This window comes from Nocardia sp. NPDC051832, assembly GCF_040681285.1.
Taxonomy (GTDB): domain Bacteria; phylum Actinomycetota; class Actinomycetes; order Mycobacteriales; family Mycobacteriaceae; genus Nocardia.
On sequence record NZ_JBFAYL010000003.1, the window covers coordinates 1,538,761 to 1,593,655 of the forward strand.

The window sequence follows — 54,895 nt, forward strand, 5'->3', positions numbered from 1 at the left end:
TTCCGCGATCCCACTCACCGAGCCGACCCCTGGGGAGACCTGTGCGGAGTGGTGTAGACCGCAACATCGAGATCCAGTGCTGGCGCTAACAATAGCAAGCGTCTGTGACTTGGTGTGTCATGTATCTCACGCAGCACAAAGGCCCCGCGCGAGGTGCGGGGCCTTTGCCGGGTTTCTAGGCCTTGACGTCGTATTCCACCAGCACCCGGCGGAGCAGTTTGCCGGTGGGATTGCGCGGCAGATCGTCGAGGAAGACCACATCGCGCGGCACCTTGTAGCGGGCCAGGTTGTCGCGGACGTAGGCCTTGATCTCCTCGGCCGCCGGGCTGTGACCCGGTTCCGGGACGACGAAGGCGCGCAGTCGCTTGCCGAACTCCACGTCGTCCACGCCGATGACCGCGGCGTCGAAGACGTCCGGGCGCTCCAGCAGCAGGTTCTCCACCTCCTGCGGGAAGACGTTCTCGCCGCCGGAGACGATCATGTCGTCGTCGCGGCCGTCCACCATGAGCAGGCCGTGCTCGTTGATATGACCGACATCGCCGCTGGACATGTAGCCGTCGATGATCTGCTTGTGCCGGCCGTCGGTGTAGCCCTCGAACGGGGCGCCCGACCGGATGAAGATGCGCGCGGTGGTGTTCAGCGCGGTGACCTGCTTGTCGTTGTCGTCGTAGAGCCGCACCTCGCAGGTGACGGGCGCGCGGCCGACGGTGCCGGGGGTCAGCGCGAGTTCCTCGGGGTTGGCAACCGTGGCGACCGCGCATTCGGTGGAGCCGTACAGGTTGTAGAGCACCGGGCCGAAGGTCTGCGTGGCCTTGACGCACAGTTCCGGCGAGAGCGCCGAGCCGGCCAGCAGGATGCAGTTCAGCGCGGAGAGGTCGTACTTGGCGCGGACCTCGGCGGGCAGCTCCACCATGCGGTGCAGCATGGTCGGCACCGCGACCAGCATTTCCGCCTTGTGGTCGGCGAGCATCTTCAGGGTGGCCTCGGCGTCGAAGCGGCGGCGCACCACCACCTTGTTGCCGATGGATCCGGCCAGCATCCAGGTCGCCAGGCCGGTGCTGTGGAAGATGGGCGAGACGATGACCTGGGTGCCCCGATTGGGGAACGGGATCCGGTCGGCCAGCTGCGCGGGCGCGACCGGGGTGATCTTGCTGCGCGGCGCGCCCTTGGGCAGGCCGGTGGTGCCGCTGGTGAGGATGATGAAGCCGCCCGGCTTCTTCGGCGCGGGCAGTTCAGTGGCCGGGTTGGCGGCTACCAGGTCGTCGAGAGTCTGTGCACCGGAAGGCAATTCGGTGCCTTCGTCGACCCAGGTCAGGTAGCGCGGCATATCCGCGGGCAGCGCGTCGAGCAGCCCGAGGAACTCGCTGTCGTGCAGCACCGCCTTGACCTGCTCGCGGGCGCACACCTCGGCGAACTGCGGCTTGGCGAAGCCGGTGTTCATCAGCGCGATGCGCACGCCGAGCTTGCCCGCCGCGGCCATGGACAGGATCAGGCCGCGATGGTCGCGGGCCAGCACGCCGATCACCATGCCCTCGGTGATCCCGGCGCCCTGCAAACCCCTTGCGATGGCGTTGGATTGGTCGTCGAGCTGCTTGTAGGTGAGCTCGCCGCGCTCGTCGACCAGGCCGGGATTGTTCGGCACGACGCGAGCCGAATGCCGGATCGCGGTGGCCTGCGGTCCGAAGACCTGCGAATCCTTGACCGTCTTCAGCGATTCCAGCGGCTTGCGTGGATCGGTGACCCCCCTCTTTCGAAGCACCCCCAGCGCTTTCACGACCTCGAGCGCGTGTGCCACCTTCATGTCGAACACCCTCCACACATCTAGCGGGGCGCGTGCCCCAGGGCCAACAGCCACACCGTAGCAGTGCGTAGCGTAGGTCACAGTGATCTGAACCGAATTGGTTTCACTCGGTGCCGTCCGGGGGGATCTCGGGCAGGCCCTCGCTGGCCCGCAGCTTCTCCGCGAGGCTGGTCAGCAGGTTCTGCGACTCCTCGGACAGGTCGAACGCGCGGGCCGACAGGCGGCGCAAACCATAGCCCTGGAGCTGGGCGAGCAGAGTCATATCGTGGTCGATCTTGGCCGCGTAGGCGGTATTGAAGAAGTAGTCCGGCTTGACCTTGAAGAAGCGGGCGAGGGCGGCCACGGTCTCCTCGGACGGATTGCTGCGGCGACCCGAACGCAGTTGGGACAGATAGGGTTTGGAGATCGGATAGCCCGAGGCGGTCAGGGCCGCTGCGACCTCGGCGTTGGTGTGCGGTTTGCGCCCGGGCGGGCGCACCGACTCGAACAGCTTGTTCAACCGCTGGGCGAAGGTCGGCCTGGTGGCCGCGGGGGATTCGTCGAGGAAGTGGATCATGGCGGGGGTCTCCTCCAGTGCGGCGGCACGGGCGCGCAGCGCGTGGACGCGCGTTGCGGCGATGGTCAATTCCCTTGTCCGCGTGGGAGAAACGCCCAGCGAGGACTGTTCGATGAGGTCGGCGACGCGGGTCGTCGCCGCGGCCGGGCTGTCGTCGTAGGTCATCACTGGTCCTTCCCGGCGAGCCGATTGATCCAGGCGTATTCCAGGCGCAGCCGCGCCCACCGGCGTTCCACCGCCTTCGCGCTGGGCCAGCCGAACAGGCCCGCGATCTCGGCGGCGGTGTAGCCGGCGGCCTTGCCCCACACCATGTTCCGGTCCCGCTCCGAGAGCCGGGCCAGATAGGTGTAGAGCACGGCCCGATTCACCACGGACTCGGCGAAGTCCGGTCCGCAGGCGGACTCGCGATAGTCGCCCGAGGAGATCGGGTGGGCGCCGGTGCAGATGTCCGACAGCTCACCGGTGCGCCGGTATTTGCGGAAGGCGTCGATGAAGGCGTACAGGCAGGCGCGCAGGAAATAGGCCGACAGACTCGCGCCGCCGTCCCGATGCCAGCCGTTGCCCGCCAGGGCTTTTCGCCGGAAACTGGCCAGGGCGGCCGCGACCGAATCGTTCGCCAGATCCTCGCTGAGCCGGACCGCGACGAGTTCCCGTTCCTGAACGGACGGACACAGATCGCGGCCGAGGGCATTGGTCTCGGCGAAGATGTGCCCGGACCGGAGCCAGGCCGTCAGCACCACCAGTCCGTATCGGACCAGACGGTCCGCGAGGACATCCCACGCGGGTCCGCGGAATCCGGTCGCCCGGACCAGGTCGAAGAGTTCCTGCTCGGCGAACTCGATCATGGGATCGAGCTGCTCGGGTCTGCCACCTGGGTCTTGCGCATCGTTGGCCACCCCACCACCTCCTGCACGGCTTTTTTCAAAGTAATAGGCAGGGTGCGGGGGCGTAACCCCCTGTGGCGCAACGATTGAGCAAACCTGACGTGTCAGCTACCGCTGTCAGCGTCGTGAGCTGGCCAAAGCGACCAGCAGGGGGACTACGCGGCCGGCGGGCACCTCGAAACGGCCGCGGCCGGCGGTCTGTAGCCAACCGACAGCAGCCAGCTGGCGCAGATGGTGGTAGATCTGGCCGGAGGTGCCCACCTCGGGCAGTCCGGCCAGCTCCGCGGCGGTGCGGCGGCCCGCCAGAATGGCGCGCAGCAGCCGGAGCCGGACCGGGCTGCCCAGCGCGGCAAGGCATTCAGCGGCCTCGTCGGCGTCGTCGAGGAGCAGGTCGTCGGTGCTGAAGGAGCTCTGCCAGCCGTATTGCTCACCCGGCGGTAGTCGCACCGATCCGGTGAACAGTACGCCGCCGTTCAGCTCGTCATCCGCGGCGTAGCCGTGCTTGAGCCGGTGCAGCGCCCACAATTCCTCGTCCACCGGCATGGCGATCTGTACCGGTACCTCTTGCGCGGCTTCCAGTTTCGCGAGCCGCTGCTCCAACTCTGTGACGCGTTCTGCCAGACCCACGTCTACGAGATTACGAAACTACGTATCTTCGGGCAACGGTTTGTTTTGCCCCCTATCGCCGCTGGTCAGGGGCAGCGGTAGGTGAGGGTGTAGGTGGTGTTGCCGGCGCTGGATGCGTATCCGCCGGTGCCGGAGAGCCCGGCCAGCTCGCCGGTCCCGGAGCCGGGTACGACCGACCAGTCGGCGTGGGAATCGCCGGTGGCGGTGAAGGTTCCGGTCATCCGCAGCACGAAGCTGCCGGTGCGGCCGCCCAGGGTGCCGCGGGTGCGTTGCAGGCTGTCGAAGGTGCCGCTGCCGTCCGGGTCGGTGAACATCAGGCCCTGCCAGTCGGCGTCGCCCTCCAGGTCGCCGCGGTAGACGTCGAAGCCCGTGGCGGTGGCCAGTTTCGGTGCGCCGGGCCCGGCGTCGGCGTATTCGCTCTGCTCCCAGGATTTCGATTCGATGGTGCCGGTCGCGGTGGTCGTTTCGCTCATAGTTTCGACGGTATTTCCGGCGCGGTCGAGGGGTCTTGAACAAACGCGAACGCGCGCGACAATGGGGCGATGGACCCGACCACGGACGCCCCGCCGCGCGGGCTGCTCGATCCCCGGGCCGGGGACGGGCTGTATCGGGAGTCGTTGCTTCCGGCCGCCGCGGACCTGGCCGGCTTCGTCGCGCACCATTGGGCCGTGCGGTGGGACCTGCGCGGTCGTGCGCCCTATGTGGTGGAGGTGCTGCCGCATCCCGCGGTGATCCTGGTGGTCGAGAACGGGAACTGCCGGGTGCACGGCGTCCTGCGCGGGAAATTCAGCCAGTCGCTCGACGGGTGCGGCGAAATCTTCGGCACCACCTTTCGCCCGGCCGGATTCCGGGCGCTGCTGGGGCGCTCGGTCGCCGGGCTCACCGATCGGGTGCTGCCGGGTGCGGACATCTTCGGTTCCGCCGCAGATCATTTCGCCGCCCGAATTGCCGCTGCCCCGGATACCGCGACCCGTCAGGAATTGTCGGAAGAATTTGTCCGCCACCATCTTTCCGAGCCCGAAACCGCCGTCGCGCTGGTCAACGAGATCGTCGACGAAGTATCCGCCGACCGCACGATTCTGCGGGTCGACGACCTCACCGCACGCTTCGGAATCGGAAAACGTAGTTTGCAGAAGTTGTTTCGCGATCAGGTGGGCGTCTCGCCGAAATGGGTGATTCAGCGCTATCGCCTGCATGAGGCCGCGCAGCGCCTGGACAGCGCCGACGCCGATCTGGCGACCGTGGCCGCCGAACTCGGTTACGCCGATCAAGCCCATTTCGCGCGGGACTTCAAATCCGCGACAGGCCGACCGCCGGCCACCTACCGTGGCTGATCCGGTGCACGTCTGTAGGGTGTGGTCGTGGAATTGATCAAGTCGTTCACGACCGAACAATTCGAGTCCGCCCTCGCCTCCTGGGAATGGATCGGCCTGGAGGGTAAGACGCCGCTGTGCGCCTCCTTATTCGGCGATGTCTTCTTCGACTCCGAAGAGGGCCTGTGGTGGCTCGACACCCTCAACGGCGAACTGACCCGGCCCTGGGACAACGCCGACGACCTGGCGAAGGAACTGGACACCGAGGACGGCATGGAGCAGTACCTGCTCGCCACCCTCGCCGCCGACACCGCCGACACCGGCCTGATCCCCGCCGAGAACGAGGTCTACGACTTCACCCAGCCGCCCATCCTCGGCGGCGAACTCGAGGTGGCCAACGTCCAGGTCAACGACTTCGTTTCCGCGCTCAATGTCGCCGGGCAGATCCACGCCCGCGTCGCCGACCTCCCGCCCGGCGCCGAGGTGGACCCGAAACTGCTGGTCCTCGAATAATCCGGGGCGCGCTCGCGCGTTTACCCAGCGTGCCCGGCGCATGCCTGGTGATAGGCGGCGGTCAGTTCCGCGAGCACGCCATCGGCGGGTGCGGGCGCTCCGGTCAGGTGGGTGGCGCGGAGTTCGGCCATGAACCGCTCCCATAGCGGGGGACCCCCGGCGGCCAGCAGTTCGGCGCGTACGGTCAGTTCGTGCGTCGTGTCCAGCCAGCGGGCGCCCCACGCGCCCAGCTGGGCCAGCACCGGGACGAGCTGGATCGCCGCTTCGGTGAGATGGTATTCGACCTTCTGGCGGTGGCTCGGGTCGTCGTCCCGGGTGAGCAGGCCGGCGGCGACGAGTTTCGCGAGCCGGTTGGCCAGGATGTTTGACGCGATGCCCTCGAGCGAGGAGCCGAGCAACTCCCGAAAGTGAGTGTGCCCGCCGAACATGATGTCGCGGACGACGATGAGGCTCCAGCGGTCGCCGAGCAGCTCGATCGTCATGTTGATCGGGCAGCCCGACTTACCCGGGGCGACGGGCAGCTTGTCGTAGGCAACCGGTTGCGACATGGGATCAGTCTAGGTACGTTGATAACCGCTTGCAAATTGCAACCGGAAGGGTTTCCGATGACACCTATGGTCCGCGTTCAGAACTTCACCGTTTCCAGCGATGGATACGGCTCCGGGACAGGGCAGAGCCACGAGCGACCGTTCGGCCACGCCAATCCGGCGGAACTCATGTCCTGGGCGATTTCCACCGCGCACTTCCCCAATCGAGCCGCCCCCGGCGGAACCTACGGCCTCGACGACTACATCGTTCGCGACTACAGCACCAACATCGGCGCCGAGATCATGGGGCGCAACAAATTCGGCCCGCAGCGCGGTCCCTGGGAAAACCACGACTGGCAAGGCTGGTGGGGAAACGAACCGCCGTTCCACACCCCGGTTTTCGTCCTCACCCACCACCCGCGACCGTCATTCACGCTGTCGGACACCACATTCCACTTCCTCGACGCGTCCCCGAAGGACGCCCTGGCACAGGCGCTCGCGGCCGCCGACGGCAAGGACGTCCGCATCGGCGGCGGCGTAGCCACGGTTCGCCAATTCCTCGACGCCGACCTGATCGACACGATGCACGTCGCCGTCGCGCCCATCGAACTCGGTCATGGTGAACAGCTGTGGGAGAGCCCCGAGGAACTCGTCGACCGATTCCATCTGGAGCGCGTCCCGAGCCCGAGCGGCGTAGTGCACCACTTCTTCTGGCGTCGATAGACCAGCCACAACAAAAACCGGTGCGAGTCGACCATCGACTCACACCGGCTTCTGTTGCCGTACAGACTACTTCAGCTCAGCGCTGGTCTTGCCGAGCACGCGGCGCGCCACGATCAGCTGCTGGATCTGCTGGGTGCCTTCGAAGATGTCGAGGATCTTCGAGTCGCGGCCCCACTTCTCCAGCAGGGTGTGCTGGGAGTAGCCGATGGTGCCGGCCAGCTCGACGGCCTTGAGGGTGACGTCGGTGCCGGTGCGGCCGGCCTTGGCCTTGGACATCGAAGCCTCGAGCGAGTTCGGCTTCTTGTTGTCGGCCATCCAGGCGGCGCGCAGGCTGAGTAGGTAAGACGACTCGTAGTCGGCTTCCATGCGCAGGAACTCCGCGGCCGCGGCACTCTGGTTGTTGGCCGGAGTGTCGTAGGACGGCTCGATGCCCGCGTCCTTGAGGATCTTGCGCAGCTCTTCGAGCGCGGCCCGGGTGACACCGACGGCCATCGCGGCCACCAGCGGGCGGGTGTTGTCGAAGGTCTGCATGACCCCGGCAAAACCCTTCTCCACGTTGACTTCCGGGCTGCCGAGGATGTTGTCGGCGGGGATCCGGCAGTCCTGCAGCAGCAGCACGGCGGTGTCGGAGGCCTTGATGCCGAGCTTGTGCTCGAGCCGCGCCACCGACAGGCCCGGAGCGTCCCGCGGCACGACGAACGACTTGATGGCCGCGCGGCCCAGGCTCTTGTCCACGGTCGCCCACACCACGATGTGGGTGGAGCGCTGACCGGCGGTGACGAAGATCTTCTCGCCGTTGAGCACCCACTCGTCACCGTCGCGCACCGCGGTGGTGGTGACGGCGGCGGAGTCGGAACCGAAGGACGGCTCGGTGATCGCCATCGCGGCCCACACCTTGCCGAAACGCTCCAGCTGCTCATCGGTGGCGACCGCGGCGATGGCGGCGTTGCCCAGGCCCTGGTAGGGGATCGACAGCATCAGGCCGACATCGCCCCAGGAGGTCTCCAGGGCGTTCAGCAGCGCGGACATATTGCCGCCGTTGCTGTTGCCGAGCAGTTCGGTGGCGTGCTCGTCCTCGTCGGAACGACCGCCGGCCGCGCCGCCGATCTTCTGGGTGCCCGAGTCGGCGAGGCCTTCCACCATGGCGGCCATGGTGTCCAGCTCGACCGGGTAGTCGTGCTCGCCGAGGTCGTACTTGCGCGAGATCGGACGGAAGATCTCCTGCGCGACCTGATGCGCCTGGTTGGCGCTGGCCCGCAGCTTCTTGGGGAGTTCGAGGTTGATCATGGGAAGTCTCCTGAAGTAAGGAACGAGCCGGTTTAGATGAGCACGACACCTTCGGCGACGCCGACGGCCCGCAGATCGCGGTACCAGCGCTCGACCGGGTGTTCCTTGGTGAAGCCGTGACCGCCGAGCAGCTGCACGCCGTCCAGGCCGATCTGCATGCCCTTGTCGGTGGCCAGCTTGCGGGCCAGGGCGGCCTCGCGACCGAACGACAGACCCTGCTCCGCGCGTGACGCACCCCGCAGGGTCACGAGACGGAGACCGTCGAGTTCGATGGCCATGTTGGCGACCATGAAGGCCACCGCCTGCCGGTGCGAGATCGGCTCGCCGAACGCCTCACGCTCGTTCACGTAGGGGATCACGTAGTCGAGCACGGCCTGACCGGTGCCCGCGGCGAGCGAGGCCCAGCCCAGACGCGCCAGGCGCACCGCGTCGGCGTAATCCTCGGCGCGCGACTTCGCGTCGCCGTCGCCCAGGATGGCGTCGGCGCCGACCGCGACATTGTTGAGCAGCAGGCGGCCGATACCCGCGGCACGCAGACCCATGCTCGGGTCCGCCTCCACGACCAGGCCCGGGGCGTCCGACTCGACGATGAAGATCGCCGGGCGGCCGTCGAGCTCGGCGGCGACGAGGAATAGTTCGGCGTCGGCGGCGGCCGGAACCAGGGACTTCACGCCGTTGAGGCGGTAGCCGCTGGGCGAACGGGTGGCCTTGGTCTGCAACGCGAACGGATCGAACAGCGCGCGCGGCTCGCTGATCACGACCGAGGCCTGCGGGACGCTCTCGCCGGTGAAGGCGGGCAGGTAGGTCTTCTGCTGGGCGTCGGTGCCCCACTGCGCCAGCGCGACCGCGACGCCGGAGGGCGCCAGGATCGGCAGGGCCAGGCCCATGTCGCCGTGCGCGAGTGCCTCGGCGACCATCGAGTTGGTGACCGCGCCGCGCTCGGAGGCCGCGCCTTCCAGCTCCTCGGGCACGTTGATCAGGGTGATGCCGAGCTCGGCGGCGCGTTCCAGCAGGTCACGCGGGGCCTTGGCGGCGGCATCGGCTTCGTAGGCGGCCGGGCGCAGGATCTCGGCGGCGAACTCCGTCACCGTCTCGACGATCATCTGCTGCTCGTCCGACGGGGTGATGTCGAAGAGGTCCTTCTTCTTGGACTCGTTCTCCGGCAGGCGCTTCGGCGCGCCGCCGCCGGCGACCTTGTTGAACACGCGGGTCGCGGCGCCCAGGGTGCGGAAACCGGTCTTCGTGCCCTCGTAGGTGACTCGCTCGATCGGCTTGCGCAGGTTGTACTTCTCGGCGAGCTCCGACCCGGTAATGGTCGTCATCACCCGCATCGCCGCCCCCATCCAGTCCCGCTTGGGGTGGCTGAGGCCGACCGCGGACGTGTCTTGACGTCGCGTCGTTGCGCTGTCTCGAGTACTCATCATCACCTGTTTTCTCGGGTGGGTGGGGTGAGGTCTTGTCCCAGCTATCTTACTGCGGAGTAAGTCTATCTTACTCCTCGGTAAGAACTGCGTCGAGGCGCAGCATACGCCGTTGTTTCCGGTCACGGCACCGGGGCGGGTATCGCTGTGGCCGGCAATAGCGCGCAACCCCTGGTCGGCGGGGTATCCGGCCGGATTCGCACCGGTTCCCGCGGAACAGCGCGCAGTCGGCAAACCGCACTGGACAGGTGGGGGCGGACAAGGTCCTGTGGCCGGTTTTCGCGCGGGCCGTCAGGCGATCCCGGCACCGCTATTCGGGAGCGAGTTTCGGCGGGGTGGGTGTGCGCGGAGGAGGTGCTGTGGATGTGGTGACGAGGAGTGGGTAGGTGTGGGACAGTGGCGGAATGTACTGGGTGGCAGGGGTTTTCGCCGCTGTGCTGGCGGCGTTCGCGAATCGCTATGGCTATCACCGGGATGAGTTGTACTTTTTGGCTGCGGGGCGGCGGTTGGAGTGGGGGTATGCGGATCAGCCGCCCGTGACGCCGTTGGTTGCGCGGGCGGTGTCCGCGATTGATGCGGATTCGCTTGTGTTGCTGCGAGTTCCGGCGATTCTGGCGGCGGCCCTGGTGGTGTTGTATGCGGGGTGGATGGCGCGGGAGCTCGGTGGGGGGCGGGCGGCGCAGGCGCTGGCGGCGGGGGCCGTGGCCAGTGCGGCCATGGTGCTGGGGGTGGGGCACATGTTGAGTACCGCGGTGTTCGATCTGGCGGCTTGGTCTTTGGTCGGCTTGCTGGTGCTGAAGGTGCTGAACGATGGGGATCGGCGGTGGTGGCTGGCGATCGGGGTGGTGGTCGGTGTCGGGTTGCAGAACAAGGTGTTGTTGATCTTTCCGGTGCTCGCGGTCGCGGTCGTGCTGGCCGTGATCGGCCCGCGGAAAGTGTTTGCTACGAGGTACTTTCCGCTCGGAGTCGTTGTCGCCGGGCTGATCTGGCTGCCGTATCTGGTGTGGCAGGCGGCAAATGGGTGGCCGCAATGGGAGTTGAGCCGCGCGATCGCGGACGGGTCGTCGGGGACGTCCGATGCACCGATCGAGTTCGTGGTTTTACAGTTCGGGTTGATGGGGCCGTTGCTGGTGCCGCTCTGGGTGTTCGGGCTGTGGCGGTTGTGGCGGGAGCCCCGGTATCGCGCGTTCGCGGTGAGCTATGCGCTGCTGTTCGTGGTCTTCCTGGTGACCGGCGGGAAGGCGTACTACCTGGGCGGGATGTATCCGATCCTGCTGGCCGCCGGAGCGGTGCCGGTCGCGGCGTGGCTCGCACGAAATCGAATCCGGTGGGCCGCCGCGGGTTTCGTCGTTGCCCTGAACGCGGCGTTCTCGGCGGTGCTGTTCCTGCCGGTGCTTCCGGTGTCGGCGTTGAACGATTCCCCGGTCCTCGCGGTCAACTACGACGCGGGCGAGACCATCGGCTGGCCCGAATTCGTTCGGCAGATCGGCGCGGTCCGCAGTGAGCTCGGCCCTGCTGTCGCGATCCTTACCGCGAATTACGGTGAGGCGGGGGCGATCGAGCGCTTCGGCGCGGCCTACAACCTGCCGACGCCACACTCTGGGCACAACGCCTACTGGTGGTGGGGGCCGCCGAGCGACACCGCCTCCGAAGTGATCACCATCGGCATCGACCCGGACCGCCTCACAGCTGTCTTCGCCGACTGCCGATCCGCCGGACACCTCGACAACGGCCTGGATCTCGACAACGACGAGCAAGGCGAACCGATCTTGGTCTGTCGCAATCCACGCGCCCCGGGGTCCGAACTGTGGCCCGAAGCGAAGCACCTCGGCTGACAACCACACCCCATTGCTACTACGTTGTCTCGCATGGTTGCAGGGCTGGGGAATCGACGAATTCGGGCTGTTGGGCTCGCGTGCGCAGTGGCGCTCGGGCTGATAGTCGGGTCACCTGGCGCGACGGCTGCGGCTCGCGGAACCTGTTCGGACGGTTGGGAAGTCAGCACTGTCGTCAGCGGGATCGGCAACCTGGAGAATCTGGACTCCGACGGCGCGGGCGGGTTCTATGTGACGGGCATTGTCGACGGGTACCTCGCGCATATCGATGCGCGCGGGCAGGTCGAGAAGCTCGTGACAGGGCTGGAAAATCCGGCGGGCGTGCGGGTCGCCGGGAGATCGGTCTATTTCCTGACCGGTGATGGATTCACCGCTGGGCCGGGCACTTTGCAGCGCTATGACCTCGACACGCGACGGTCCGAAGTGCTGCTCACCGGACTCAACGGCCCGAACGGCCTGCTCCTGCTGCCCGACGGCGATCTGCTGTTCACCACGATCGGAATCTCGCAGGGAGCGCCCACCGGCATCGCCCGCTACCGGCCCAGCACCGGTGAGTACACCAAGACCTGGGCCGACCTGCCCCTGTCCAACGGCATCGCGCTCGCACCGGACGGGAAGTCCATCTTCGCCGACAACCTCACCCTGCGGATCTTCCGCATCCCGCTGGACCGCCCTGCCGAGCACACCGTCATCGCGGGTGTCCCGCAGCTGACGGGCCTGCTCGACGACATGGAGGCCACCCGCACCGGCACCCTCTTCGTCGCCGATCACATACAGGGAGCGATCTTCCAGGTCGACACCGCCACGGGCGCAGCCTGTTCCATCATCACCGGCCTGATCAAACCGGGCGCCACTCGCAATCCCCCGGACGGCGCGACTTCGGTCCGTATCGCCCGGGACGGCGGCGCCTGGACCTTGTTCGCCACCAGCATGGACGGCACCCTCTACCGCCTCCGCCCGCCCGCCGGCTTCGACCTCGCACCGGCCACCCCGCAGCGCTGACGAGAGGAGCGACGATGGTTGAGTCAGCCCCGATGGCACCGGCACAGCCAGGGGACGCGGCGGATATCGCCGGTCTGCGGGATCGGCTGGCGCAGTGGATGGTCGACAACGGGATCGCGCAATGGCTGCCCGGGGAGTACTCGGCCGACCTCGTCGCGGCCGAGGTGGCGCGCGGCGAGTGGTTCCGGTGGCGGGAGGGTGCGCAGCTGATCGCGGCGGTGCGGTTGATCTGGCGGGATCCGGAGTTCTGGGGCGCTGACGACGCCGAGGCCGGATACATCCACGGCCTGATGGTCGCACCGGAGCAACGCGGCCGTGAACTCGGCGCCCGGATCCTCCAGTTCTGCGCCGAGCGCACCCGCGCCGAAGGCATCACCCGGCAGCGTCTGGACACCGCATCCGACAACCAGGTGCTCCGAAAGTATTACGCCGCACAGGGTTTCACCGAACTTCGGGAAGCGCCCCTGCCGCCGCAGTTCCAGGGCACCGCGACGGTGGTCCTCTTCGAGAAGAACCTCGCCTAGCGCAGGCGGTTGAGCACTTCCGCCTGGAGTAGCCCGTTGCTGGCGACCGCGTCGCCGCCGTGCGGCCCGGGCTTGCCGTCCAGCGAGGTGAAAACACCGCCGGCTTCCCGGATCAGAATGTCGAGAGCGGCCAGATCCCACAGCGACACTTCGGGTTCGGTGGCGACGTCGACCGCGCCCTCGGCGAGCAGGCAGTAGGACAGGAAGTCGCCGTAACCGCGCACCCGCCACACCGCGTCGGTCAGATCGAGGAATTGGTCGCGCAGGCCGCGATCCCGCCAGCCGGACAGACTGGAGAACGCCAGGCTGGCCGAGGCCAGATCGGCGACGGCGGACACCGAAATCGGCTTGGCCGCCTCGGTTCCGAAGACCGACCAGGCGCCCGCCCCGGTCGAGGCCCACCAGCGCCGGGCCAGTGCGGGCGCGCTCACCACACCGAGGATCGGCACGCCGTCTTCGAGCAGGGCGATCAGCGTGGCCCAGACCGGCACGCCGCGCACGAAGTTCTTGGTGCCGTCGATCGGATCGACGACCCACTGCCGCCCGGTGAACTCGACGTCCCCGCCGAATTCCTCCCCGAGCACCGAATCGTCGGGCCGCGCGTGCTCGAGCAGCCCCCGGATCGCCTTCTCCACCGCCAGGTCGGCATCCGAGACCGGCGTCAGATCCGGCTTCGAGTCCACCTTCAGATCCAGCGCACCGAAGCGGGCCTTGGTGATCGAGTCGGCCTCATCGGCCAACCGCAGGGCAAGTTCGAGGTCAGAGGAGTGCGCAGCCACGAACGAACCCTATCCGGCGTCCAGGTCCGCCCGGCGTCCGGCACGCGCGCACCGCGGCGGCGCGCTCACCAGGCGCGGGCGTACCGGACGGCGTCCGCGACCGCTGCCATGTCGATGTCCAGGTCCGGGTTGACCGCCTGCACCGCGGCCAACTCCGTCAGCGCGTCTTCGACAGTGGCGCGGCGGGCGGAGGCGGTCAGTTCCTGCCGCACATACGTCTCGATCGGCAGCTTCGCCGCGTACGCGCGACGGCACCACACGGCGACGACATCGGTGGGCAGGTCGTAGACCTGGATCAGTGCCAGCGCGCCGGTGTCGACGGTCGGGTCGACCCGCCAGCCCTGCTCGTCCAGGAATTCCACGACCGTGTCCATCGAGTTGCGCCGCCGCGCCAGGGCGACGAGTTCGTGGCGCAAGTAATCATTCAGTGGGAGCCCGGCTGTCTCCGCTCGGCGACGGAGCACCGCGAGGCTGGTTTCGGCGAGATCGTGCGGATAGATATCGGCCATGCCCGCCACGCTAGCCCGATCCGCGCCACGGCGCTCGCGCTCGATCAACCGACCGCCACGCTGCGAGCGGCCGTCAAAGCGGCCGACCACCAGTGCAATTGGTCGAGCATCGCCGCGGCCGCTGCGTTCGGTTCGGCCGGGTCGAGGAGACTGCCCGTCTCGTCGAAGAGCAAGTAGTACCGCGGGAACGAGACGTAGTTGCGGACAGTATGAGCATTGAGTTCGTTGAAGACCTGGCGCAGGCCCTCGATCGCGAGGATGCCGCCGGTCGCGCCGCTGTAGCCGACGAAACCGATGGTCTTGGAATCCCATTCGGTGACGAACCAGTCGATGGCGGCCTTCAGCCCGGCGGGGTAGCCGCGGTTGTAGTCGGGTGTGACGATCACGAACGCGTCCGCTGCGGCGAGCCGTTCGCCCAGGGCGGCGACCGAGGCCGGACGCGGACCGTCGGGATCCATCATCGGCGGCACCGGCGGAAGTTCGAGCGGGAGCTCGAAGTCGGCCAGGTCGACGATGTCGATCTCGAATCCGCCGTGCGCGCGGGCCTGTTCGGCGAACCAGCCGGCGACGGTGGGGCCGAAGCGGCCTGCACGGACGCTGCCGATGATCACTGCGAGCTTCATGGGTGCTCCTTCGATTGAGGGCCGGGGTTCGGCCGTGCCTCCAATCTGCGGTCCCGCCACCTCGCCTGGAAGACCGCCGTGAGAGTGGTAGTGGAAGGGCCACCCTCGCGCCGGGCAATCTTGTTAGGTTCGAAGAGTGAGCGACAACGAGCTGGGTCTGTTCCTACGCAGCCGGCGGGAGGCGGTCGCGCCGGCCCGGGTGGGTCTGCCGGCGGGCCCGCGTCGCCGCACACCCGGTTTGCGCCGGGCCGAGCTCGCCACCCTCGCCGGAGTCAGCGTCGAGTACATCATTCGCCTCGAGCAAGGTCGTGACCGTCGCCCGTCACCGTCGGTGCTCTCGGCCATCGCCGACGCGCTGCACCTCCCGCCGAGCGAGCGTATTCACCTGTACCGGTTGACCAAAGCGGCGGACGCGGGCTTCAGCTGCATGGGCGCCGCCGGCCCGGCCCGCACCGTCCGGCCGACGGTCCGCGCCATTCTCGACCAGCTGGAACCGGCGGTCGCGGTGGTGGTCAACCGGCTCAGCGATGTGCTGGCCTACACCGAGGGCTATCACCGGTTGATGGCGCCGACGGGCCTGCTCGACGATCCGTCCGCCGCGAACCTCGCCTGGTTCCTCTTCAGCGACGCCCGGGCTCGCGAGTTCTATCCGGATTGGGAACATCTGGCCGACGAGCAGGTCGCCGCCCTCAAACAGGGTCCTTTCCGGAGCGATCCGGCCACCGCCGCGTTCGCTGATCAGCTGGAGATCGTCGCCGGCGCGGACTTCACGCGCCGCGTCGCGACCGTGCCCAATTTGCCGGCCGCGACCGGCACCACTCGCGTCACCCATGCCGAGGCGGGCCCGCTGCGGCTGGCCTATGAAACCCTCGAGCTTCCGGCCGACGACGACCAGCAGCTGTTCATCTATCTCCCGGCCGACAAGGCCACCGCTGCCGCTCTGGACAAGCTCGCGGGTCGCCACCCCGGCGCGCTGCGCGCGGTCTCGGGCTGAGCCGGCGATTTACCAAGGCGGCAGCGGGTAGGCGGACGGTCGGCCGCGGCGACCGCTAGTCTTGAACATCGTGCATCCTGACGTTTCCGCTGATCTCGCCGAACTCGACGCCACGCTCAAGACGGTCGAGTCGGTCCTCGACATCGAGGAACTGCGCCGCCGCATCGATGAGCTCGAACACCAGGCCGCGGACCCGGAACTGTGGAACAACCAGGACCACGCCCAGCAGGTGACCAGCGAGCTGTCGCACGCCCAGAGCGAGCTGCGCCGCGTCGAGGAACTGCGGCAGCGCCTGGAGGATCTGCCGGTGCTCTACGAGCTGGCCGAGGGCGAGGAGGGTGACGCGCAGGTCCAGGCGCTCGCCGACGCCGACGCCGAGCGGTCCGCGCTGCATGTCGACGTGGAGGCGATGGAAGTCCGCACGCTGCTCTCGGGCGAATACGACAAGCGGGACGCGCTGGTCAACATCCGTTCCGGCGCCGGCGGCGTGGACGCCGCCGACTGGGCGCAGATGCTGATGCGCATGTATGTCCGGTGGGCCGAACGGCACAAGTACACCGTCGAGATCTACGACACTTCCTACGCCGAAGAAGCGGGCATCAAGAGCGCGACCTTCGCGGTCAAGGCGCCTTACGCCTACGGCACCCTCTCGGTGGAGATGGGCACGCATCGCCTGGTGCGCATCAGCCCGTTCGACAACCAGGGCCGCCGCCAGACCTCCTTCGCCGAGGTCGAGGTGCTGCCGGTGGTGGAGACCACCGACCACATCGAGATCCCGGAGAACGAGATCCGCGTCGATGTGTACCGTTCCTCGGGCCCGGGTGGTCAGAGCGTCAACACCACCGACTCCGCGGTGCGCCTGACCCACATCCCGACCGGCATCGTGGTCACCTGCCAGAACGAGAAGTCCCAGCTGCAGAACAAGATCTCGGCCATGCGCGTGCTGCAGGCCAAGTTGCTGGAACGCAAGCGGCAGGAGGAGCGCGCCGAGATGGACGCGCTCAAGACCAACGAGGGCGCGTCCTGGGGCAACCAGATGCGGTCCTACGTGCTGCACCCGTACCAGATGGTGAAGGACCTGCGCACCAACTACGAGGTGAACAACCCGTCAGCGGTACTGGACGGCGAAATCGACGCGTTTGTGGAGAGCGGAATTCGCTGGCGTATGCGGGAGCAGGCGAATTAGCCTGCGGCTGGCTGGATTTCGATCTGGCGCCGGATTCGCTACCGGGCGACAGCGCTCGTGTCGCGCGGCGCCGCGCTGTAGCCTGTCTGGCGTGCGTGTTACGGATGGTACGAATCTGGTGCCGGGAGGTGCGCGGTGATGGCTCTCGGTATCGCCTCGGACACCACGGTCTGGCTGCGTTCGCAGGGCCTCGAGATTGTGCTGCTGCTCCTGGGCGCGATCTTGTTCAGCCGATTCGCCACCTTCATCAGGGACCGGGTCACCAACAAGATCGACGCCGGATTCCGCAGCAGCGACGCGCTGGTGCGCACCGAGGCGGCCAAGCACCGGCACGCGCTGGCGCAGGTGCTGACCTGGGTGGTGCTGACGATCGTCTACGTGCTGGTCGGCATGGAGGTGCTGCGCCGGCTCGGCTTCCAGGTCACCGGCCTGGTCGCACCCGCCGCGGTGCTCGGCGCCGCACTGGGTTTCGGTGCGCAGCGCATCGTGCAGGACATCCTCGCCGGGTTCTTCCTGATCACCGAGCGGCAGTACGGCTTCGGTGATGTGGTGAGCATCTCGGTCACCGGCTCCGCGGAGCTGGCCGAGGGTACGGTCGAGGACGTCACGCTGCGGATCACCACGCTGCGCAACGCGGACGGCGAAGTGATCACCGTGCCGAACGGTCAAATCGTGAAGGTGACCAACCTGTCCAAGGATTGGGCGCGCGCAGCGATCGACGTGCCGGTGTCGGCCAGCGCCGACATCACGCGGATCAACGAGATCTTGCATCAGGTAGGCGCCGAGGCCTATCGCGATCGCAGGCTCGAACCGCTCCTGCTCGACGAACCCAGTGTGATGGGCGTCGAGGATCTCACCGTGGACCAGATGAACATCCGAATGGTTGCTCGCACGTTGCCGGGCAAGCAGTTCGAAGTCAGTCGCGAGTTGCGGGTGCGGGTTGCCGCCGCGCTGCGACGAGAGGGAATCAGTGAAACTTCAACTTCGTAAGCCGACCTCGCTCAAGCCCTTGCAGACCACCGAGATGAAGCCGCGGAAGTCCACCGCCATCCTGATGGCGGCCTGGGTTGGGACGTTCGCGCTGTGGTTGTTCGTCAAGCCTGATGAACCGAGTCAGCCGGGCGCCGGTTTCTTCGTGAACAGCGTGTCTACTACGCAGAACGCGGAACCCGCTGCGCGATAGCTGTTGCGCGGAGATGTATGCGCGGGCGTTGCTGGCTACACTGACTCCCCGTGATCACCATGCGGAACGTCACCAAGCTCTACAAGACGTCGACGCGGCCCGCGCTCCAGGACATTTCACTGCATGTGGACAAGGGCGAGTTCGTCTTCGTGATCGGTCCGTCCGGATCCGGCAAGTCGACCTTCATGCGGCTGCTGCTGAAAGAGGAGGCGCCGACCGCCGGGCAGATCCAGGTCGCCGATTTCCAGGTCGACCGGCTGCCCGGGCGTAAGGTCCCGAAACTGCGGCAGCGAATGGGCTGCGTGTTCCAGGATTTCCGGCTGTTGCAGCAGAAGACCGTCTACGAGAACGTGGCGTTCGCGCTGGAGGTGATCGGCAAGCGGCGCCAGTTCATCGACCGCACGGTCCCGGAGACGCTCGACATGGTCGGGCTCGGCGGCAAGGGGGACCGGCTGCCCAATGAACTCTCGGGCGGCGAGCAGCAGCGGGTGGCGATCGCCCGCGCGTTCGTGAACCGGCCGCTGGTGCTGCTCGCCGACGAACCGACCGGCAATCTCGATCCGGACACCAGCGCCGACATCATGATGCTGCTGGAGCGGATCAACCGGATCGGCACCACTGTGGTGATGGCCACGCACGACAACAACATCGTCGACGCGATGCGCAGGCGGGTCATCGAACTCGACCGCGGCCGCATGGTGCGCGACGATGCCTACGGCGTTTACGGAGTGGATCGGTAATGCGGCTGAGCTTCCTGTTCAACGAGGTTTTCACCGGTCTGCGCCGCAACGTCACCATGACGATCGCGATGGTGCTGACCACCGCGGTGTCGCTGGCCATGCTCGGCGGCGGCCTGCTGTCGGTCCGGATGGCCGACAAGACCGAGCAGTACTTCACCGGCCGCTTGGAGGTGCGCTTCTATCTCGACGAGGCCATCTCCGACACCGACCCGGACTGCGCGACCGAGCCGTGTAAGTCGTTGCTGGCGGACATGAAGAAGACCGACGGCGTGGTGAGCGTGCAGTTCCTCAACCGCGCGGCCGCGCTGGAGGAGGCGAAGAAGCTCTTCGCCGACCAGCCCGAGATGGTGCAGTACATCTCCGAGACGCCGCTGCCCGCCTCGATGCGGGTGAAGATGACCGACGGCAGTCAGTACGAGCACATCTACGAGAGTTTCCACGGCCGGCAGGGCGTGCGGACGGTCGCCAACGACCGGGAGTTCGTGGACCGGCTGTTGCGGCTGTTCGATGGCTTGCGCAACGCGGCGTTCGGTCTGGCCATCGTGATGGCGCTGGCGGCGCTGCTGTTGATCGCGAACATGATGCAGATCGCGGCGTTCACCCGGCGGACCGAGGTCAGCATCATGCGGCTGGTCGGTGCGACGCGGTGGTACACCCAGCTGCCGTTCCTGATGGAGGCCGTGGTCGCGGCGCTGACCGGGTCGCTGCTGGCGATCCTGGGTCTGCTCGTCGCCCGGCCGCTGGTCATCGATCGGGCGCTCGGGCCGTTGTTCGACAGCAATGTGTTTCCGCGCATCACCGGCGACGACATCGCCGTGGTGGCGTTGACGATCGCGCCGGTCGGTGTGCTGGTCGCGGCGGTGACGGCGTATGCCACCCTGCGCTACTACGTGCGTGAATGATCTGACCGATTGGTTTATCCCCATGTGGACAACTTCAGGATCGGCCCAGGTCGACCTTCGCAACGGCGGCGCGGTCGTCGGGGACCGCTCGTAGGATGGGCCGGGTGACCCTCTCCGAAGCATTCCCGGTGACCGATGGCGACGCCCGCGAAGGCGCGGAATCCACTGCGGCGCAAGAGGTTCTACGTCGCGTATTCGGTTACGACAGCTTCCGCGGCGAGCAGGAGCAGATCGTCGAACAGGTGATCGGCGGCGGCGACGCGCTCGTGCTCATGCCGACCGGCGGCGGTAAGTCGTTGTGCTATCAGGTGCCCGCGCTGGTGCGTCCCGGTGTGGGCGTGGTGGTGTCGCCGCTGATCGCGCTGATGCAGGACCAGGTGGACGCGCTCAGCGCGCTCGGCGTCCGGGCCGGCTTCCTGAATTCCACGCAGTACCCGGATGAGCGGCGCATGGTCGAGGCGCAGTTCGTGGCCGGCGAACTCGATCTGCTCTACCTCGCTCCGGAACGCCTGCGCCTGGAGTCGACAGCGCAGTTGCTCGACCGCGGCAAGATCGCGCTGTTCGCCATCGACGAAGCGCACTGTGTTTCGCAGTGGGGCCACGACTTCCGGCCCGACTATCTGGCGCTGTCCATGCTGCACGAGCGCTGGCCCGACGTGCCGCGCATCGCGCTCACGGCCACCGCCACCGGGAAAACCCGGGACGAGATCGTGCAGCGGCTCGATCTGGGCGCCGCGCGGCAGTTCGTCGCCAGCTTCGATCGGCCCAATATCCAATATCGGATCGAGCCGAAGAATCGACCGGATCGGCAGCTGCTCGAGTTCCTGAAGGCCGAGCATCCCGGCGACGCCGGCATCGTCTACTGCCTGTCCCGCAACTCGGTGGAGAAGACGGCGGCGTTCCTCACCGAGAACGGCATCACCGCCGTCCCGTATCACGCGGGCTTGGACAACCGCACCCGCGCCGAGAACCAATCCCGGTTCCTGCGCGAGGAAGGCTTGGTGGTGGTCGCCACCATCGCCTTCGGCATGGGTATCGACAAACCGGATGTGCGATTCGTGGCGCACCTGGATCTGCCGAAGTCGGTGGAGGGCTACTACCAGGAGACCGGCCGCGCCGGCCGCGACGGGCAAGCGTCCACCGCGTGGATGGTCTACGGGCTCAACGACGTGGTGCAGCAACGGAAGATGATCGACTCCTCCGAGGGCGACGCCGCACACCGCCGCCAGCTACAGCTGCATCTGGACGCCATGCTGGCGCTGTGCGAAACGGTCAGCTGCCGCCGCACGCAGCTGCTGGCCTACTTCGGTCAGCAGGGCGAAGCGTGCGGCAACTGCGATACCTGCCTGACTCCGCCGGAGTCCTGGGACGGCACCGTGCCCGCACAGAAACTGCTGTCCACGGTGCTGCGCCTGAAGCGGGAACGCAACCAGAGTTTCGGCGCCGGGCACGTCATCGACATCCTGCTCGGCAAGTCGAATCCCAAAGTGCTGCAATACGATCACCACGAGCTCAAGGTGTTCGGCATCGGCACCGACCTGCGCGATATCGAATGGCGCGGCGTCGTGCGGCAGTTGCTCGCGCAGGGCTTGCTGGCGGTACACGGCGATTACGGGGTTCTCACCCTCACCGAGGCGGGCAACGAGGTGCTCTTCGACGGCCGTCAGGTGCGGTTGCGCCGGGAACCCGAGCGTGCCGCGAAACCCGCCCGATCGGCAAAAGCCAAGGGCGGCAAGGCTCCTGCCGCCGACCTCGCCGCCGCGGATGTGCCGCTGTTCGAACGGCTGCGGGCCTGGCGCGCGGCGACCGCCAAGGAGCAGGGCGTACCCGCCTACGTGGTCTTCCACGACGCGACCCTGCGGGAGATCGTGGCGCGCAAGCCTACGAGCCTGACCGAGCTCGGCAGCGTCGGCGGCGTCGGTGAAGCGAAGCTCACCAAGTACGGCGAGGGCGTGCTGGAAGTGCTCGCGGCGGACTAGCGAGCGTCGAGCGCGGTACCCGCTGGTCGGAGTCTCGGAGCAGTGCGCGATGAATTTCGCGGCCTGACAGCGTCCTACCGAATAGCGGGCCCTGCGAACCGGGGTCGACGGCTGCCCAGAACGCTCGAGGAGACGATTCATGAGTGACTATGTGACCACTGCGCGCGGCGACCGAGTCGCCTACGACCTCCGGGGATCGGGCCCCGGGCTGATCTTCATCGCGGGCGCCGGTCCCTACCGCGCCATCGATCCGGTGACCACCCAGACCGCTGAACTCGCTGCACGCCAGGGGATTACGACCATTGTTCACGATCGCGTCGGCCGCGGCGAGAGCAAGGTCGACGGGCCGATCGACCTGGCCCGGGAACTCGCTGCCGTGGCCGCCCTGATCGAGGTGGCGGGCGGCAGCGCGGTGCTGTGCGGGCACTCGTCGGGTTGTTCGATCGCGCTCGCCGCCGCCGTGCGCGGGCTGGCGGTCGACGGGCTCGCCCTCTTCGAAGCGCCCCTCGGCCCGCCGGACAGCGGCGGCCGGGAATGGGCCGCCGAGGTCGATCGGCGCATCGACGCCGGTGATCTGGAAGGCGCGATGCGCTACTACATGAAAGACATGCCGCCGGAGTTCTTCGACAACTGGCGGCAATCCCCGGAGTTCCCGGATCTGGTCGCCCAGGCCGGCAGCCTCCGGGCCGACGGCGAGTCGCTCGCCTGGGCCGAATCCGCTCCCCACGCTGAACTTTTCGCGACCGTCAAGGTCCCGGTGCTGGCGATGACGGGGGCGGAGACGTTCCCGGAGATGTACGCCGCCGCGGATTCGATCGTCGCCGCCATCCCGGGCGCGACCCAGAAAGCCGTGCCGGGCGCCCAGCACACCTGGGAGGCCGAGCCGATGGCGAAGGAACTCGTCGAATTCGTGCTCGCGACCCGCTGAGAATCGATAATCCCCACCGCGGTCCGGTCGTTCCGGCAGTATGCCCGGTGTACAGGCCGTGAACGACCGGCGGCGGCACTGGACACGTCTTGGTCAATCGACCAATATGTGCGAGGGCAGTCGCGTGGAATCAGCTGGAGGCATGAATGAGTGGCGCGCAGGGCATCGGACGCCGGGAACTGCTGACCGGTGCGGCCGCCGTCGCGGCGAGCGCGACGCTGGTCGGCCTCTCACCCGCCCAAGCGGTGCCGGTCGCGCAGGGCGTCGAGAAGTTCGGCTTCCCGGCCGATCAGCGCACCGTCCGTGTCCTCGTCACCGGTGACGCCGGCACCGGTACCCGCACCCAGTGGGCCGTCGCCGACGCCGCCCGCGAATTCCACCGCCGCGAGCCCTTCACCCTGGCGCTCGGCCTCGGCGACAACATCTACGAATCCGGCCCCACCAGCGCCACCGACGTCCAGTTCGCCGACAAGTTCGAGAACCCCAACGCGGGCCTGGATTTCCCCTGGGCGATGGTGCTCGGCAACCACGACACCAGCTCCATCCTGCCCGGCGACGGCGGCTGGCTGCTGCGCGGCAATGCCGAGGTCGAGTACCACGCGAACTCGCCGCGCTGGTGGATGCCGAGCCGCTACTACTCGGTCCGCCCGAACCCGGTGGTCGAGTTCTTCATCCTCGATCTCAACCCGCTCGGTTCCTACATCCCGCCGGTGCTGTCGGAGTACTGGGCGGTCGACGGCACCTTCATGAACGAGCAGCGCGCCTGGCTGGACCGCGCCCTGGCCGAATCCCCGGCCAAGTGGAAGATCGTCTGTACCCATCACCCGTACCTGAGCAACGGCAGCCACGGCAACGCCGGCCGCTACGAGGGCCTGTCGATCGAGCCGATCAACGGCGTGCACGTCAAGCGCTTCTTCGAAGAGCATGTGGCGGGCAAGGCGCACTTCATCCTGTCCGGTCACGACCACGACCTGCAGGTGCTGGAACCGACCCCGGAGGCCAAGGGCACCCGCCAGCTCGTCTCCGGCGCGGCCGCCAAGACCGCCGGCCATGCCGGCCGGACCGGCCCCAACGCGGCGCTGTTCGAGGACCATCACCAGCTCGGTTTCATGGTTATGGATCTGTCGGTCAATGCCGTGGACCTGCGCGTTGTCACCGTCGACCCGTCGACCGGCGCGGGCACCGAGGCCTTCCGGCGCCGATTGGCCTGACCGCAATCGCCCTGCGCCGCAATATCACCGAATCGCAACAGCGGGGCCGATCGGGGACCAAACCGGGCAGGATGGTGGGGGTGCCCGCTACCGTGCTCGCATGGCATCCGGTGATGGTGCGTCCGACGACGAGCCCGAAGTGTCCGGCGGCTCTCCTGCCGAGAGCGGAAATGCCGATACCGACGGTCGCAGGAGAGGAGACCCCATAGTGGATTCGGTCTGGCTCGGCCATCGTTATCCCAGACGTCTGGGCCGCCCCCGCTACACGACTCTGCTGATGCTGGCGGCTTTCATCGGCCTGCTCGTGCTCTACCTCAACCTGCACTGAAAGCCCCGCCGGAAAAAACCGGTTGCCGCGTCACATAAAGTGGACCGAATGAAGGAGAAGGGGCGCAAGGTCATCGCGACCAACCGCCGAGCGCGGCACAACTACACGATCCTGGAAACCTTCGAGGCCGGGATCGCGCTGGTGGGCACCGAGGTGAAGAGCCTGCGTGAGGGCAAGGCCTCCTTGGTCGACGCCTTCGCGACGGTCGACAACCGCGAGGTGTGGCTGCGCGGCCTGCACATCCCCGAGTTCAGTCACGGCACCTGGACCAACCACTCGCCCCGCCGCGTCCGCAAACTACTGCTGCACAAGCGGGAGATCGAGCGGCTCGTCGGCAAATCCCGAGAGGGCAACCAGACCTTGGTGCCGCTGTCCATGTACTTCTCCGACGGCAAGGTCAAGGTCGAGCTCGCGCTGGCCAAGGGCAAGCAGGACTACGACAAGCGTCAGGACATCGCCAGGCGGACGGCGGAGCGTGAGGTCACCCGCGAGATCGGCCGTCGCGTGAAGGGCATGAGCCGCTAGGGCTGCCGGCGGAACCGGGCCAGCCAGGCGGCGACGCTCACCTGTCCGTCGGTCTGCTCCAGTTCGGCGGCTTGTTCGGCGACCGACTCGGTCACCCGGCCCAGGTAGCGGACCGGCCGCAGGTCCTCCAATTCCCAGCCCGCGCCGAAGGACTCGCGGATCAGCGTGTCGCTGATGCGCGGACCGATACCCGGTTCCCGGTCCGAGAGCGCCAGCACGTGGACCAGCCCGCCCGGCTTGCACACCGCGTGCAGGCTGCGTACGTAGGCGGCGCGGCCCTCGGGATTCTCGCCGAACACGTGGAACAGGGCGCTGTCGACGATGGTGTCGAATACCGGCGCACCGCCGTCCTCGGACAGCGCCGTGGCGGCGGCGAGGTCCAGGGCATCGGCGACTTCGAACCGAGCCGACGGCACGCCTTGCGCCGCCGCGTTGCGGCGCGCGTACGCCACCGCGCTGGGGGAGACGTCGATGCCCCGGACGTCGTAACCGAGCCGGGTCAGCAGGATGGTGTGTTCTCCGGCCCCGGTACCCGGGTCGAGAACTCGGCCGGCGATCCAGCCCTGCTGTTCCAGTGCCACGATCGCGGGCTGCGGCGCACCGATCACCCAGGGTGCGGAGTCGTTGTCGTAGACGGCGTTCCAGGTTTCCAACGGTATCGTCATGATTCCACTGTGCGTGCTCAACCATGGTTGAGGTCAACCGGGGCGGGGCCGCCGTGGCAGACTGCGCACATGCAGGATGCCTCGGTTCCCACCATCACCTGCGGCACGCGGGTGCGTTCCCAGCCCGACGCGCACGCTCGTGCCGGAAGTCTTGCCGCCGCACTGATTTCCGCCGGTATCGAGCGCGGGGATCGCGTTGCGGTGCTGCTGCGCAACGACATCGAGTTCCTGGAGGTCGCCCTCGGCATCGCGACCTGTGGTGCGAATCCGGTGCCGATCAACACCCGGTGGAAAGCCGCCGAGGTGGCCCATGTCCTGGCCGATGCCGATGCCCGGCTGGTGATCGCGCATACCGAGTTCATCCCAATCGTCGAATCCGCTGCCGCGCAGGCGAATGTCGCGCCACTGATCGTCGAGGTCACGATGCCGGGGGAGCTGGTAAGCGCGCTCGGCCTCGACTCGGCGTGCACGCACCCCACCGAACGGCACCCAAACCTCGAACAGTGGATCGCCGAGCATCCCGAACCACTCGGCTACGTCGAAGGCGCGATCAGCGACTCGATGGGCTTGATCTACACCTCCGGCACCACCGGGAAGCCCAAAGGCGTTGCCCGCGAACGCATGACTCCCACCCAGCTGCTCGCCATCGCCGGTGGCACCGCGCAGCGGATGGGTCTCACACCCGGCGGCCACATGCTGGTAGCCGGACCGCTCTATCACACCAGTCCGAACGCGGTCGCCGTCCTCGCCCTGCGCATGGGGACCAACATCACCCTCATGCCGCGCTGGGACGCCGAGGATTTCCTGCGTCTGGTCGACCGCGATCGCATCCAGCACGCCAAGGTCGTCCCCACCATGCTCAGTCGCCTGCTGAGCCTGCCCGCCGAAATCCGTTCCCGCTACGACGTTTCCAGTCTCACCCACCTGATCCACTCCGCTGCCCCGTGCCCGCCCGCCGTCAAACGCGCCGCCATCGACTGGTTCGGCAGTGCTCTGCACGAGTTCTATGGTTGCAGCGAAGCCGGTGCGATCACCTGGATCACCGCCGAGGAGTGGCTCGAGAATCCGGGCAGCGTCGGCCGTCCCGTCGACGGCTCAGCTGTCCGCATCCTCGATGCTGACGGCGCTGAGCTCCCGGCCGGTGCGATCGGCGACGTCCATCTCCGCGGTGCGGACTACTGGCCCGCCTTCCATTACCTCAACCACCCCGCCACCCGGTCCAGCCCCCTGCCCGGCATGATCACCGTCGGCGACACCGGATACCTCGGCTCCGACGGCTACCTCTACCTCACCGGCCGCTCCGCCGAAATCATCATCGCCGGCGGCGTCAACATCTACCCCGCCGAGATCGAGAACGCCCTGATGTCGCTCCCCGGCATCGAAGACGCCGCCGTCTTCGGCGTCCCCACCTCCGCCGACCTCGGCGAATCCGTCCACGCCCACATCGTTCCCCGCCCCGGAACCACCCTGCACCCCAACGACGTTCGATCGGCCCTCACCGACCTCCTCGCCAACTACAAACTCCCCGAGATCCACATCGTCGACCAACTGCCCCGCGACGACTCCGGCAAGGTCTACAAGCACCGGCTCCGAGCCGCACACACCGCCCGGGCCTGACGGCGGCGCGGGGCCGAAATCGGGCGATGGCTACCATCTTTCGAGGCGCACTGGCGCGCGGCGTTGATCGGTGGCAGCAGGAGTATTCCGGCGGGTTGGGTGGCGTATGAGGCAGATCTTGTTTTCGGCGATGATCGCGCTGGCGGTGTCGATCAGTCTGACGCCTTTGCTGATCAAGCTGTTCGCGACCAGGCGGGTGGGGCAGGAGATCCGGGCCGACGGGCCGGCGAGCCATCAGGCCAAGCGCGGCACGCCGACCATGGGCGGTATCGCGATCCTGGTCGGCATCTGGGCCGGATACCTCGGATCGCATCTGATCGGGATGCACGACACCGAAAGTCCGTCCGCCTCCGGGCTGCTGGTGCTCGGATTGGCTACCGCGCTGGGCATCGTCGGGTTCCTCGACGACTCGATCAAACTCCGTAAGCGCCGCAATCTGGGTTTGACCGCGACCGGCAAGTACGTCGGCCAGCTCGGCGCCGCGGTGATCTTCGGTGTGCTGGCGCTGCGGTTCCCGGACAGCACCGGGCTGACTCCGGCCAGCCGCCACCTGTCCTACGTCCGGGACTATCCGATGGTGACCTTCGGGATCGTCCTGTTCTTGGTGCTGGTGTGCTTTCTGGTGGTGGCGTGGTCCAACGCGGTCAACATCACCGACGGCCTCGACGGCCTGGCCGCCGGATCGATCAGCTGCGCCCTGGGCGCGTACATGATCATCACCTTCTGGCAGTACACCAACGCGTGCACCACCACCCCCGAAGTCGGCTGCTACAACGTCCGCGATCCGCTGGACCTCGGCGTCATCTGCGCCGCCGGTGTCGGCGCCTGCATCGGATTCCTCTGGTGGAACGCCCCGCCCGCCAAGATCTTCATGGGCGACACCGGCTCGCTCGCCCTCGGCGGCCTGCTCGCGGGGCTGTCGATCACCACCCGCACCGAACTGCTGATGGCCGTCGTCGGCGCCCTGTTCTGCGCCGAAATCCTCTCGGTCCTGCTACAGATCGTCGTCTTCCGCTCCACTGGCAACCGCCTGTTCAAAATGGCCCCCTTCCACCACCATTTCGAACTCAGCGACTGGCCCGAAACCACCGTCATCATCCGCTTCTGGCTCCTCGCCGGCATCGCCGCCGCCGTCGGCCTGATGCTCTTCTACGGCGAGTACCTCGCCGCGGTGGGGTAGGCCGCGCGAATTACGGCGCGTCGGTGCGGCTGAGGTACTGCGCACCGCGCGGTGAGAGCTCGTAGCCGACGTCCAGGCTGTGGGTGAGGCCGAGGTTCTTCAGTTTGCGGACGTCGAGCTTGAAGGAATCCTTGTCTCGGCCGAGCAACTCGGCGAGGTCTCCGGCGCGGCGTCCGGGATGCTCGGCGACGACGTCGAGGACCGCGGCTGTCCAGGGGCCTCGACGGCTGGCGCGGTCGAGACGGACCAGGGCCGCGTCGATCTCGGCGACGTCGTCCCGGGTCAGGTCCGCACGGGCGCGAAGCTGCACGCGCTCGTCCGGGCCGGCGAAGCGCACCGTGATCCGGTAGACGGGATCGTCCGCGGCGCCACGAAACGCTTTACGCACGGCCGCGGCATTCGGCTCGCCCGCCCTGCGTGCTTCCTGATCCGAGATGTCTTGTGGCGCAATCGAATCCACGCTGACGATTTCGATGACCCCGGCCGAGCTGTGCAATCTACCGCCGACCCGCACCCGGGGTTCGCTCCAGCGCCGGAAGACCTGTACGACGTCTCCTGCTGCGACGCCGCGCGCAATCCGATCGGAGAGGATCATCCCGCGATCGTACGACCGCGGAGCAGCGGAGCGCCGCATGCGTCCGGTGGTCTGCGCATCTCTCTATTCCACCGCACGGAGGTGGGTGGAGTCAATAGTCTTGTTGCGATCAAATGTAGCAACTATGCTACGTAGTATCACGACCTCAACGGGGAGGCCTTATGGCGATATCGCTGGTTTTGTTCATTTGCGCCGGGTTGGCGCTGGGCTGGGGGAACGCTCGATTCACCCGGGTGTCGGTTGACCGGATCGCCGATTCGGAGGCCGGGGGCGTCGGTGCACTGGCTCTGTTCTCGGGAGCGAGATTGGTTGTTCTGACTGCTGTTTCGGTGGCTCTGGCCTTCCTGGTGCGGCCGGGCGGAGTAGGAGTTCTGGTGGGGCTGGCGGGATTTCAGGCGTTCGCGCTGCTGTGGTTCGCGCGGCCGATGCTGCGGGGGCGGACATGACGACGGTCAAGGTCGGTGAGCACCAGACCGTGCGGTGGCTCGGGCTGGAGTTCAACATCGACACGATTCTGTCGACGTCGGTGGCCGCGGCGATCGTGCTCGGGCTGGCGTTCTATCTGCGGGCGACGGTGACTTCCGGTGTGCCGAACGGGGTTCAGCTGTTCTTCGAGACCGTGACGGTGCAGCTGCGCGGGCAGGTGGAATCGGCGATCGGGATGCGGATCGCACCGTTCGTGCTGCCGCTGGCGGTCACCTTGTTCACCTTCATCCTGCTGTCGAACTGGCTGGCGGTGCTGCCGGTGCGCTACGGCGAGGGCGAGCTGATCCATCCGCCGACCGCGGACATCAATTTCGTCTACGCGCTGGCCGCGTTCGTCTTTCTCGGATACCAGGTGGCCGGCGCCGTCCGGCGCGGTCCGCTCACGCACCTGAAGATGGTGCTCAAGGGCCACACCGGCTGGGGTCCGATGGTGTTCATCAACATCATCGAGGAGATCGCCAAACCGCTGTCGCTGTCGCTGCGACTGTTCGGGAACATGTTCGCCGGTGGCGTGATGCTCTCGGTGATCACCCTGCTTCCGGCCTGGATCAGCTGGGGCCCCAACGCGATCTGGAAACTGCTCGACCTGTTCGTCGGCTTCATCCAGGCCTTCATCTTCACCCTGCTCACCATCCTGTACTTCGGTCAGTCGATGGCTCGTGAGCACGAAAACCACTGAACACCAAGACTTTCCGGTTTCACCAAGAAGGGAAACGAAAATGGCGGACATCACGAACACCGGCATGATCCAGGCGGCGGCGCTCATCGCCGGCGGATTCATCCTGCTCGGCGGCGCGATCGGCGCGGGCTTCGGCAACGGCATGGCCAGCTCGGCTTTGATCAACGGTGTTGCCCGGCAACCGGAGTCGGAATCCCGGCTACGCGGCAATTACTTGATGGCGGTCGGCTTGATCGACGCGGTCTACTTCATCAACCTCGCGTTCATGGCACTGTTCGTGTTCGCGACGCCAGGCAAGTAGCGGGCCGATGTCGACGAAAAACACTGCCCAAGACAACTTCCTGCTGCCCAACGGCACGTTCTTCGCCGAGCTACTGATCTTCCTCACCGTACTGGGCGTCATCTGGCGCTTCGTCGTCCCGCCGATCCACCGCGTGCTGGCGGAACGTGAAGCGCGCGCCGCGCAGACCGCGGCCGATCGGGAAACGGCACGCAAGGCGCGTGCGGAAACCGAAGCCGCCTACCAATCGGGTCTCGCCGAAGCCCGGGTGGCGGCCACCGGAATCCGGAAACAGGCACGCGAGCAAGGCCGTTCGCTGCTCGCGGAGCGCCGTCTCGCGGCGCAGGCGGAATCCGACGCGCAGGTAGCCCGGTCACTGACCGAGCTACAGGCGAACGCGGACCAGGTCACCGCCGATCTCCGGGACAGCGTCGATCCGCTCGCGCAAGCGCTGGCCGACCGTGTCCTCGGCGCGGAAACCACCAGGGCGGGAAAGGGATAGGAGAATGCACCCCATCGTCTGGGACTGGCCGATCTTCCTCAGTCAGCTCTTCGGCTTCGCGGTCGTCGTCTACGTCCTCAACCGCTCGGTCAAACCCCGCATCCGCGCGGCGATGATCAAGTCGCAGAACACGATCCGAACCCAACTCGAAGACAGCAGACGCGCCGCCACGCAGGTGGTCGCGGCGGGGGAAGCGCACGAATCCGCCCTGGCCCAAGTGGAACTCGCGAAACTGCACTACGAAAAGGAGGCACACGCCGCCGCGGACCAGATCCTCGCGGACATGCGCGCCGAAGCCGAGGAAGCGGCCGTGCGCACCCGGCGCCAGGGCCGCGCGCGAATCCGCCAGGCCCGCCGCGAAATAGCCGATCAGCTGAAGTCCGATCTGCACGCCGCGGTCCTGGATCGAACAGAACACCTGGTCCGTGCTCGCCTGACCGCCCCGCCCGCCAGGCTGGGCAGTATCGACCGCTTCCTCGACGACTTGGACGAGGTGCGGGAACGGCCCAGGGCGGCTTGAGTAAACGAACCCGTCGGCATCGCGGTGCCGACGGGTTCACTGCGCTTCGGCGCCTACCGGGCGGTACGCAGCCGGAGCAGCACCGCGCCGGCGGCCAGCAGGATCACGCAGCGCAGCGGGGTGACCTCGAACATCAGCAACGGGGCGGCCCGCCCGGAGAGTGCGCCGCCGAAGCCCGCGGCCGATATGCCGAGCACCCCGGCCAGGCACAGGATCATGCCGAACGCGGCGCGGCTCGTGGGCAGCGGCGCGCGCACCAACTCCCGCGGCCGGTCCATTCGCCGGAACAGCGCGATGAGCACCGCGGTCACCGCCGCGAACAGGCTCAGCTCGATCGGCCGGCTCAACCACCAGAGCGCCGAACCGACCGTCGGCCCGGCACTGCCGAGCGCCAGCTGTACCCCACTGACCAGGAACAACGCCGTCAGATGCCAAAGGAACGCGGTCATCGCGACACCATTGGCGGCAACCACCGCAAGCCACACCCTGGGGCGGGCAAGCACACGACTGATCGAGTTGCGCAGCAGCACCGCCGCGCCGATCAGCCACAGCGCGTGCGCCATCAGCGCGGCCGTCGGCGGCGACATATTGGACACCGCCGCACCGGGCATGCCCACCATCGACAGCGGGTAGGGGCCGAACGTCACCAAGGCCACCGCGGCGGCCAACCCGCCGATCGCCAGTGCGCCGCCGGCCCGCCGACCGAGGCGGCCATCGGCGTACAGGAAACCCAACTGGTGCACCGCGAGCCAGACCAGCGCCACATTGACCAACCCGAACTCCGTGTGCCCCAGCCCGAATCGAACCAGATCCACCCCGGCGACCCCGGCCACCAGCAGCACCGGAACCGCGATCCCGAACCGCCGATGCAACGCCCACATGACCGGCGCCAACGCCACCACCCCCAGGTACACCCCGACGAACCACAGCGGCTGCCCGATCAACCGCGTCGCCGTCCGCAGCAGCCCCGAGTCGTGCCCGGTCAACTCGATCAACAGCCCCACGACCAGCCAGACAGCCGCGAACGCCGCGGTCGGAATCAATAGCCGCGCGGCCCGCCCACGGACGAATTCGGCGTACCCCGGAGCCCGGCGCAGCGCCCCCGCGTGCGCGAAACCGCCCACGAAGAAGAACAGCGGCATCACCTGAAAGACCCAAGTCAGCGGCTGCAACCCAGGCAGAATCCCCAACGCGTTATCCGCCCGGACTTCCCCGTCCGCCCCGCGCACCAGCACCACCATCAACCAGTGCCCCAGCACCACCGTCGCCAGCGAGAACACCCGCAACAGGTCCATATAGCGGTCCCGCGAATCAGGCGTCGCCGCCGCCAGCTCCCGCGCGGAAAGAGTCTGAATTGCCATACCGCCGAGCCTGACCGACCCGGAGCCCGAACAGCTGAGCACAACTACTCGAGCGGACCGGACCAAACCTACTCAGCGCCCGCTGAGACAGCCTATTTCCGTGCGATGTAGTAGCTGTTGAAGATGTCGGCGTCGATGTGCTCGACGTCGACGGAGGCGAATCCGGCCTCGTGCAGCATGCGGGTTGCGACCTGCTCGCCCCACATGGTGCCGAGTCCGTCGCCGTCGAGCGCCAAAGACACTGTCATGCAATGCATTGTGGAGATGGCGTACATGCCTGGGCCGAGCGGCAGGTCCATATTGTCTTCCAGATTGCTGGAGGCCTGGATGTCGACCATCAGGAAGGTGCCGTCGGGTTTCAGTGCTTCGGCGATGCCGTGCAAGACCTGCGCGGGGTGGGCCTGATCGTGGATGGCGTCGAAGGCGGTGATCAGATCGAACTCCTCGGACACTCGGAGGTCGGTGACGTCGCGGACCTCGAAACTTGTATTTGTCACGCCCATTGCCGCCGCTTCGGCGCGGCCGGACCCGACGCCTTCTTCCGAGAAGTCGTAACCGACGAATCGGCTGGCGGGAAACTCCCGGCCGAGCAGGTTGAGGGCGTGCCCGCTGCCGCAGCCAACATCCGCCACGGCGATGCCTTCGCGCAGCCGCTCGGGCAGGCCGGGGACGAGCGCGATGGTGGTGTCGATGAGCGCGACATCGTGAATCGCCGCGCTCTCCTCGGCCATGAGCTGTTGGAAGCGACCGTATTTCGAGTAGGGGACGCCGCCGCCGTTCCGGAAGCAGTCGACGATCTCGGACTCGACGCTCGCGGCCAGCGGGATGTACTGCGCGAAGGCCGCGATGTTCTCCGGGCCCGCCGCCCTGGTGAGTGCGGCGGCATGCTCCGGGGGCAGCGCGAAGGTGCGAGCCCCTGGCTCGTAGTCGACGATCTTGCCCACGGTGAGCGCGGACAAGCATTCCCGGACATAGCGCTCTTGCAGATTCGCCGCGCGGGCAATGTCCGCGCTGGTCGCGGGCGGCAAGGTCCGCATGACATCGAACAAGCCGGTCTGATGGCCGATGCTGACCATCAAGGTCAGAAATCCGTCGTTGACCAGCTCCAGCATGCGAGCGCCGAAAGCCTCTGCCCGCGCCGCGAATTCCGCATCCGTAGCGCTCGCGGGCTCAGCTGTGGTTCGGACCTGTGTTTCGCTGGACATGGCAACTACCGCTTGGCATAGTCGGCGAAGCCCTGCCAGTCGAGCATCACGCAGGCTTCATCGCCCACCACCCACGCATCGTGCCCCGGCGGCGCGATCATGAAGTCGCCCGCGCCGAACTCTTGCTGCTCGCCGTCGTCCATCACCACCACCATCCGCCCAGCCAGGCAATACCCGGCATGCGTGGCCTGACAGCTGTCGGTCTGCGCGATCGGTTTGACGTGCTCCGACCAGCGCCAACCAGGCTCGAACACCGCCCGCCCCACCGGACCGCCTTCGAGATTGACGAGATCAAGTCTCCCTTTGCCCTCCTCGAAGGGCCGTGTTTCCTCAGGTGCATCAAATGTTCTACGAACCAGACCAGACATGGCCGTTCTCCTGTTGATCGCAAAGCGACAGCTGGCAATAGCCGAGAACTTGCCCGACCGACTGTTCGTGGACCACGGGCCACCGCCGCTGAAAGACACCCTCCCCGCTCATGTATCGAAAACGCGTACGCACCTTGTTCGATCCAAAGTGACGTGCATCACATGTTAAGCCTGTGGGCTGGCGGTAGCAAGATAGCTGCCGGAAAACGGGGAAGGCCCGGTCCTGGTGGACCGGGCCTTCTCGGTGGAGCTGCCGGGAATCGAACCCGGGTCCTCCGCCGTGTCTTCAGGGCTTCTCCGTGTGCAGTTCGCTAAGTCTCTGCTCGGATCTCCGGGTCTCGCGAACAAGCTCGGATGACGATCCCAGTCACTGTTCGATGTCCCGTCCAGATCCGTGACCGACCTGGACGGTAATTCCCTCTAGCTGATGCCAGTACCCGGGTCGAGGGACGAACCCGGACTGACAGACACGCTTCGCTACTTAGGCAGCGAGAGCGTAGTCGCGCTGATTGGAATCGGCGCTTAATTGGTTGCAGCGACGCTTACGGTGGTCTCTTGCCTGCACCGACACGCTTCCCCTGAATCGACGTACGCAGTCGAAACCGTTCAGCCCCGTACGTGCCCGCACCGTGCGGGCTAGTCATGTTAACACTGCCCGCGGCGGGGTTCATTCCCATTATTTCGGCGTGGTCCGGCCGCTCACGGCCAGGTTTTGAGACGGCTCCGCCTCAGATCTAGCAAAACGGACATATCGCCGTTTGGCGGCAGGTACTGTGCCGTCTCAACTGCGTAGGTGAATGTGGCGCAGCGCACATTTAGGAGCGCCCGAGTGCTGGAAGTTCGGGACCTGCAGGTTGTCTACGAAGACGTGATTCTGGTGTGCCGCGGCGTCTCGCTCGAGGTCCCTGAGCAGGGCATTGTCGCGCTGCTGGGTGCGAACGGGGCGGGCAAGACCTCCACGTTGCGGGCCGTCACCGGACTGCTCGGCGTCCATCGCGGCCGGATCAGCGCCGGCTCGGTGGCGGTGGACGGCGCGGATCTGACGTCCGCGAACCCCTCGCAAATCGTGGCGGCCGGTGTCGGACAGGTGATGGAGGGCCGGCGGGTGTTCGCCGGGTTCACCGTCGAGGAGAACCTGCGGGCCGGCGCGCACACCCGAAAACGCGCGACCGTCGCGGCGAGCCTGGAGCGGGTCTACGAGATGTTCCCGATCCTGGCCGACCGGCGCGAGCAGCGCGGCGGGCTGCTCTCCGGCGGGGAACAGCAGATGCTGGCGATCGGGCGGGCGCTGATGGCGGAGCCGAGATATCTGTTGCTCGACGAGCCGAGCCTCGGTTTGGCGCCGCGGGTGGTCGAGCAGATCCGCGACCTCATCGTGCGGATCAACGCCGAAGGCACCGGTGTGCTGTTGATCGAGCAGAACGCGGCGATGGCGTTGTCCATCGCGACGCACGGCTATGTGCTGGAACAGGGCCGGGTGGTGATGGATGCCCCGGCGGCGGAGTTGTCCGCCAACTCCGACATCCAGGAGTTCTATCTCGGACTCGGCGCGGAAGGCCATGTCTCGCTGCGCGACCTCAAGCACTACAAGCGGCGCAAGGGGTGGGCGGCATGACCGCATTGCTCGAGGTCAGCGACCTGAGCCTGAACTTCGGTGGCACCAAGGCGCTTTCGGAGGTGTCGTTCGAGGTGGAGCCGGGGGAGTTGCTGGCGTTGATCGGGCCCAACGGTGCGGGCAAGACCTCGATCTTCAACTGCCTCAACGGGGTCTATCGCCCGCAGCGCGGCAGCATCACCCTGGACGGCCAGGAGCTGACGGGCCGGACACCGGACGCGATCGCCCGGCTCGGGGTGGCCCGGATGTTCCAGAACATCGAACTCTTCGACAACCTGACCGTGCTGGACAACATCAAACTCGGCCGCCACCTCCAGCTCGGGTACGGCCCGGTGGCGGCGGCGCTGCGCCTGCCCAAGGTCCGGCAGGGTGAGCGCGCCGCCCGGCTCTTCGCCGAAGGACTGATCGAGTTCCTGGAGTTGCAGCAGGTGCGCAACCAGCCGGTGGGCTTGCTGCCGTACGGCGTGAAGAAGCGAGTGGAGCTGGCCCGGGCGCTGGCCATGGAACCTCGATTGCTGCTGCTGGACGAGCCGGTGGCGGGCATGAATGTGGAGGAGACCGCGGATATGGCGCGGTTCATCCTCGACGTCCGCGCCGACCTGGAGCTGGCGATGATCATGGTGGAGCACGACATGCGCCTGGTGATGGATCTGGCGGATCGAATCATGGTGCTGGACTTCGGTGTCAGGATCGCGCTCGGCGCACCGGCCGAGATCCGCCACGACCCAGCGGTGCTCGCCGCCTACCTGGGCGGAGCCGCCGAAACGACCGCGGACCAGGAGGTTACGGGGTGACGGCGGTATCGACAGCCGCGGCGGAACAGGGTTCGGCGCTGCACCTGCTGGCCGCCCAGCGCGCGGCGCGGACGCCGGACGCCGTGGCGATGCGCGCCAAGAAGCTGGGCATCTGGCAGCAGACCTCCTGGGCCGACCTGGACGACGAGCGGCGGCTGATCGCGCACGGGCTGGCCGATCTCGGTGTGGGCGCGGGGGACCGGGTAGCGATCCTGGCGGGCAATCGGCCCGAATGGGTGTACGCGGAGCTGGGCGCGCTGTCGGTGCGGGCCCTGTTCGTCGGCCTGCACCCGGAGACCGCCGGCGGCGCGCTGGAGCAGATGCTCAACGACGCCGCGGTCCGCGTGCTGATCGCGGAGGACCAGGAGCAGGTCGACAAGGCGCTGGACACCGGGTGCCCACGGCTGCGCTGGATCGTGTACCTGGAAGACCGCGGAGTGCGGGAGTACTCGGATCCTCGGCTGCTCTCTTATGCCGAGCTGCGGGAACGGGGTGAGCGGCAGCGGACGGCGCACCCCGAGCTGCCGGCCGCCGAGCAGTCGCCGGATGCCGTTGTCGCTTTGGTCTTTCCACCGGGCGGCGGCCCGGAGGACTTGGCCCCGGCCCACCTGCGCGGCACCGATGTCACGGCCGTATTGACTGCTCTCCGCGCCGCGGTCCCAGACCTCGGCGGTAACGATGTCGTCCTGCCGGGACTGTCCCTCGCCGAGCCCGCCGAACGCGCGGTGACGGTATGGACCAGCGTGATCTGCGGGGCCGTCCTGCATTTCGCCGAGTCCTACGACACCCTCGCCGTCGATCTCGCGGAGGTGCAGCCGACAGTGCGCCTGGCCCCGGCGGCGGGCTGGCAGCGCATCTTCAGCGGCATCGAGAACCGGATGTCCACGGCCTCCCGGTTCAAACGCGCCTGCTACCGGCTGACGTCGAGAACCGCCGATCGTATTGCCGCCCAGCGTGACCGCGGACCATTCGCCCGGCTGATGTTCGCGGCCGGATACCTGGCAAGCGGGCGCGCGCTGCGCGACAAACTCGGACTGCGCAAGACCCGCGCCGCGTTCTGGAGTATCGCTATCCCGGGAACCGCGCTGCCGCACGATATCCCACCGGATCCGGACACCGCCGCGTTCTTCCACGGCTTGGGTGTACCGATCACCCGTGTGCCGCCCGCCCGCACCGACGCATCCGACCCGACGGCGAATCCGGACACCCCTGCATGAACGAACTCCTCCAATCCCTGATCCGCGGCGCCGGATTGGGCGGCATGTACGCGACGATCGCGGTCGGATTCGTGATCATCTTCCGGGCCACCGGAGTGCTGAACTTCGCGCAGCCGGTCTTCATGATCTTCGGGACGCTGTTCTCCTACTATCTGGTGGATTCGGCCGGGCTGCCGTTCCCGCTCGCGGCGGTCGCCGCCGTGGCCGCGGTCGCGGCCATCGCCACGGCGACCGAGCGAATCGCCATGCGGCCCATGGTCGGACGTCCGGCCTTCTCCGCCACGCTGGTGACTGTCGGGTTGTTCGCCGCCGGAATCGTGCTGGTGCACAAGCTGTTCGGGGCGAAGGTGATCACCTCCGGGGATCCCTGGGGACTGTCGAACTTCTGCCTCGGCGGGCATCGGCCGGCCGACAGCGTGGTCGCGGCCTGCGTCGACGGCGTGACAGTGAACTACACCGACCTCTTCAAGGTGATCACCGCGCTCGGAGTGATCGCGGCGCTGGTGCTGTGGCTGGAACGGTCCCGCTACGGACTGGCCATGCGGGCCGCCGCGATGGATCAGGAAACCGCCATGGCGCAGGGCATCGATGTCGGCCGGGTGTTCTCGCTGTCCTGGGCCCTGGCCGGCGCGCTGGCCGCGGTGGGCGGGATCCTGCTCGGCACCGCGCCGGGCGGGGTCGAGGCGGCGGCGGTGCTGATCGCCTTGAAAGCGTTGCCCGCCATCATCATCGGCGGCCTGGACTCGATCACCGGTGCGCTGGCCGGCGCGATGATCGTCGGGCTGGCCGAGGCGCTGACCAAGACCTACCAGCCCGATATCGCGCCGTGGCTGGGCGCCAATTTCGACGTGGTCATGCCCTATGTGCTCATGTTCGCGGTGCTGCTGATCCGGCCGCACGGGTTGTTCGGCGCGAAAGAGGTGCAACGCGTATGACAGCGACCATCCCGGCTCCGCCGGACAAGCGCACCCGCACCACCGTTCCCCGGGCCGTGCGCCGCGGCCGGCCGCGGCTCTACACCTCCTACGCGCACGCCGAGAGCGCGTGGAATACCGCCGCGAAGGCCTGGTGGATCGGTGGCCTGCTGGTATTGACGCTGCTCGCACCGTTTTTCGTGGCCAAGGACATCACCAATCTGCTGACCCTCGCCGCCATCTACGCGATCGGCGGGATCGGGCTGAACATGCTGACCGGGTACGCCGGACAGGTATCGCTCGGTCACGCCTTCTTCGTCGGGGTAGGCGCTTATACCGCAGCGGTTTTCGGCGGCGCCGGGACCAAAACCGTGTACGGCCTGGGTTTGGACATGGTGCTGTGGCTGCCGTTGACCGCGGTGATTCCGGCGATTCTCGGGCTGCTGGTGGCGCCCCTCGCGGCGCGGGTGCGCGGATTGTATTTGGCGACGCTGACGCTCGGCCTGGTGATGATCGGCGAGCACGTCTTCAAGGAGTGGCATTCGGTCACCGGCGGCGGCGGACTCGGGCGCGCGCCCGCCCCGCCGGTGCTGTTCGGCGCTGACCTGCGCAAGCCGGTACGGGTCGCCGGGGTGCTCATCAATGAGCAGCGCGCGCTCTATCTCATCGCCCTCGTGCTGCTGGTGGTGCTGGCGGTGCTGGCCCGGAACCTGATGTGTTCCAACGTCGGCCGGGCTTTCGCCGCCGTCCGGGACCGCGATGTCGCCGCCGAGATCATGGGCGTCCGGTTGCAGCGCACCAAGACGCTGGCGTTCGTGGTCTCCTCCGCCTACGCCGGGGTTGCGGGCGGCCTGCTGTCGGTGGTGATCGGCCGGATCAGTCCGGAACGCTGGAATCTGCTGCTGTCCGTGGACTTTCTGGCCATCGTGCTGATCGGCGGCGCCGCGACCATCACCGGGTCGATCATCGGCGCCTGCTTCGTGGTGCTGCTGCCGCGGGTGCTGGAGGAATTCACGCACGCGGTGCCGGCCATCACCTCCGAGGGCGGACAGATCCTCGGCTTCACGCTCGACGAGTTGAAAACGATCCTGTTCGGCCTGCTGATCGCCGGGGTGATCGTACTCGAACCGAGGGGCATGTTCGGGCTGTGGCTGCGCATCCGCAACTACTTCCGCACCTGGCCGTTCTCCCACTGATCAGCAGTAGTGAAAGTAGGAAAGATTATGGGAGTCAGCATCATTCGACGGCTCGCCGTCGTGCCCGCCGTCGCCGCGCTGGTCCTGGCCGGAGCCTGCTCCAGCGCCGAGGACGAAGCCGGCGGCGCGACCGGGCCCGGCGTCACCAGCGAGCCCTGCCCGAACGCCGTCGACAAAGCCAAGGGCTGCATCTATCTCGGCGTCCTCTCCGACCTCGAGGGCGGCCCGTTCGCCGCGCTCGGCCGCGATATCAACGACGGTCAGCTGGCGTTCTGGAAGAAGGTCAACGAGGCGGGCGGTATCGGCGGCAAGTACGAGGTCGACATCGCCACCCACACCAAGAACACCTCCTATGACCCGCAGAAGCACGCCGAGGCCTACCAGCAGGTGGAGCCGAACGTGCTGGCGCTGTCGATGAGCCTGGGCACCATCCACACCCAGGCCGTGCTGGACCGGATGGACGCCGCCAACTTGGTGTCGGTCGCCGGAACCCTTTGGTCCGGTTGGCAATTCAAGAGCATCGACAAGGGCCTGCTGCTGGAGACCGGCTACTCCTACTGTTCCGAGGCGATCATGGGCCTGGACTGGCTGGCGCAGAACAAGACCAAGCCCACCAAGCTCGTATCCGTCACCTACAAGGGTGATTACGGCGGCGACTACGCGACCGGCGCGAAGAAATGGGCCGAGGCGAACGGTGTGCAGGTCGCCAATCAGATCCAGACCGGACCCAACGCCGCCGTCGGCAACCAGGACGGCGCGGTCAGCCAGATCATCGCCGCGGCACCGGATGTCGTGATGCTCGCGACCGGACCCGCCGAAGCGGGCGAGATCATCGGCAAGGCGGCCGCCGCCGGATACAAGGGACGCTTCCTCGGTTCCGGGCCCACCTGGAACGGCGGCCTGCTGAAAAGCGCTGCCGCACCGGCCATCACGGCGCTGTACAACTCCACCTCGCCGGTCGACGGTTGGGACGGCACCAGCGAGGCCGCCAAAGCCGCCAAGGCCGCAGCCACCAAAGAGCCTGCCACTTGGGGCTTCAGTGCGGGCTGGGCCTTCTCGTACCCGATGAAAGCGCTACTGACCAAAGCCCAGGAGAACGGCAAGCTGAACCGTAAGGGCATGCGCGACACCGTCGACGGACTCGAGGTCGACTTCCAAGGCGGCGCTCCCAAATACACCTACGGCTCGGACAAGCCCGATCTCACCAAGCAGCGCGCGATCGTCGGCGCTCCCGACGCCGCCTCCCCGCTGGGCACGAAGACCCTGCTCACCGATTACCACGGACCCACCCAGGACAAGGTCACGCTGAGCGAACCCTGCGTGCAGCCGTAGCGGCGTCGCTACTCGGCAGGCCCATGCCTGCCGGGTAGCCTCCGCAGGCCGGAGCCCGGCGGATTCGGGTGCGCTGCAACGATTAAGCGCTCGGGGCGTCGACCCCGTGACTTGCGGCCTCGTGGCGGGTGAGGGCGCGGACACTGGGGACGAGGAGTGCGCCCGCGATCGCCAGCACGACGAGCCCGGCCAGGCCGGTGAGAGTGGTGGCCGTGCCGAATTCGGCGGAGAGGGGGCCGACGGCGATTTCGCCGAGCGGGATGGCAATGAAGGAGCCCAGGGCGTCGTAGGAGTAGACGCGGGCCAGACGGTCCGGGGGAACGTTCTCCTGGACCGAGACGTCCCAGGCGACGGTGAACTGTTCGATGGTGATCCCGGCGAGGAAGTAGGCCGCGAGCAGCGGGATGAGCATTGGTGCGTGGGCCAGCGTCAGCAGGGGGATGGCCTCGACCGTGACCAGGACGGTGCCGAAGAGCAGGGCCCGGCGCGGCTGCCAGCGGCTGGCGAGGATGCCGCCGAGTAAGGCCCCCGCCGTCTGCGCACCGAGCACGATGCCCCAGGCGAAGCGGCCGATGGTGGCGTCGGCGACGGCGGGGCCGAGGACATGGGTACCGCCCATCAGCGCCGCGTTCACCAGCATGAAGGCCAGCACGATTGCCCATACCCAAGTGCGCGAGGTGAATTCGGCCCATCCGGCGCGCAGTTCCGCCAGCGGCGCGGTGCGGACGGAGGGGGCGACGCGTGGAACCCGGACTCGGGTGTAGAAGAACGCCGCGACGGCGAAGATCACGGCGGTCACCGCGATCGCCCAGCCCGGCCCGGCCAGTGCGGCGAGCATGCCGCCCAGTGCGGCGCCGGTGATCATGGCGGCGTTGATGCCGATGCGGACGACCGCGTTGGCCTGGCGAAGCAGGGTGGGCGGCACGGTCTGCGGGGTGAGCGCCGCCGCGGCGGGCATCGACACGGCCGCGACCGCGCCGTTGACGACGCTGAGGACCAGCAGCAGCGGGATCGAGGCGAAGCCGAGCAGCACGGCCAGTGCTGTCGCGGCCTGCGAGAGGGCCGCGGCGAGGCTCGCGCCTTGCAGAATCACCCCGCGCGGCAGCCGGTCGGCGAGGACGCCGCCCATGAGGATCAGCACGACGTTGGCGATCGATCGGGCGCCGACCACCAGACCGAGGGCGGCCACGGACCCGGTGAGGTCCAGGACCGCGAACGCGAGCGCGACCGGTGCTATGGCATTGCCGATGTAGGTGGTGATGCGGCCGACTGCCAGGCGGCGGAACATCGGCTCGCGGAGCGGCGCGAGCATGCCGGGCTCGGGTGCGCGTATCGCCATCGCCACCGCCGTTCGATCTCGTCGAGGGCGACGCGGCCCCCGATCACCGGACCACCCTACCGATTCGGAGGACGAGTTCGACGGGCTCCGAAGAAGATTCATCCCCTGAATCTCGAATAGTTGAGCCGGGCTACATGATTGGTTGCCGGTTTGCCGCTTGTTGCATGGTAGCTGAAGGCTGAAGATTTATTGGAACACCCGAGCGTGCAATGACTCTGTCGCTGAACGCAATTCGGTTCGGACCCGCGTGTGGCGCACATCACAGGAATGGTCCGATCAATTCTGGATCGGGCGCTCGTCTACATGAAAGCAAGCATCGAATACCCCTGCCATGAAAGGTCATACCGATGGAAACCATTACCACGCGCACGGGCATCGAGCTCGCCTTCGATCGCGTTTCCGGTGGCGACTCCGGAACTGTGATTCTGATCGGTGGTGCGTTCAGCTACCGGCAGTTCCCGAAACTCGTCGCGCTGTCGGAGAAACTGGCGGACGAATACCAGTTGACGGTCATCAACTACGACCGGCGCGGGCGCGGTGACAGCACCGATTCGCCCGGGGTGTACGACGTCGACAATGAGATCGACGACCTCGCCGCGCTGGTCGAGGCGGCCGGCGGCCGGGCCGCGCTGTTCGGCTGGTCGTCGGGCGCGGGCCTGGCCTTGCGGGCCGCGGCCTCGGGCCGGGTGCCGGGGATCACCAAGGTCGTCGCCTTCGAACCGCCGTTCGTGGTGGACCACGAGAACTTCGTGCCGCCCGCGGGGCTGGCCGAGCGGCTGCACGCCCTGATCGCCGCGGACAAGCGCGCCGAGGTGGTGCGGTATTACATGACGAACGGCATGGGAATGCCGCGTGTCCTCGGCTGGCTCATGCCGCTGACGCCGATGTGGAAGAACCTGCTGGCGACCGCGCCGGCCGCCGCCCACGACTGGGCGATCATGGGTGAGTTCATGCGCGGCGAGCCGCTGCGGCCCACCGATTGGGCGGGCGTCGAGGTGCCGACGCTGGTCATCTCCGGCGCGAAGAGCAATGCGCTGTTGCGCACCGCCGCGCGAGCCATCACCGAGGTGCTGCCCGACGCCCGGCATCGGGAACTGGCAAAACTCAGCCATAACCCGGATATCGACATCCTCACGCCGGCCGCGGGCGAATTCCTCGCCGGTGTGGACCGGACCGTGGCCTGAATCAGAACCGGAACTGAGAAAGAAACCATGAGAACCCATTCCAAAGCGCTCGCATCCATTGCCGCGCTCGCCCTGTCCGCAGTACTTGTCACCGCGTGCGAATCATCGAGTGAATCCACCGGAAGTACCACGGCTTCGGAAATCCGGAAATCCGATGCGCCCAGTGCGGACGGTAAAGGCTTTTATGCCGAGATCGGCGGCGGTCGGCAGTACTATGAAATTCACGGCACCGGAAAGCCTTTGATTCTCCTGCATGGCGGACTGACCGACTCGAATTCCACCTTCGGCGCCCTCGTTCCCGAGTTGGCCAAGTCCCGCAAGGTGATCGCGGTAGATTTGCAGGCCCACGGCCACACGCCCGACCGCGACCGTCCCCTGCGCTATGAGACGCTGGCCGACGACGTCGCCGCGCTCATTACCCACCTGAATCTCGGGCAGGCGGACCTGCTCGGCTACTCCCTGGGCGGCGGTGTCGCCCTTCAGGTGGCGGCTCGCACGCCGGATCTGGTGAACCGGCTGGCCATCGTCTCGGCCCCGTACCGCTCCGACGGCTGGCTGCCCGAAACGCGCGCCGGAATGGCGGCCATGGATCCGGAGGCGCTGCGCCAAACCCCGATCTTCCAGCTCTACAGCAGTGTCGCCCCCGATCCCGGCGGTTGGACCGCCCTGGTCACCAAGACCAGGCAGCTCCTCACCGAGGACTATGACTGGACCGCCCAAGTGGCCGAGGTCCAGGCTCCGGCCTTACTGCTGACCGCCGAATCCGACGCCCTGTCCCGGAAACACGCGACCGACTTGGTCTCCCGGCTGTCGAAATCCGGCGCTCAGCTCGAAATCCTGCCCGGAACAACGCATTACGACGTCATGTACCGAGCCGACCTGCTGCTGCCGCTGCTCACCCGCTTCCTCGACACCCCCGCCACCCGGTAGGCGTGAGTGGCGCCTGGCCGAGCCGTCAGGCGCCACTCATCGGAAGGCCGCGGCGTTCTCCTGGGCCCAGCGGTGGAAGGTGCGGGCCGGGGACCCGGTGTGCCGGGCGACGGCGTCGCGGACCCGGAGGAGCTCGGGGTTGAGGTCGCCGCCGGTGACGTCGAGGACCGCGTCGACCGACGCTTCGCCGAAGAAGGGCAGCAGCTCCACGCGGGCCGCCGCGCGGCTGATCTCGGTGAACTCGATGTCCCGGTGCAGTGCCGCCGCGATAGCCGCCACCTGTTCGCGGGGTGTGATGCGTTCGGGGCCGGTCAAGGCATAGGTGCGGCCGCGATGGCCGGGCTCGGTCAGCGCCACGCGCGCCACCGCGGCGATATCCGCAGGATGGATGGTGGGGAGTCCGACGTCGGCGTAAGCCGCTCGGACCGTGCGGTCGGCCCGGATCGCCTCGGCCCACAGCAGGGCGTTCGACGCGAACTGAGTCGGGCGCAGGATGGTCCAGTCCATGCCGCTGGCCTGGAGTTCCTTTTCGACAGCGGACTTCTCGGCCGCGGGCGGCGGGTGCGGGTGGGTCTGCACGGTGATCGAGGACACCAGCACCACGTGCTCGACGCCGGCGCGGCGGGCGGTGTCGATGATCTCGGCGTCCGCGCCGAGGCCGGATACCAGGAACATCGAGCGCACGCCGGTGAGTGCCCGGCGCAGGGCGGCGAGGTCGGCCAGGTCCGCCGCCGCTGTCTCGACGCCGGCGGGGAACGAGCCGCCGGCGTCGCGGGTGAGCGCCCGCAGCGGCCCGGCGCCGGATGCCACCAGCTCCTGCAAAAGGGCGCGTCCGATATTGCCGGTGGCGCCTGTGACTAGCAGCATGAGCGTTCTCCCTGTCCACGATGATCAACTAGGAAGCAACGCTAAGACCTCAACATTACTTGAGATCAAGACATGTCGTGCCGATCACAGCCCCGGGGTGGAAATGTTTGCGGCACAGACCGTTCCGGTGCTGCTGATAAGGTCCGGATCGTGGACACGTTCAGTAATGCGTTGTTGTCCTTTGCACGGGGGAATCTGGGCGGGGCGATCGAGCAATATTCGGCTTTTCAAGAGCAGGTGCCGAACGGGCGGATGCGTATGGAGCATGCGACCGGGACGGCGTGGATCGGGGATCGGGAGCTGAACCGGTCCGGGGAATTGGGGACCTTCGCCGAAGACTCGACGTTCATGTGGGCGTGGGCGAAGCCCGATCTGGCCGGGCTACCGGGCGTCGAGCACGCCCTGAGACTGCGAGACATCGGTGTGCGACAAGGGATTCCGGAGTTCACCGAAGGGCTGCTCGACTTCGGGGGATTTCCGGATCCGAAGCTGGCCGCCGATCATCTGTCGTTGATCGCGCTCGGCGTGCTGCGGGCCCGCGGCTCGATGAAGTTCAACCACGGTGGGCGGGCGTACGCCTATCTCGTCACCGATGACGAGGAATTGACCTGTGCCACACCGGATCCGGCGCGGGTCGGGGAATACCTGCGGATCGCGGCGCTGCTGCTGCCCGGTGACGGCACCCAGGATGTGCTCACCGGATACGCGCGGTGGCACGGCCTGACCACCCGGCCTGCAGCCGACGGCATGGAACTCGTGCTGCCCGGCGGTCATCGGCTGGTCGCGCGAATCGATGCGCAGGACAACATCATCGACGCCGCCATGGTCGATCCGGCAGGCGAGCCCTACACGCCGGCGACGGCAGCGCGCCCGGAGTCGCGGCGGGTGCCCCCGTTCGTCCCGGACGACCTGCTCGCCGCACTCGCGCCGATGGTCCCGATCACCATGGGGCTCCAGGGTGGACTGCTCGATTTCGCGGCGGGGCTCCGGGACATCGAGCGCCCGACCGCGACCTGGGATCCCGCGCACGGCCGGTTCGGCTTCGCGGAATTGCCCGCGGTGTCGATCGCGGCCGTCGAGATCGGCCGGTACGACCGAGATCGTCGACGCTGGGCCTGGGCCGGAAACGAGTGGGCGGGAACCGCGGCCGTGCGTCGCCTGGCCCGCGAACACGGCGCGGGCCACCTCGCCGCGGCCGGGGTGGACCTGACCGTCATCGCGCCGCACGGAGAGAACGCCATCGACGTACTGTCGGCCGCCGCGGTGCAACTGGGCGACGCGGTGGGCTGGGCTTTCGTCCCGGATGACGAGGGATACCGCGTCCTCGCGCTCACCGACGAGCGCATCACCGAACCCGGAGCGGACCCGGACCTGGCCTGTTCCGTCTTCGACGCCGCCGCGAATCTCCTGCACCCCCTGACGGATTCGGAGAATCGCTACCGCACCATGCGGGAGATGGTGGCCGGATATTTCCGGCGCTACGACGTTCCGGCCATCGATGCCGGGGAGCCGCATCTGCTGCTGGGGCATTTCGGGCTGTACGAGGTGCGGGTCGAGTTCGGGGTCGACGGGGCGGTCAGCCGCACCGGCTTCGGCATGATCGGTGACGCGCTGACCGGGATTCCGTAGCCGCTAGTCCGGGCAGGCGGTGCCGTCGAACGGCAGGTCCAGCGCCTGATGGACCAGGTAGGAGACCGCGGGGGACTCGGGCAGGATCCCGTGGTGGAAGGTATCCGTGGGACAGACGTCCTGGACCCACCGATTGTCGACCGTGGCGCCGGGCCCGGCGTGCAGGAACGTGGCCTCCGGCGGCGTCACGACGCGGTCCACCCGGGTGGCGATGGCGGTGTACGCGATCCCCGGCTCGGTATCGCCCGCCGCGTTCAGCCGGCGCAGAAACTCGCTGCCCGCCAGCTGCTGCGCGGCGGCGGTGCCCAGCACCTTCGCGATCACCGTGTCCGCCTCGGCCGCCGCGCTGCCGCTGGGCAGCAGCGAGCCCAGCCCGTCCGCCGTGGTGCCGTGATGGGTGGCGGCGATCGTCACCAGCCGCCGGACCGCCGGCCCGAGCTGCGCCCCACCCTCGAACCGCAGATAGTGCCGCACCAGCGGCCCGCCCTGCGAATGTGCCACCACATCGACCCGTCCGGCCCCGGTCAGCTCCCGCACCTGCGCCACGAACGCGGCGATCTCCTTGGCGGAGGACCGGATATCGGCGGTGCCGTACACCCCCGGCTCGGAACCCCGCAGGCTGAACCGCTTCCGCCCGTAGTTGAGCGAAAACACGCACACCCCAGCCGCTTTCAATTGCGGCGCCAACTCCGCCCAGGAACTCTGATTCCCCCACGTCCCGTGCACCAGCACCACCGGCTCCGGATGCGCCGCCGTCGGCACGCAGCGCCAGTCGTTGGCCCCCGGCGGGGCGAAAACCCCGTCATCGAGCGTTTCCGCGTGCCCCGGCCCCACGCCTGCGATCCCCACGGCGGCGATCGCCGCCGCCGCGCTCACCCAGCGGCGTAGCTTCCCTCTGCCCATCCGGCCCAGCTCCCTTCGGTCGCACAGTGCAACGCGAATTCGGCCGCCAACCCATCAGGTGTCCCCGGCCCATGAAAGCATCGCCGCGAACAGCCGCCAAACACCTCGCCGGGGTGGCGCGGAATGGATCCGATGTGGCGTCAGGCGCCGATCCAGCGATAGCGGCGTTCGGGGCGGCCGGTGCCGCCATAGCGGAGGCGGACCTCGGCGCTGCCGGTTTCGGCGAAATGCTCGAGGTAGCGGCGGGCGCTGACGCGGGACAGGGCGGTGGCGTCGGCGCATTCCTGGGCGGAGAGGTCGGATTCGGTACCGCGGAGGACGGTTTCGACCAGGAGGGCGGTTTGCGCGGTCAGGCCTTTCGGGAGGGTGACGGCGGTGCGCGGGCGCCCGGCGAAGACCTGATCCACATCGGCTTGGGCGGCGTGCGAGAGTTCGCCGAGCTTGGCGTGCAGGGCGGCGAAATGCTGGAGCTGGTCGTAGAGGGCGCCGTAGCTGAAGGGCTTGATGAGGTAGTGCAGGACGCCGCCGCGCATGGCGGTGCGGATGGTGGTCACATCGTCGGCGGCGCTGATGACGATCACGTCGGTGGCCTCGGCGGTCTCGCGGATGCCGCGCAGCACGGTGAGGCCGTCCAGGTCGGGCAGGTAGATGTCGAGCAGGACCAGATCGGGGCGCAGGTCGCCGATCAGGCGCAGCGCCTCGGCGCCGGTGCGGGCGACGCCGGCGACGGTGAAACCCGGTGTCTTGCTGACATATCCGCTGTGCACCTTGGCGACCATGAAGTCGTCGTCGACGACCAGGACCCGGATCATGCGGGCACCGCCACGGGCAGGGTCGCGGTGAAAACGGCGCCGTCGGCGTTGTGCACCGAGACGGTGCCGCCGCGCCGGACACAAGCTTGCCGGGTGATGGCCAGCCCGAGCCCGCGCTGACCGCCCGCGGCCGCCTTGGTGGTGAAGCCGTGCCGGAAGACCTCGCGGGCGAGTTCGGGTGCGACGCCGGGCCCGGAATCCCGGACCACCACGTGCACAGCGGAATCCAGCACCCGCAGGTCCACTTCGATCCACCCGGGCCCGGAGAGCGCGTCGAGCGCGTTGTCGACCAGGTTCCCGACCACGGTGACGATGTCGCCGGACAACCCGGCATCCACCTCCGGCAACGCGCTGGTAACCGAAAGGCGCAGTCCCACACCCTGTTCCGCGGCCAGGCTCGACTTCGCGATGAGCAGCGCGGCCACCGCGGTGTCGGCGATCCGCGCGGTCACCTCCGCCTGCCACTGATCCCGGTTGGCGCTGACCCGCGTGATGTAGCGGGCGACCTCGTCGTATTCACCGAGCTCGATCAGCCCCGCGATGGTGTGCAGCCGGTTGCTGAACTCGTGCGCCTGCGCACGCAGCGTGTCGGCGGTATTGCGGTTCTCGGTGAGCTGATCCTGCAACCGCACCAGTTCGGTCCGATCCCGCAGCGTCACAACGGCTCCCAGGGTGCGCTGATCCCACTGGATCGGCGTCCGGTTCATCACCAGTACCTTGCCGCGGCGCAGGCCGATCAGGTCGGTGCCCTCGGCGGTCCCGGTGAACACGTCGAGCAGGCGTTCGTTCAGACCGAGGTCGTAGACGCTGTGTCCGACCACATCACCCAGGGTCAGCAGGGCTTTGGCTTGATCGTTGACCAGCGTGACCCGATGCTGCTGATCCAGCCCGACCACACCTTCGTGGACGCCGTGCAGCATGGCCTCGCGATGTTCGACCAGCGCCGAGATCTCGGCGGGTTCCAGCCCGAAGGTCTGCCGCTTGACCCACCAGGACAGCGACAGCGATCCGGCGACGCCGAGCGCGGTGGCGATCCCGAGCAGGCTGAGCAGCCCGGGAAACGATTCGGTGAGGATCTGCCAGATCGCGGGCTGCTCCTTCTTCGCCGCGACATAGCCGACGACCTGATGATCGCCCTGCCCGATCACTGGCACGTGCGCGACCACCGCGTCGTCGATCTCGCCGACCCAGGCGCGGCCCTCGCCGACCGTGGAGTCGGCCAGCCGCAGCGGCTTGTTGATCTCGGAGGGATCCTGCGACGTGAGCACCTTGCCATCGGCCCGGGCGATGACGACCTCGTCCGCGCCGGAGGCGACCTGCGCGCCGGTCGCGAACGGGGCCAGCAGCAGATGCTGTTTGGGATCGGCCAGCAACACCCGCAGACTCGGGTTGGCGGCGACGTCCTCGGCGATGCCGAGCATCCGCCGCGATTCGGTATTGCGGGACGTCTCGCTCACCTGCGCGACCACCACCGCGGCGACCGCGGCGAGCAGCACGAACACGATCAGCAACTGCAGGGCAAGCAATTGCCGTGCCAGTGAGCCTTTCTTGCCCACGCCTACCTCCTGTGAAACTTGCCCGCAGCCAGTGTCCCCGCTACCCCGCCGAAATACCGCGTGTTCGGCGTGAACACTATGACCACAACAAACGTTGCTGACGCAAAGCAGACAGGCCGACGTGCGCCAGCTCACAATTCCCCTCAGCTCAACGATGAGAGATGAGGATCTCCAGTGAAAACTCGGAAGTTGCTGACCGCCTTCGTCGGTGTCTTCGCGGCCGTCGCCCTGACCGCTTGCAACGGCGCGGGCGGCTCGGCCGACAAGCTGTCCGGCGTCCGGATCATGGTCCCGAACTCGCCCGGCGGCGGCTACGACATCACCGCCCGCACCTCGGCGAAAGTCCTGGAGGACGCCGGAATCGCCCGCTCGGTCGAGGTTTTCAACCTGCCCGGCGCCGGCGGCACGGTGGGCCTGGGCCGGCTGGTCGGGGAGAAGGGCAACGGCAAACTGATCATGCAGATGGGCCTGGGCGTCGTGGGCAGCGTCTACACCAACAAGTCGCCGTCCAAGCTGACCGACACCACACCGATCGCCCGGCTGATCGACGAGCCCGACATCATCGTGGTCTCCAAGAACTCCAAGTACACCTCGATCGACCAGCTGGTCACGGACTGGAAGGCGAACCCGGGCGCGGTCCCGGTCGGCGGCGGCTCCTCGCCCGGCGGACCGGATCACCTGGCGCCGATGCTGGTCGCCAAGGCCATCGGCATCGAACCGAAGGCGGTCAACTACGTCCCGTTCGACGGCGGCGGCGAACTGCTCGCCTCGGTGCTCGGCAACAAGATCGCGTTCGGCGTCTCCGGCGTCGGCGAATACCTGGACCAGATCCAGGCCGGGGAACTGCGCGTGCTCGCGGTGACCGGACCCAAGCGCATCGACGGCGTGAACGCGCCGACCTTGAAAGAGGCCGGTATCAATGTGGAATTCACCAACTGGCGCGGCGTGGTCGCGCCGCCCGGCATCAGCGACGAGCAGCGCCAGGCTCTGATCGACGCGTACACCAAGATGCACGATTCCGCGGAATGGAAAGAAGCGGTCCGCACCAACGGCTGGGGTGACGCGTTCCTCTCCGGCGCCGAGTTCGGCGCCTTCATCCAGCAGCAGACCGAGCAGTGCGGCGCCGTGCTGAAGGATCTGGGGCTGGCATGAGCGAGCGAACCAGAGGCACAGCCTCGGCTGCGGTCGCGCCGGGCGAGGCGGAGGCGTGAACTCGGCAGGGCCGGAGCCCGGTGCCTCGGAAACGGGTGCCGGCGGGCCGGAGCACGGTGTCCCGGAACCGCGCGCCGGTGTCGCCGGCTGGTTCCAGGACCGCTCCGAACTGGTGGTCTCGGTGTTGCTCGCCGGTGCGGGCGCGGTGGTGATCGTCGACGCGATGCGGATGTCGACCAGCTTCACGCAGCGCGGCCCGGTCGGGCCGAAGGCGATGCCGCTGGTAGTCGGCGCGTTGCTGGTCGTGGTCGCCGTCGCGCTGGCCTTCGACGTACTGCGCGGCGGCCGCGGTGAAGCCGAGGGCGGCGAGGACGTCGACCTGTCGACGCCGCCGGAATGGCGGACCGTCGCCCTGCTGGTCGGCGTGTTCGTCGCGAACATCGTGCTGATCGACATCGTCGGGTTCCCGATCGCGGGCACGCTCCTGTTCTGGGGTGCGGCGTTCGCGCTGGGCAGCAGGCATTGGGTGCGGGATCCGCTGATCGCGGTCGCGCTCGCCCTGGTGACCTACGTGGTGTTCGGCGAATTGCTGGGCGTCACGTTGCCCGGGGGTCCGTTGGAAGGAGTCCTCTGAGGTGGACGCGTTAAGTAACTTAGTTGCGGGTTTCGGTACTGCTCTGACCCCGATGCATCTGCTGCTCGCCGCGGTGGGTGTGCTGCTGGGCACCGCCATCGGCGTGCTGCCTGGCATCGGGCCCGCGATGGCGGTGGCGTTGCTGCTGCCCCTCACCTACAGCGTGGAGCCGACGGGCGCGTTCATCATGTTCGCGGGCATCTACTACGGCGGCATGTTCGGTGGGTCGACCACCTCGATCCTGTTGAACACCCCGGGTGAGACCGCCGCGGTGGTCACCGCGATCGAGGGCCACCCGATGGCGAAGCGGGGCCGGGGCGCGCAAGCCCTGGCGACCGCGGCGATCGGGCACTTCGTCGGCGGCATCGCGGGCACCACACTGCTGGTGCTGACCGCGCCGCTGGTGGCGAAGTTCGCGGTGGACATCGGCGCGCCGGACTACTTCGCGATCATGTTGCTGGCCTTCATCGCCGTCACCTCGGTGCTCGGCAGCTCGCGGATCCGCGGATTCGCTTCGCTCGGAATCGGTTTGACGCTCGGCCTGATCGGGCTGGACCCGATCACCGGCCAGCAGCGCCTGACCTTCGGGTCGCTGCAACTGGCCGACGGCATCGACGTGATCATCGTCGCCGTAGGACTTTTCGCGGTCGGCGAGGCGCTGTGGGTGGCCGCGCACCTGCGCCGCCGCCCGGGCACCGCGATTCCGGTCGGCCGCGCCTGGCTGAGCCGCACGGACTTCGACCGTTCCTGGAAGGCTTGGCTGAGGGGGCCTTTCATCGGATTCCCGTTCGGGGCGGTCCCGGCCGGTGGTGCGGAGATCCCGACGTTCCTGTCCTACGCGACCGAGAAGCGGCTGTCCAAGCACAAGGACGAGTGGGGCAAGGGCGCTATCGAAGGCGTCGCGGGCCCGGAGTCGACCGCGAGCGCGTCCGCGGCGGGCACGCTGACCACCATGCTGACCCTCGGCCTGCCGACCACGGCGACCGCGGCGGTCATGCTGGCGGCGTTCCAGCAGTACGGCATCCAGCCGGGACCGCTGCTCTTCCAACGCGAATCGGAACTGGTCTGGACGCTGATCGCGAGCCTGTTCATCGGCACCGTGCTGCTGCTGGTGCTGAACCTGCCGCTGGCTCCGGTGTGGGCGAAGCTGCTGCGGATCCCGCGGCCCTACCTCTACGCCGGGATCCTGTTCTTCGCCAGCGTCGGCGCGTACGCGGTGTCCGGCGATGTGGTGGACCTGGTGCTGCTGCTGGTGATCGGCGTAATCGGTTTCCTGATGCGCAGATTCGGTTTGCCGCTGCTGCCCGCGATCATCGGCGTCATCCTGGGGCCGAACGCGGAGATGCAGATGCGCCGGGCGTTGCAGATCAGTGACGGCGCGTTGAGCGGTTTGGTCGACACCTGGTTCGCCAGAATCGTTTACACGATCATCGCGGTCATCCTGCTGTGGCCGGTGATCGCGCTGACGATCCGGAAGCTGCGCGGCGGCGGGGAGTCCGATGGGTCGGGCAAGTCCGCGAAAGCCGAAGCGCCCGTCCAGGCCTGAGCAAAGCGTGCTGCCCGGCCGGGGCCCAGCGTTCGTTGTGAGCGTCTGGGCCCCGGCCGAAAGCATGCCGCGACAACGGGATCAGTCGATGGAGTAGCGATCGTCCGGGGCGTTCCAGCCGGACCACATCTCGACCCGGCCGGTGGGAACTCCGGCCCATTTCGGGAGCGGTTCGCAGCTGCGCAACCATTCCTCCGGGATCGCTTCGATCCCCAGCCGGGCTCCGAGGATGCCGCCGACGATGGCGCAGGTGGTGTCGACGTCGTCGGAGGCGAGCGCGGTGGCCCAGAGCGCTTCGGGGAAATCGTGCGGGTATTTGGCGACCGCCCAGAGGCAGAGGGGGACGGTGTCCTGGGCGGAGACCTCGCGGCCGGTGCCGAGAGTGGCTGCGGCGCTGCGGGAATCCTGGAGATGGAGGAGACCGGCCGCGGTGGCGATGCCGTCGCGGACCAGACCGGGCGGGGTGCGTTCGGCGACCGCCGCGAGGAGCTCCGGGCCGCGCAGGTCGAGCGCCGCGGCGACGGCTACCGCGATGGCGCCTGCGACGCCCTCGGGGTGGGTGTGGGTGACCTCGGCCGAGGCCGCCGCCTCGCGCACGACTCGGTCGAGATCGTCGGCGAAGAACGCGCCGAGCGGTGCGACCCGCATCGCGCCGCCGTTGCCCCACGACCCGCGCCCGTCGAACGCGGCGGCCGCCAATTCGCGCCAGTCGCCGCCTTCCTGACGAATCAGGCGCAGCATCCGGTTCACGCCCGCGCCGTAGCCGCGGTCGAAATCGTGGTGCTTGGCGAAGGAGGCGGCCAGCGCGTCCTGGTCGATCCGCCCGAGCCGGTCCACAACGGCGTAGACCGAGCAGGCCATCTCGGTGTCGTCGGTCCAGAACCACGGCGCGCGCGGCAGGGTTCGGGTGTGCAGGC

General features: G+C 67.7%; 58 protein-coding genes and 1 other RNA gene (1 of these 59 cut by a window edge). 36 read left to right on the top strand and 23 right to left on the bottom strand.

What is annotated here, in order from left to right:
- Nucleotides 1-175: 175 nt before the first annotated feature.
- The 5 genes from AB0M14_RS24795 to AB0M14_RS24815 all read right to left on the bottom strand — a co-directional run bounded on the left by AB0M14_RS24795 (nt 176) and on the right by AB0M14_RS24815 (nt 4,341).
- Entirely contained in the window at nt 176-1,801 is a 1,626-nt protein-coding gene (locus AB0M14_RS24795; protein WP_364998667.1) for an acyl-CoA synthetase, read from the bottom strand.
- A 103-nt stretch (nt 1,802-1,904) separates the two neighbouring features.
- Nucleotides 1,905-2,357 carry a helix-turn-helix domain-containing protein gene (locus AB0M14_RS24800; RefSeq protein ID WP_364999065.1) on the bottom strand — a complete coding sequence of 151 codons (453 nt, stop codon included), beginning with the start codon at nt 2,355-2,357 and terminating at the stop codon, nt 1,905-1,907.
- Nucleotides 2,358-2,521: 164 nt separating this feature from the next.
- Nucleotides 2,522-3,253, bottom strand: a complete 732-nt coding sequence (locus AB0M14_RS24805; RefSeq protein ID WP_364998669.1) for a hypothetical protein — start codon at nt 3,251-3,253, stop codon at nt 2,522-2,524.
- A 105-nt stretch (nt 3,254-3,358) separates the two neighbouring features.
- Complete coding sequence (locus tag AB0M14_RS24810; RefSeq protein WP_364998671.1) at nt 3,359-3,868, bottom strand: winged helix-turn-helix domain-containing protein; 510 nt, start codon at nt 3,866-3,868, stop codon at nt 3,359-3,361.
- Nucleotides 3,869-3,933: 65 nt separating this feature from the next.
- Entirely contained in the window at nt 3,934-4,341 is a 408-nt protein-coding gene (locus AB0M14_RS24815) for a DUF3224 domain-containing protein (RefSeq protein WP_364998673.1), read from the bottom strand.
- A 69-nt stretch (nt 4,342-4,410) separates the two neighbouring features.
- Here AB0M14_RS24815 and AB0M14_RS24820 point away from each other — a divergent pair, with 69 nt between their 5' ends.
- Nucleotides 4,411-5,202: a helix-turn-helix domain-containing protein gene (locus AB0M14_RS24820; RefSeq protein ID WP_364998675.1), complete on the top strand. Its 792-nt coding sequence runs from the start codon at nt 4,411-4,413 to the stop codon at nt 5,200-5,202.
- A 27-nt stretch (nt 5,203-5,229) separates the two neighbouring features.
- Nucleotides 5,230-5,694, top strand: coding sequence for a T6SS immunity protein Tdi1 domain-containing protein (locus AB0M14_RS24825; protein ID WP_364998676.1), 465 nt, complete (start codon nt 5,230-5,232; stop codon nt 5,692-5,694).
- A 20-nt stretch (nt 5,695-5,714) separates the two neighbouring features.
- Here the strand turns inward: AB0M14_RS24825 and AB0M14_RS24830 are convergent, their stop codons facing one another.
- Nucleotides 5,715-6,242: a helix-turn-helix domain-containing protein gene (locus tag AB0M14_RS24830; RefSeq protein WP_364998677.1), complete on the bottom strand. Its 528-nt coding sequence runs from the start codon at nt 6,240-6,242 to the stop codon at nt 5,715-5,717.
- A 57-nt stretch (nt 6,243-6,299) separates the two neighbouring features.
- Here AB0M14_RS24830 and AB0M14_RS24835 point away from each other — a divergent pair, with 57 nt between their 5' ends.
- On the top strand, nt 6,300-6,944 hold the full coding sequence (locus AB0M14_RS24835; protein WP_364998679.1) for a dihydrofolate reductase family protein: 645 nt from the start codon (nt 6,300-6,302) through the stop codon (nt 6,942-6,944).
- Nucleotides 6,945-7,010: 66 nt separating this feature from the next.
- Here AB0M14_RS24835 and AB0M14_RS24840 read toward each other — a convergent pair whose 3' ends face one another.
- The gene (locus tag AB0M14_RS24840) at nt 7,011-8,231 is read right to left on the bottom strand and encodes an acyl-CoA dehydrogenase family protein (protein WP_364998681.1); all 1,221 of its coding nucleotides are present in this window, start codon (nt 8,229-8,231) and stop codon (nt 7,011-7,013) included.
- Nucleotides 8,232-8,263: 32 nt separating this feature from the next.
- Nucleotides 8,264-9,655 (bottom strand): acyl-CoA dehydrogenase family protein, encoded by a 1,392-nt coding sequence (locus AB0M14_RS24845; RefSeq protein WP_364998683.1) that lies wholly within the window; start codon nt 9,653-9,655, stop codon nt 8,264-8,266.
- A 383-nt stretch (nt 9,656-10,038) separates the two neighbouring features.
- Between AB0M14_RS24845 and AB0M14_RS24850 the strand changes: the two genes are divergently transcribed.
- From AB0M14_RS24850 to AB0M14_RS24860, 3 genes are read left to right on the top strand one after another with little or no spacing between them, the layout of a single operon-like run.
- Complete coding sequence (locus tag AB0M14_RS24850) at nt 10,039-11,487, top strand: glycosyltransferase family 39 protein (protein WP_364998685.1); 1,449 nt, start codon at nt 10,039-10,041, stop codon at nt 11,485-11,487.
- Nucleotides 11,488-11,520: 33 nt separating this feature from the next.
- Nucleotides 11,521-12,489 carry an SMP-30/gluconolactonase/LRE family protein gene (locus AB0M14_RS24855; protein WP_364998687.1) on the top strand — a complete coding sequence of 323 codons (969 nt, stop codon included), beginning with the start codon at nt 11,521-11,523 and terminating at the stop codon, nt 12,487-12,489.
- 14 nt (nt 12,490-12,503) lie between these two features.
- A complete protein-coding gene (locus AB0M14_RS24860) occupies nt 12,504-13,013 on the top strand; it encodes a GNAT family N-acetyltransferase (protein ID WP_364998689.1) in 510 nt (169 codons plus the stop codon).
- Here the strand turns inward: AB0M14_RS24860 and hisN are convergent.
- The 3 genes from hisN to AB0M14_RS24875 all read right to left on the bottom strand — a co-directional run bounded on the left by hisN (nt 13,010) and on the right by AB0M14_RS24875 (nt 14,924).
- Complete coding sequence (gene hisN / locus AB0M14_RS24865) at nt 13,010-13,792, bottom strand: histidinol-phosphatase (protein ID WP_364998690.1); 783 nt, start codon at nt 13,790-13,792, stop codon at nt 13,010-13,012. The genes AB0M14_RS24860 and hisN overlap by 4 nt on opposite strands.
- 65 nt (nt 13,793-13,857) lie before the next feature.
- Nucleotides 13,858-14,301, bottom strand: coding sequence for a hypothetical protein (locus tag AB0M14_RS24870; protein ID WP_364998691.1), 444 nt, complete (start codon nt 14,299-14,301; stop codon nt 13,858-13,860).
- Nucleotides 14,302-14,345: 44 nt separating this feature from the next.
- On the bottom strand, nt 14,346-14,924 hold the full coding sequence (locus tag AB0M14_RS24875) for an NAD(P)H-dependent oxidoreductase (protein WP_364998692.1): 579 nt from the start codon (nt 14,922-14,924) through the stop codon (nt 14,346-14,348).
- Nucleotides 14,925-15,060: 136 nt separating this feature from the next.
- On the opposite strand from AB0M14_RS24875, the gene AB0M14_RS24880 reads away from it, so the two are divergent.
- The 11 genes from AB0M14_RS24880 (at nt 15,061) to smpB (ending at nt 24,900) form a co-directional block, all read left to right on the top strand.
- Nucleotides 15,061-15,918, top strand: a complete 858-nt coding sequence (locus AB0M14_RS24880) for a helix-turn-helix domain-containing protein (protein ID WP_364998693.1) — start codon at nt 15,061-15,063, stop codon at nt 15,916-15,918.
- A 70-nt stretch (nt 15,919-15,988) separates the two neighbouring features.
- Nucleotides 15,989-17,104, top strand: coding sequence for a peptide chain release factor 2 (gene prfB, locus AB0M14_RS24885; protein WP_364998694.1), 1,116 nt, complete (start codon nt 15,989-15,991; stop codon nt 17,102-17,104).
- Nucleotides 17,105-17,242: 138 nt separating this feature from the next.
- Nucleotides 17,243-18,094 carry a mechanosensitive ion channel family protein gene (locus tag AB0M14_RS24890; protein ID WP_364998695.1) on the top strand — a complete coding sequence of 284 codons (852 nt, stop codon included), beginning with the start codon at nt 17,243-17,245 and terminating at the stop codon, nt 18,092-18,094.
- Nucleotides 18,075-18,287, top strand: coding sequence for a hypothetical protein (locus tag AB0M14_RS24895; RefSeq protein WP_364998696.1), 213 nt, complete (start codon nt 18,075-18,077; stop codon nt 18,285-18,287). The genes AB0M14_RS24890 and AB0M14_RS24895 overlap by 20 nt, the downstream gene beginning before the upstream one ends.
- 50 nt (nt 18,288-18,337) lie before the next feature.
- A complete protein-coding gene (gene ftsE, locus AB0M14_RS24900) occupies nt 18,338-19,027 on the top strand; it encodes a cell division ATP-binding protein FtsE (protein WP_364998698.1) in 690 nt (229 codons plus the stop codon).
- Nucleotides 19,027-19,929 (top strand): permease-like cell division protein FtsX, encoded by a 903-nt coding sequence (gene ftsX / locus AB0M14_RS24905; protein WP_364998700.1) that lies wholly within the window; start codon nt 19,027-19,029, stop codon nt 19,927-19,929. The genes ftsE and ftsX overlap by 1 nt, the downstream gene beginning before the upstream one ends.
- Before the next feature lie 128 nt (nt 19,930-20,057).
- Nucleotides 20,058-21,908: a DNA helicase RecQ gene (gene recQ, locus AB0M14_RS24910; protein ID WP_364999067.1), complete on the top strand. Its 1,851-nt coding sequence runs from the start codon at nt 20,058-20,060 to the stop codon at nt 21,906-21,908.
- A 139-nt stretch (nt 21,909-22,047) separates the two neighbouring features.
- Nucleotides 22,048-22,836 (top strand): alpha/beta hydrolase, encoded by a 789-nt coding sequence (locus AB0M14_RS24915; protein ID WP_364998702.1) that lies wholly within the window; start codon nt 22,048-22,050, stop codon nt 22,834-22,836.
- Nucleotides 22,837-22,982: 146 nt separating this feature from the next.
- Entirely contained in the window at nt 22,983-24,047 is a 1,065-nt protein-coding gene (locus AB0M14_RS24920) for a metallophosphoesterase (protein ID WP_364998704.1), read from the top strand.
- 100 nt (nt 24,048-24,147) lie between these two features.
- Nucleotides 24,148-24,375 (top strand): hypothetical protein, encoded by a 228-nt coding sequence (locus AB0M14_RS24925; protein ID WP_364998705.1) that lies wholly within the window; start codon nt 24,148-24,150, stop codon nt 24,373-24,375.
- A 48-nt stretch (nt 24,376-24,423) separates the two neighbouring features.
- A complete protein-coding gene (gene smpB / locus AB0M14_RS24930; RefSeq protein ID WP_194815049.1) occupies nt 24,424-24,900 on the top strand; it encodes an SsrA-binding protein SmpB in 477 nt (158 codons plus the stop codon).
- Here the strand turns inward: smpB and AB0M14_RS24935 are convergent.
- A complete protein-coding gene (locus AB0M14_RS24935) occupies nt 24,897-25,565 on the bottom strand; it encodes a class I SAM-dependent methyltransferase (RefSeq protein ID WP_364998707.1) in 669 nt (222 codons plus the stop codon). The genes smpB and AB0M14_RS24935 overlap by 4 nt on opposite strands.
- 69 nt (nt 25,566-25,634) lie before the next feature.
- Between AB0M14_RS24935 and AB0M14_RS24940 the strand changes: the two genes are divergently transcribed.
- Nucleotides 25,635-27,182, top strand: a complete 1,548-nt coding sequence (locus AB0M14_RS24940) for an AMP-binding protein (protein WP_364998709.1) — start codon at nt 25,635-25,637, stop codon at nt 27,180-27,182.
- A 106-nt stretch (nt 27,183-27,288) separates the two neighbouring features.
- Nucleotides 27,289-28,362 carry a phospho-N-acetylmuramoyl-pentapeptide-transferase gene (gene mraY, locus AB0M14_RS24945; protein WP_364998711.1) on the top strand — a complete coding sequence of 358 codons (1,074 nt, stop codon included), beginning with the start codon at nt 27,289-27,291 and terminating at the stop codon, nt 28,360-28,362.
- A gap of 10 nt (nt 28,363-28,372) precedes the next feature.
- On the opposite strand, the gene AB0M14_RS24950 is transcribed toward mraY, so the two are convergent.
- Nucleotides 28,373-28,957 (bottom strand): hypothetical protein, encoded by a 585-nt coding sequence (locus tag AB0M14_RS24950; RefSeq protein WP_364998713.1) that lies wholly within the window; start codon nt 28,955-28,957, stop codon nt 28,373-28,375.
- A 161-nt stretch (nt 28,958-29,118) separates the two neighbouring features.
- Here AB0M14_RS24950 and AB0M14_RS24955 point away from each other — a divergent pair, with 161 nt between their 5' ends.
- The 5 genes from AB0M14_RS24955 to AB0M14_RS24975 are packed head-to-tail and all read left to right on the top strand — an operon-like array spanning nt 29,119 to nt 31,424.
- Nucleotides 29,119-29,403, top strand: a complete 285-nt coding sequence (locus tag AB0M14_RS24955) for a hypothetical protein (protein ID WP_364998715.1) — start codon at nt 29,119-29,121, stop codon at nt 29,401-29,403.
- Nucleotides 29,400-30,122, top strand: a complete 723-nt coding sequence (atpB, locus tag AB0M14_RS24960) for a F0F1 ATP synthase subunit A (protein ID WP_364998717.1) — start codon at nt 29,400-29,402, stop codon at nt 30,120-30,122. The genes AB0M14_RS24955 and atpB overlap by 4 nt, the downstream gene beginning before the upstream one ends.
- Before the next feature lie 40 nt (nt 30,123-30,162).
- On the top strand, nt 30,163-30,423 hold the full coding sequence (gene atpE, locus AB0M14_RS24965) for an ATP synthase F0 subunit C (protein WP_209888471.1): 261 nt from the start codon (nt 30,163-30,165) through the stop codon (nt 30,421-30,423).
- 7 nt (nt 30,424-30,430) lie between these two features.
- Nucleotides 30,431-30,904, top strand: a complete 474-nt coding sequence (locus AB0M14_RS24970; protein WP_364998719.1) for a F0F1 ATP synthase subunit B — start codon at nt 30,431-30,433, stop codon at nt 30,902-30,904.
- 4 nt (nt 30,905-30,908) lie between these two features.
- On the top strand, nt 30,909-31,424 hold the full coding sequence (locus AB0M14_RS24975) for a hypothetical protein (protein WP_364998721.1): 516 nt from the start codon (nt 30,909-30,911) through the stop codon (nt 31,422-31,424).
- A 53-nt stretch (nt 31,425-31,477) separates the two neighbouring features.
- Here the strand turns inward: AB0M14_RS24975 and AB0M14_RS24980 are convergent, their stop codons facing one another.
- The 4 genes from AB0M14_RS24980 to ssrA all read right to left on the bottom strand — a co-directional run bounded on the left by AB0M14_RS24980 (nt 31,478) and on the right by ssrA (nt 34,972).
- Nucleotides 31,478-32,785, bottom strand: coding sequence for an acyltransferase (locus AB0M14_RS24980; protein WP_364998722.1), 1,308 nt, complete (start codon nt 32,783-32,785; stop codon nt 31,478-31,480).
- A gap of 92 nt (nt 32,786-32,877) precedes the next feature.
- Nucleotides 32,878-33,990 carry a class I SAM-dependent methyltransferase gene (locus tag AB0M14_RS24985; protein ID WP_364998723.1) on the bottom strand — a complete coding sequence of 371 codons (1,113 nt, stop codon included), beginning with the start codon at nt 33,988-33,990 and terminating at the stop codon, nt 32,878-32,880.
- Between the two features lie 5 nt (nt 33,991-33,995).
- The gene (locus AB0M14_RS24990; RefSeq protein WP_364998725.1) at nt 33,996-34,358 is read right to left on the bottom strand and encodes a cupin domain-containing protein; all 363 of its coding nucleotides are present in this window, start codon (nt 34,356-34,358) and stop codon (nt 33,996-33,998) included.
- A gap of 242 nt (nt 34,359-34,600) precedes the next feature.
- Nucleotides 34,601-34,972: a transfer-messenger RNA gene (gene ssrA / locus AB0M14_RS24995) on the bottom strand.
- Between the two features lie 215 nt (nt 34,973-35,187).
- Here ssrA and AB0M14_RS25000 point away from each other — a divergent pair.
- From AB0M14_RS25000 to AB0M14_RS25025, 6 genes are read left to right on the top strand one after another with little or no spacing between them, the layout of a single operon-like run.
- Nucleotides 35,188-35,973 (top strand): ABC transporter ATP-binding protein, encoded by a 786-nt coding sequence (locus AB0M14_RS25000; RefSeq protein WP_364998727.1) that lies wholly within the window; start codon nt 35,188-35,190, stop codon nt 35,971-35,973.
- A complete protein-coding gene (locus AB0M14_RS25005) occupies nt 35,970-36,767 on the top strand; it encodes an ABC transporter ATP-binding protein (protein WP_364998729.1) in 798 nt (265 codons plus the stop codon). The genes AB0M14_RS25000 and AB0M14_RS25005 overlap by 4 nt, the downstream gene beginning before the upstream one ends.
- Nucleotides 36,764-37,984: an AMP-binding protein gene (locus AB0M14_RS25010; RefSeq protein WP_364998730.1), complete on the top strand. Its 1,221-nt coding sequence runs from the start codon at nt 36,764-36,766 to the stop codon at nt 37,982-37,984. The genes AB0M14_RS25005 and AB0M14_RS25010 overlap by 4 nt, the downstream gene beginning before the upstream one ends.
- Complete coding sequence (locus AB0M14_RS25015; RefSeq protein ID WP_364998732.1) at nt 37,981-38,919, top strand: branched-chain amino acid ABC transporter permease; 939 nt, start codon at nt 37,981-37,983, stop codon at nt 38,917-38,919. Before AB0M14_RS25010 ends, AB0M14_RS25015 begins: the two co-directional genes overlap by 4 nt.
- On the top strand, nt 38,916-40,094 hold the full coding sequence (locus AB0M14_RS25020; protein ID WP_364998734.1) for a branched-chain amino acid ABC transporter permease: 1,179 nt from the start codon (nt 38,916-38,918) through the stop codon (nt 40,092-40,094). The genes AB0M14_RS25015 and AB0M14_RS25020 overlap by 4 nt, the downstream gene beginning before the upstream one ends.
- 27 nt (nt 40,095-40,121) lie before the next feature.
- Nucleotides 40,122-41,426, top strand: a complete 1,305-nt coding sequence (locus AB0M14_RS25025; RefSeq protein WP_364998736.1) for an ABC transporter substrate-binding protein — start codon at nt 40,122-40,124, stop codon at nt 41,424-41,426.
- An 82-nt stretch (nt 41,427-41,508) separates the two neighbouring features.
- On the opposite strand, the gene AB0M14_RS25030 is transcribed toward AB0M14_RS25025, so the two are convergent.
- Nucleotides 41,509-42,765 (bottom strand): MFS transporter, encoded by a 1,257-nt coding sequence (locus AB0M14_RS25030; protein WP_364998738.1) that lies wholly within the window; start codon nt 42,763-42,765, stop codon nt 41,509-41,511.
- A 347-nt stretch (nt 42,766-43,112) separates the two neighbouring features.
- Between AB0M14_RS25030 and AB0M14_RS25035 the strand changes: the two genes are divergently transcribed.
- A complete protein-coding gene (locus AB0M14_RS25035; RefSeq protein ID WP_364998739.1) occupies nt 43,113-43,949 on the top strand; it encodes an alpha/beta hydrolase in 837 nt (278 codons plus the stop codon).
- Nucleotides 43,950-43,976: 27 nt separating this feature from the next.
- Nucleotides 43,977-44,879, top strand: a complete 903-nt coding sequence (locus AB0M14_RS25040) for an alpha/beta hydrolase (protein WP_364998740.1) — start codon at nt 43,977-43,979, stop codon at nt 44,877-44,879.
- A 36-nt stretch (nt 44,880-44,915) separates the two neighbouring features.
- Here AB0M14_RS25040 and AB0M14_RS25045 read toward each other — a convergent pair whose 3' ends face one another.
- Nucleotides 44,916-45,746 carry an NAD(P)H-binding protein gene (locus tag AB0M14_RS25045; protein WP_364998741.1) on the bottom strand — a complete coding sequence of 277 codons (831 nt, stop codon included), beginning with the start codon at nt 45,744-45,746 and terminating at the stop codon, nt 44,916-44,918.
- A gap of 150 nt (nt 45,747-45,896) precedes the next feature.
- On the opposite strand from AB0M14_RS25045, the gene AB0M14_RS25050 reads away from it, so the two are divergent.
- The gene (locus AB0M14_RS25050) at nt 45,897-47,375 is read left to right on the top strand and encodes a DUF6882 domain-containing protein (protein WP_364998743.1); all 1,479 of its coding nucleotides are present in this window, start codon (nt 45,897-45,899) and stop codon (nt 47,373-47,375) included.
- Nucleotides 47,376-47,378: 3 nt separating this feature from the next.
- Here AB0M14_RS25050 and AB0M14_RS25055 read toward each other — a convergent pair whose 3' ends face one another.
- From AB0M14_RS25055 to AB0M14_RS25065, 3 genes are all read right to left on the bottom strand, one after another.
- The gene (locus AB0M14_RS25055; protein WP_364998745.1) at nt 47,379-48,278 is read right to left on the bottom strand and encodes an alpha/beta fold hydrolase; all 900 of its coding nucleotides are present in this window, start codon (nt 48,276-48,278) and stop codon (nt 47,379-47,381) included.
- Nucleotides 48,279-48,418: 140 nt separating this feature from the next.
- The gene (locus AB0M14_RS25060; protein ID WP_364998747.1) at nt 48,419-49,090 is read right to left on the bottom strand and encodes a response regulator; all 672 of its coding nucleotides are present in this window, start codon (nt 49,088-49,090) and stop codon (nt 48,419-48,421) included.
- Entirely contained in the window at nt 49,087-50,646 is a 1,560-nt protein-coding gene (locus tag AB0M14_RS25065; protein ID WP_364998749.1) for a sensor histidine kinase, read from the bottom strand. Before AB0M14_RS25065 ends, AB0M14_RS25060 begins: the two co-directional genes overlap by 4 nt.
- A 174-nt stretch (nt 50,647-50,820) precedes the next feature.
- On the opposite strand from AB0M14_RS25065, the gene AB0M14_RS25070 reads away from it, so the two are divergent.
- The 3 genes from AB0M14_RS25070 to AB0M14_RS25080 are packed head-to-tail and all read left to right on the top strand — an operon-like array spanning nt 50,821 to nt 53,978.
- On the top strand, nt 50,821-51,798 hold the full coding sequence (locus AB0M14_RS25070; protein ID WP_364998751.1) for a tripartite tricarboxylate transporter substrate-binding protein: 978 nt from the start codon (nt 50,821-50,823) through the stop codon (nt 51,796-51,798).
- Between the two features lie 55 nt (nt 51,799-51,853).
- The gene (locus tag AB0M14_RS25075) at nt 51,854-52,432 is read left to right on the top strand and encodes a tripartite tricarboxylate transporter TctB family protein (RefSeq protein ID WP_364998753.1); all 579 of its coding nucleotides are present in this window, start codon (nt 51,854-51,856) and stop codon (nt 52,430-52,432) included.
- Between the two features lies 1 nt (nt 52,433).
- The gene (locus tag AB0M14_RS25080) at nt 52,434-53,978 is read left to right on the top strand and encodes a tripartite tricarboxylate transporter permease (RefSeq protein ID WP_364998755.1); all 1,545 of its coding nucleotides are present in this window, start codon (nt 52,434-52,436) and stop codon (nt 53,976-53,978) included.
- 81 nt (nt 53,979-54,059) lie between these two features.
- Here the strand turns inward: AB0M14_RS25080 and AB0M14_RS25085 are convergent, their stop codons facing one another.
- Nucleotides 54,060-54,895 carry the 3' portion of an ADP-ribosylglycohydrolase family protein gene (locus AB0M14_RS25085; RefSeq protein ID WP_364998757.1) on the bottom strand. It continues 100 nt past the right edge of the window, so only the last 836 of its 936 coding nucleotides appear in the window; its start codon lies beyond the right edge, outside the window; its stop codon occupies nt 54,060-54,062.

What these genes read in the sequence shown, in the direction of transcription:
- AB0M14_RS24795 (WP_364998667.1), bottom strand. Translation starts at nt 1,801, where the DNA reads ATGAAGGTGGCACACGCGCTCGAGGTCGTGAAAGCGCTGGGGGTGCTT.
- AB0M14_RS24800 (WP_364999065.1), bottom strand. Translation starts at nt 2,357, where the DNA reads ATGATCCACTTCCTCGACGAATCCCCCGCGGCCACCAGGCCGACCTTC.
- AB0M14_RS24815 (WP_364998673.1), bottom strand. Translation starts at nt 4,341, where the DNA reads ATGAGCGAAACGACCACCGCGACCGGCACCATCGAATCGAAATCCTGG.
- AB0M14_RS24820 (WP_364998675.1), top strand. Translation starts at nt 4,411, where the DNA reads ATGGACCCGACCACGGACGCCCCGCCGCGCGGGCTGCTCGATCCCCGG.
- AB0M14_RS24830 (WP_364998677.1), bottom strand. Translation starts at nt 6,242, where the DNA reads ATGTCGCAACCGGTTGCCTACGACAAGCTGCCCGTCGCCCCGGGTAAG.
- AB0M14_RS24835 (WP_364998679.1), top strand. Translation starts at nt 6,300, where the DNA reads ATGACACCTATGGTCCGCGTTCAGAACTTCACCGTTTCCAGCGATGGA.
- AB0M14_RS24840 (WP_364998681.1), bottom strand. Translation starts at nt 8,231, where the DNA reads ATGATCAACCTCGAACTCCCCAAGAAGCTGCGGGCCAGCGCCAACCAG.
- AB0M14_RS24845 (WP_364998683.1), bottom strand. Translation starts at nt 9,655, where the DNA reads ATGATGAGTACTCGAGACAGCGCAACGACGCGACGTCAAGACACGTCC.
- AB0M14_RS24855 (WP_364998687.1), top strand. Translation starts at nt 11,521, where the DNA reads ATGGTTGCAGGGCTGGGGAATCGACGAATTCGGGCTGTTGGGCTCGCG.
- AB0M14_RS24860 (WP_364998689.1), top strand. Translation starts at nt 12,504, where the DNA reads ATGGTTGAGTCAGCCCCGATGGCACCGGCACAGCCAGGGGACGCGGCG.
- AB0M14_RS24870 (WP_364998691.1), bottom strand. Translation starts at nt 14,301, where the DNA reads ATGGCCGATATCTATCCGCACGATCTCGCCGAAACCAGCCTCGCGGTG.
- AB0M14_RS24875 (WP_364998692.1), bottom strand. Translation starts at nt 14,924, where the DNA reads ATGAAGCTCGCAGTGATCATCGGCAGCGTCCGTGCAGGCCGCTTCGGC.
- AB0M14_RS24890 (WP_364998695.1), top strand. Translation starts at nt 17,243, where the DNA reads ATGGCTCTCGGTATCGCCTCGGACACCACGGTCTGGCTGCGTTCGCAG.
- ftsX (WP_364998700.1), top strand. Translation starts at nt 19,027, where the DNA reads ATGCGGCTGAGCTTCCTGTTCAACGAGGTTTTCACCGGTCTGCGCCGC.
- AB0M14_RS24915 (WP_364998702.1), top strand. Translation starts at nt 22,048, where the DNA reads ATGAGTGACTATGTGACCACTGCGCGCGGCGACCGAGTCGCCTACGAC.
- AB0M14_RS24920 (WP_364998704.1), top strand. Translation starts at nt 22,983, where the DNA reads ATGAGTGGCGCGCAGGGCATCGGACGCCGGGAACTGCTGACCGGTGCG.
- AB0M14_RS24925 (WP_364998705.1), top strand. Translation starts at nt 24,148, where the DNA reads ATGGCATCCGGTGATGGTGCGTCCGACGACGAGCCCGAAGTGTCCGGC.
- smpB (WP_194815049.1), top strand. Translation starts at nt 24,424, where the DNA reads ATGAAGGAGAAGGGGCGCAAGGTCATCGCGACCAACCGCCGAGCGCGG.
- AB0M14_RS24935 (WP_364998707.1), bottom strand. Translation starts at nt 25,565, where the DNA reads ATGACGATACCGTTGGAAACCTGGAACGCCGTCTACGACAACGACTCC.
- AB0M14_RS24940 (WP_364998709.1), top strand. Translation starts at nt 25,635, where the DNA reads ATGCAGGATGCCTCGGTTCCCACCATCACCTGCGGCACGCGGGTGCGT.
- mraY (WP_364998711.1), top strand. Translation starts at nt 27,289, where the DNA reads ATGAGGCAGATCTTGTTTTCGGCGATGATCGCGCTGGCGGTGTCGATC.
- AB0M14_RS24950 (WP_364998713.1), bottom strand. Translation starts at nt 28,957, where the DNA reads ATGATCCTCTCCGATCGGATTGCGCGCGGCGTCGCAGCAGGAGACGTC.
- AB0M14_RS24955 (WP_364998715.1), top strand. Translation starts at nt 29,119, where the DNA reads ATGGCGATATCGCTGGTTTTGTTCATTTGCGCCGGGTTGGCGCTGGGC.
- atpB (WP_364998717.1), top strand. Translation starts at nt 29,400, where the DNA reads ATGACGACGGTCAAGGTCGGTGAGCACCAGACCGTGCGGTGGCTCGGG.
- atpE (WP_209888471.1), top strand. Translation starts at nt 30,163, where the DNA reads ATGGCGGACATCACGAACACCGGCATGATCCAGGCGGCGGCGCTCATC.
- AB0M14_RS24970 (WP_364998719.1), top strand. Translation starts at nt 30,431, where the DNA reads ATGTCGACGAAAAACACTGCCCAAGACAACTTCCTGCTGCCCAACGGC.
- AB0M14_RS24975 (WP_364998721.1), top strand. Translation starts at nt 30,909, where the DNA reads ATGCACCCCATCGTCTGGGACTGGCCGATCTTCCTCAGTCAGCTCTTC.
- AB0M14_RS24980 (WP_364998722.1), bottom strand. Translation starts at nt 32,785, where the DNA reads ATGGCAATTCAGACTCTTTCCGCGCGGGAGCTGGCGGCGGCGACGCCT.
- AB0M14_RS24985 (WP_364998723.1), bottom strand. Translation starts at nt 33,990, where the DNA reads ATGTCCAGCGAAACACAGGTCCGAACCACAGCTGAGCCCGCGAGCGCT.
- AB0M14_RS24990 (WP_364998725.1), bottom strand. Translation starts at nt 34,358, where the DNA reads ATGTCTGGTCTGGTTCGTAGAACATTTGATGCACCTGAGGAAACACGG.
- AB0M14_RS25005 (WP_364998729.1), top strand. Translation starts at nt 35,970, where the DNA reads ATGACCGCATTGCTCGAGGTCAGCGACCTGAGCCTGAACTTCGGTGGC.
- AB0M14_RS25015 (WP_364998732.1), top strand. Translation starts at nt 37,981, where the DNA reads ATGAACGAACTCCTCCAATCCCTGATCCGCGGCGCCGGATTGGGCGGC.
- AB0M14_RS25020 (WP_364998734.1), top strand. Translation starts at nt 38,916, where the DNA reads ATGACAGCGACCATCCCGGCTCCGCCGGACAAGCGCACCCGCACCACC.
- AB0M14_RS25025 (WP_364998736.1), top strand. Translation starts at nt 40,122, where the DNA reads ATGGGAGTCAGCATCATTCGACGGCTCGCCGTCGTGCCCGCCGTCGCC.
- AB0M14_RS25030 (WP_364998738.1), bottom strand. Translation starts at nt 42,765, where the DNA reads ATGGCGATACGCGCACCCGAGCCCGGCATGCTCGCGCCGCTCCGCGAG.
- AB0M14_RS25035 (WP_364998739.1), top strand. Translation starts at nt 43,113, where the DNA reads ATGGAAACCATTACCACGCGCACGGGCATCGAGCTCGCCTTCGATCGC.
- AB0M14_RS25040 (WP_364998740.1), top strand. Translation starts at nt 43,977, where the DNA reads ATGAGAACCCATTCCAAAGCGCTCGCATCCATTGCCGCGCTCGCCCTG.
- AB0M14_RS25045 (WP_364998741.1), bottom strand. Translation starts at nt 45,746, where the DNA reads ATGCTGCTAGTCACAGGCGCCACCGGCAATATCGGACGCGCCCTTTTG.
- AB0M14_RS25055 (WP_364998745.1), bottom strand. Translation starts at nt 48,278, where the DNA reads ATGGGCAGAGGGAAGCTACGCCGCTGGGTGAGCGCGGCGGCGGCGATC.
- AB0M14_RS25060 (WP_364998747.1), bottom strand. Translation starts at nt 49,090, where the DNA reads ATGATCCGGGTCCTGGTCGTCGACGACGACTTCATGGTCGCCAAGGTG.